The following is a 57,671-nucleotide window of genomic DNA, read 5'->3' on the forward strand; positions in this document are numbered from 1 at the left end:
TGAACAAAGAGAACCAGAAAAACTTTAGACGGATGCTTCGCATCCTCAAGCTGCCTCGGCCCAGTTCCTCACCCCATTCTTTGTCCGCATGCAACTTACGACAACCGCAACCTCAACCACGCGCCCCTTCGACCACCAAAACGATCTCGCCTTTCGGCTCCTGTTCCGCATAGCGAGCTGCCAGCTCCGCCAATGTCCCCCGCACCGTTTCCTCGAATTTCTTCGAAATCTCCCGGCACACCGCCCCCCGACGCGTCTCGCCGAAAAACTCGACCAACTGCGCCAGCGTCTTCCCCACCCGATGAGGCGACTCGTAAAAAATCATCGTCCGCGGCTCCGTAACCAGCTGCTGCAACCGGCTCTGCCGCCCCTTTTTCTGCGGCAGAAAACCCTCGAATACAAACCGGTCGCACGGCAATCCGCTGTTCACCAGCGCCGGTACGAACGCCGTCGGCCCCGGCAACGTCTCGACCGCGATCCCCGCCTCGATCGCACGGTTCACCAGCAGATAGCCCGGATCGGAAATCGCCGGAGTGCCCGCATCCGAGATCAACGCCACTGTCTGTCCCTCCAGCATCCGCCGGACGATCTGTTCGACCACGCCGTGCTCGTTGAACTTATGGTACGACGTCATCGGCTTGGAGATCCCCAAGTGTCGCAACAGATTGCCGCTCGTCCGCGTATCTTCGGCCACGATGCTGTCGCACTCGCCCAGCAGACGGATCGCACGCAGGGTGATATCCTCAAGGTTCCCCACCGGCGTAGGAATAACATAGAGTTTCGCCATCTCGATATTCGACAGGTTCCACCGCCCGAAGGCTGCAACTATTTAATGATATCGAACCCGGTGTACGGCCGGAGCGCCTCCGGAATCACAATCCCGTCCGGCGTCTGGTTGTTTTCGAGCAGAGCCGCCACGATACGCGGCAAAGCCAGCGAACTGCCGTTCAGGGTATGCGCCAGTTCGGTCTTTTTGGTCTCCGCGTTGCGGAAACGGAGCTTCAGCCGATTGGCCTGGAACGATTCGAAGTTCGACACCGAGGAGACCTCCAACCACTTGTCCTGCGCCTCGCTGTAGACCTCGAAGTCATAGGTCAGGGCGCTCGTAAAGCTCATATCCCCGCCGCACAGCCGCAGAATCCGATACGGCAGCCCCAGTTTCTGCACAATCCCCTCGACATGGGCCACCATTTCGTCCAGCCGATCATAAGAGTCCGTCGGATGCGCCACCTGCACGATTTCGACCTTGTCGAACTGGTGCAGCCGGTTCAGCCCCCGCACATCTTTCCCGTACGACCCCGCTTCGCGCCGGAAACACGGTGTATAAGCCGTCATCTTGATGGGCAACTCTTTCTCATCCACGATTTCGTCGCGGAAGATATTGGTCACCGGCACCTCTGCCGTCGGAATCAGGTAGAAGTTATCCACCGTGGCATGATACATCTGCCCCTCCTTGTCCGGCAGCTGGCCGGTTCCGAATCCCGACGCCTCGTTCACCATAATCGGCGGTTCGACTTCGAGGAATCCGGCGGCGGTATTGATATCGAGGAAGAAGTTGATCAACGCCCGCTGCAACCGGGCCCCTTTCCCTTTATAGACCGGGAATCCGGCGCCCGTGAGCTTGTTCCCCAGCTCGAAGTCGATGATGTCATACTTTTTGGCCAGCTCCCAGTGGGGCAAAATTCCCTCTCCCTTGAGCTGTTTCGGCTCCGGGCCGCCCATTTTCACGACGAGGTTGTCTGCCGCGCAACTCCCCTCGGGCACAATCTCAGCCGCCCGGTTCGGCAGGGTCACGATCAGGGCCTCCATCTCTGCCACCACCGTCGCCTGTTCCGCCGCCAGCGCGGTCGACTGCTCTTTCAACCCAGCAACCTTGTCCTTCAACGCATTGGCCTCGGCAGCCTTTCCCGTTTTAAACAATCCACCGATCTCTTTGGCGATCCGGTTCTGTTCGGCCAGATTGCCGTCCAGCTCCTGCTGGATCGCTTTGCGCCGGTCATCCAGCGCTACGATTTTGTCGATCACCGGAACGGCGTCCACTCCTTTTTTAGCCAGCCGGGCAACGGTCTGTTCGCGTTCTTCCCGGATCTGTTTCAATGTAAGCATCTCTTATTTCGTATTTTTATTTTCCATGAGTCTGTCCCACACCGCGGCGGTGCGCATAGATGGTCAAAGTTACGATTTTTCCCAGAAACGCCGTCTCTTTCCTAACACCTTGCCTTCCCCGTGCTGAATCATGAAGATAAAAATCGGATAAATTTATGTTAACTTTACAGAGCATCCACAGGAAACATATCATGCGAAACCTCATTTATCTCCTCGCGACAGGCTGGTGCCTCTGGGGAATGGCGAGTTGCGGGAGCCAAACCCAACCGACCGGACAAGCCGACTTCGGAATGGAAATCCCGCTAAAACATACCGTTCGGAATTCGGATATTTTTGCCTCATACCCCGAGGGTTTCTTTCGACTGGATTCAGTACTTGTCGTGCTTTCTCCGCGCATCGGAGACAACTTCGGACGACTGATTTCACTGAAAACTTTCCAAGAAATCGGCAAGTTCGGGGCGAAAGGGAAAGGGCCGACCGAGGTGATTTGGACATTCCCGTTCGCCTATACGGATAGCGACTCCACATTTATGGCCTACGACCTGCCGAGCCGGAGCGTAATTTCCTACACATTGGTGGATCGCGGAGATTCTCTGACCATGCGGGCACACGACAAACGGCGGGTAGACCAGGGCGATGTGCCGTTGCAGGACAACACCAAGTTGTGCCGTATCGGCGACGACCACTACATGGGACAATGTTTTCATGCACAAGACCATTTTTTTTCGTTATTGGATAAAGATTTCAACCAAATCGGATATTTCGGAAACTCACCTATCCCGGAATCGATAACAAATGCCGGAGACCGGTTGCAAGGTTGCATGAATGCCGGATACGGCATTTCTATTTTCGCACCATATGAATTGCCCTACATCGGCTGTTATGCCATGCGGGACGGGAAACCGATCAAACTATGGGAAGACAATTTTGCGGAAAAAACATATTTAGTCCGAGGTACGACGCTCTTTTTCAAACCCGAGGAGACAATAGGATACACTTGGAATGTAGCGATCGGGAAAAAATATATCTATATCTTATGGAATGACGATTTGTTATTCAAATATTTCGAACGCCCGAACAATCAGGATCCGGCCGGGGCCGATATCGTTTTCATCTACGATCACGACGGGAATCGCATCGCACGCCTCAAAACGGATGTCGAGTTATGCAAGATAACCCTTTCGGAAGATGAACAGACTCTGTACGGACTGACACAACCGGATTACACATTGGTGACATTCGACCTACCTGAAACGTATCCGGCGATACAATAAAATTCCTCACACTGCACGACGCAAAAAACTTGCGCCTCTCTTCTTGCATCATACAAGAAAAGAGGCGCAATTCGTATCTTCAGGATATAACGTATATCCTCTCCTAAGTCAGAAGAAAACTACTCCGCGATCGGCACCACCGATACGAAAGATTTCCCTTCCGCTTTCTTCTTAAAGCATACGGTACCGTCCACCAACGCAAACAGCGTATGGTCTTTCCCCATCCCGACATTTTCGCCCGGGTTATGAACCGTTCCGCGCTGCCGCACGATGATATTCCCGGCCTTGGCCACCTGACCACCGAACAATTTGACACCCAGTCGTTTGCTTTCCGATTCGCGGCCGTTCTTCGAACTACCTACCCCTTTCTTATGTGCCATCTCGATTTACTTTTTAAACGTTATTGAACTCTGAAACAGCGAGCGAGTTAAGCGATGATATTCTTAATCTCGATCTGGGTCAGACACTGCCGGTGCCCGTTCTGTTTCTGATACCCCTTGCGGCGTTTCTTCTTGAAGACGATGATTTTATCGTCTTTCAAATGTTTCAGCACGGTAGCTTCCACTTTGGCGTCTTTTACCGTAGGTGCGCCAATTGCAACCTTTCCGTCATTGTCGATCAGCAGGACTTTGTCGAAGCTCACGGCGGCGCCTTCGGCGTCGGCCAGACGGTGAACATAGAGCTTGCGACCCTTCTCAACTTTGAATTGCTGTCCTGCGATTTCTACGATAGCGTACATGTTCGTTTCGCTTGTTGTTTAGTGTTTCGAACCGCAAAGATAGGCATTTTTCTCCGACCGGCCAAACTCTGCCGATTTATTTCGGCAAACTTTTCCCGATCCGCCACATCCGAGGCCCTCAACCGCGCAGAATCCGATCCGGGGTAGTCATCCGATACCGCCGGTCGATGTCGTCCAACATCGATTGCACGTCGTCCGGCATGACGAGCCCCTCGTGCAGCATCCGGAGCACTTCGGCCTTCTCTTCGCTGATGAGCATCCGGATGGTTTTCTGGGTGACGGCCAGCCGGTAGGAGCTCGGAAATCGCTGGGCAATCATGTCCATAATCGTCTGACTCTCTTCGATATTGCGTTGCACTTCGCCGCGCAGTCCTTCCAAGGCCCGACGGTCGTCCCCGCTCAGGGTATCGGAGCTTTCCAGCTCGTCCAACAAGGTAATCGAGGTGCGTTGCGAGTGGATCAGCCCACGGGCCACATCGTAGACCCGGACGAAAGTCGTCGACTGATTCCGGTCGACCCACCGGTAGAGCACCTCCCGGGATCGTTTCCGCCACCGCAGGTAGAACGGCAGGTCGGGCAACTCCAGCAGCCGAGCCCGCTCACACAGGGGTCGTTTGCCGTCCGCGTCGTAGAGCTCTTCGACCGTCGCCAGCAACCGTCGCAACGACTCGGCCGAAATAATCCCCTTCTCGTAGAGTTGCCAGTAGCGTGTCCGCTCTTTGTCCAATATGCGGAGCCGGACATTGGCTGCCAAATCCTGCCCGGCCACCACCGGCACGGGAATATCTTCGAGCGTGGGTACGAAAGCGGCCACTTTCGCCCAATCGGCGCCCTGCAATGCTTCGTTCTTCTGCAACTCACCGTAATACCGCGTGGTGTTTTCGCACAACTGTTTCTGAATCGTGTAGTTCAGGAAGGTCTTGGCCGACGACACTCGCGTGAGCCCCAGTTTACGCAACAGCCACCCGACGGTGGTGGCATTGACGGTCAGGGTGAGCGTCACGATCCCTGCGGTCAGGAAGAGCACCTGCCTCCGCACCGGCTCGGGAATGGGCAACGTATAGGAGACCATCAACGCCAGGGTCAGCCCCAGCGCCCCGCGCAATCCGCCCCAGCAGAGAATGACGGCCTCACGTTTCGAGAGTCCGTACCCCGACCGTTTCATCAGCGGATAGAAGAGGGCGATCATCGTCATCCGCACCACATTGACTCCGATGTACACCAGCACCAGAATCGCGAAGTCCACCCACGTGGCCTGTACCTGCACCGCGATCACGACGCCCACCAGAATGAATATCAGCGTATTGGCGGCATAGGTGGCCAATTCCCAGAACTCCTGCATGAAGCGGTTGACTTCGGGTGCGATCCGCGGCCGTCCGTAATAGGTGATCACCAATCCGTACCCCACCAGGGCGATCACCCCCGAAACGTCCAGATAGCTCTGTGCCAGAAAGAAGGTGACGTAGGCCGAGACCAGAATCGCGCTGTTCTGGACGATCGCGTCGGTTCGGCTGCGGGTGATAAACCACAGGCAGAGCCACCCGAAGATCACGCCGAGCAATACGCCGCCGAGTACCACATAGACAAATCCGGTCACAGGCGCCTTGACGGCTCCGGAGGCCGTATAGGCTCCGAAAAAGAGCATAAAAAGGACGATCCCGGTTCCGTCGTTGAGCATCGACTCGGCATCCACGAGGGTGGAGAAACGTTTGCTGACGCCGAGTTCTCGGAGCAAGGCGACGACGGCCACGGGGTCGGTGGCGCTGATCAGCGCGCCGAACATCAGGGCATGGCTCCAGTTCCACTGGGCATAGCTCGGTGCGAAGAGGTGGATGCCCATCATCAACAGTCCGGTCAGGAACATCGCCACGACCATTCCGGGTACGGAAAGCAGGGTGGCATTGGTCAGTGTTTTCCGGAAAATATGGGCGTCCAGTTCATACGCTGCGTCGAAAATCAGGACGGGCAGAAAGAGGTAGAGAATCAGATCGGGGTCGATATGTCCGGCGAAGTCGATGGAGGCTTTAAAGAAGGAATCTTGGGTAAAGAGTCCCGTCCGGTCGCAGAGTCCGACCAGGAGTCCGAAGGCGAAAAGCCCGACGGTATAAGGCAGTACGGTGCGTTTGAGGGCATATTTGAGGATAGCTCCAGCTACGAGCGAAACGATCACGAAGACGAGCGGAGCCAGCATATTCATTGAATCCATACTGAAATAATTGATTGACTTTTCACTTCCATTTTCCGTCTGACTGCAAAATTAACGGAATCGGCGGAATCGCCCCATATTTATTTGCTCTATGTTTTGAGTTTTTACGATCGCATCCCGCCCCGGGCTACCGCGATCATGCAGATGGCGTGCAACGTGGCAGCGGCGGTTACGGTTACAGCTGGGCTTCGACGGGCGGCAGTATCCATGGCCTGAGTTTGCATTTCGACGTGATGTGGCTCTATTCCAACTACGCGTACTATCGCGCCTACGGTCTTCAGTTGCGCTGCCTCTCGGAATAAATGCGCCCATAGGGCGTTCTACTGGCAGCCTCTACCCCATATGGAAACCGAGACGGCCAGCTTTCGAGTGCCGAGCGGCCCGCCCCGGGCTACCGCGTTTGGGACTCGGGTGGAATGAGCTACGTCGGCAATCTAGGATTCAGTTGGTCTTCCGTCATGAACGACATCCGCGGTTCGGCCTTGAATTTCCATTCACAGGGCCTCTACACCAACAGTTCGGCCAGCCGCACCCATGGTTTTCAGTTGCGTTGCCTCTCAGAATAAACGGGGACGCGCGACACTCGAAAGATGGCCGGGGTACTTTCATCGGAGTTTTATGTGGGCCGAAGCCTGCGGGGTTTGGGGTAGAGGCTGGCAGTAAAAGACGCTGTGCGTCCCTCCGCGGGGGGAGGCTTCGGCCCGCGCGGCTCTTTGAGCCGCAAGAGCAAAGCTCATTTCTATTAACAATTCGCTCTCAGCCTATATCTGTTCGCCGCCACCCCATGCGGCGGACTGCGCGACCCTAAAGGGTCGCAGAAGCTCGGCCCATTTCTGGGCACGACAACACCCCATTCACCGCCCCCGTTTTGCAAGATTCGTCCTCGGCGCGCCCCCCACGCGCCGCTGATGCGTCGCCCTCACCGAGGACGGCAATTCCTCACGGAATCGCGCTATTCGCTCTCAGCCTATAGCAGTCCGCCGCAGGGGGTGACGGCGAACTGCGCGAATCGAAGAGCCGCAGAAACTGGGCCCGGCGCGGTGCGAAAACCGGTTGCGGTTTTCGCATCCGAAGAACAGTTGCAGCCCAAAGCTCGTCCCAGTTCTCCGCCCCGTGTCCGCCTCACTGCGCCTCCGCTGTCGCTCCGCCGCGTTTGCCGTCGCCCGCGGCAATTCTTGCCGGATTGGCCGAGTGCCAACCGGCAGAATATGCCCTCTTAGGCGGGCGGGCGACGGGATTTTCGCACGCTCCTTTAGGCGTGGCGCGCGGCTTTAGCTACAGGAGGCTACTGCCCTCGGGCCGGGCAGGCCCCGCGTGCCCGCGGCGGGCAAATGGCAGCCTCTACCCCTATACAACGCGGGCAGACTCGGCCCCTATTCTCTATTCCGCACACAACAATGGCGACCACACCCCCACTTCCTATCATCCGCAAGCCGAAACAAAATCGAATAACAGGGCAAGAGACGGCATATTTTTTGCGTTTTAACAGATATGGATAAATTTGCTATTCTTGTCATCGCCCTGCTCTCCGGATGCAGCGCGAACACCCCTGCGAAACAAACTATGAAAAAAGACCTGACCCCCGAAGAGAGACACGTCATCATCGACAAAGGCACCGAAGCCCCCTTCAGTGGAAAATACGTCACCTTCGACGCCGACGGCACCTACCACTGCAAACAGTGCGGCGCACCGCTCTATCGGTCGGCCGACAAATTCGACTCCGGATGCGGCTGGCCCAGCTTCGACGACGCACTGCCCGGCGCCGTGCGACGCACCCCCGACCCGGACGGACAACGCACTGAAATCACCTGCGCCCGATGCGGCGCCCACCTCGGCCACGTATTCACCGGCGAAGGATTCACCCCGAAAGACACCCGCCACTGCGTCAATTCGATCTCCCTGGAGTTCGAACCCGCCGCACCGGCATCCACCGCCGAAGCCATCTTTGCCGGCGGCTGCTTCTGGGGCGTCGAACACCTGATGCAGCAACAGACAGGCGTGATCTCAGTCGAATCGGGCTATATCGGCGGAACGACCGATCACCCCACCTACGAACAGGTCTGCACCCAAAAGACCGGACACGCCGAAGCCGTCCGCGTCACCTACGACCCGACGAAAATCGACTACGAAACCTTAGCGAAACGTTTTTTCGAGATCCACGACCCGACCCAACAGGACGGACAAGGGCCCGACCTCGGGCCGCAGTATCGTTCCGAGATCTTCTACCTCGATCCCGAACAGAAAGCCATCGCCGAACGCCTGATTCGGCAGCTCGAAACCAAAGGATATCGGATCGCCACGCGAGTCACTCCGGCGACCGTTTTCTGGCCGGCCGAGACCTATCATCAGGATTACTACCGGCGCAAAGGCACCGAACCCTACTGCCACGCCTATACCAAACGGTTCTGACCTTTTCGCAGCCTATTAAGAAAAAAGAGATTATTTGCTGGTTCCGATGAAGCGCCAGCCCGCAGCCACCCGAAAGTAAGTCGGACAAGTCGTCTCGCCCGTATGGCGGATCGCGCTGTTGAACCCTTTGGAATACGACGCCGTAATGTCCAGCCCGCAACGGAACAGATAACCCGCCCCGAGGGTGAAAGCCAGATTCGCTGAACGGACATTTTGCATCGTCATCGTCGGCCCGCCGTCCTTTTCGACGCACTTCGCCGACAGCTTGAAAAGCCCCTCCACCCCCGCAATCGCCCGGAAACCGCCCAGAAAATTGAACTTAGCCACGAACGGCACTGAAAGATACTCCATCCGATGGATCGTCCGGCTGGCATGCCCCATCTCAACATTGTTGGTCGACCCCAACTGCGAATAGTAGGCCCCCGTCTCCAGCCCCCACCGGTGGGTGATGTGGTAATCGAGGAACGCGCCGGCGTAGAGCCCCGTGCGCGTACTGCCCGGACTGTTCATATAGTCGGCGAAGTTCAACCCCACGCGCGGGCCGAAACCGAGCCCTTTGACCTGGGCCGAAGCGGTCGTCGCCATACCACAGGCGAGCGGAAACAACAAGAGGAGCCGGACGAATTTTTTCATGAGTCGGAACGGGACAGAATTTCTATTGCGTACAAATATAGGGAAAAAAGCGGAGGAGAGGCGATGCCTCTCCTCCGCTTTTATGAACAAAAATCGTTCCGTTCGGAATATCCTTTTCAAAAATTCGAACAATCTCGGTATTCCGTGTCGAAACCGATTACGCATCGCGCGTCGTCCGCTCCAGCTTTTTCATCACGCTGAAGAGGAAAATAGCCGACACCGCGCAGCAGAGCACCAAAATACCCCACAACATCCACAGCGGCATCCCGCCCCACAGGTAACCGATAATCGCCACAAGGTAGTTCCCGACAGCCGTAGCCGCCAGCCAGCCGCCCTGTGCCAGCCCCTTATACTTCGGCGGCGCCACCTTCGAGACGAACGAGATACCCATCGGGCTGAGGAACAGCTCGGCGATCGTCAGCACGAAATAGGTCGAGATCAACCAGTTCGGCGACACGCGGGCCGATTCGCTCAAACCGCCCATCCCTTTCAACGCCTCCGGCGTCGGCAGCCCGATCGATGCCACGGCCAACAGAATGAACCCGATAGCGGCGATCAACATCCCGATACCGATCTTACGCGGCGCACTGGGCTCCTTGCCCTTCTTGTTGAGCCACGAGAAGAACGCTACCATGAGCGGCGTAAAGAGGACGATGAAGTATGCGTTGAACTGTTGGAAAATCTGCGGCGAGATCGCCATTTCGGCCGGGAACGAGTTGTAAGCCCACCAGGCGCATCCCCCGCCGACAAGAGCCAACAGCGCCCCGACCCCTTTGGCCCGCGCCGTCGTCCCCTGGAAGAGCGAGATAATGCCGTAGAAGCAGAACGCGAACGGCAGCAAGGTCAACAACGAGAAGCCGAAACGGTCGAACCCGCTGACCGAAGTCTGCGTATAGTCGCGCGCGAAGAAGGTCATCGTGAGACCGTTCTGGTGGAACGACATCCAGAAGAAGATCACCACGGCGAACACCAGCTCCAAAGCCACCAGCCGGTCTTTGACCTGCTGCGCGGTGAGCTCCACGGCATTCGGATCGCGTTGGGCCTGTTTCTCCTTTTCGGTTTTGTCGGCCGCCTTATAGTACTTGCGGAAGCCGACGAAAATGATCATCGAAACGATCAACGACAGGCAAGCCACCCCGAAACCGTAGTTGTACGACTGACCGAGGCTAGCGATATAGCTGTCGCCGAACTGGGCCAGGTCGGTTCCCGTGTAGCCCTGTTGAGCCGCCATCTCGCTGAACCGGGCCGTCGCTTCGGGCGAGATCGTCCCGTTCTGCAACTGGTGCGCCAGCGCAGGAATATCGGCATTATAGGTGTATCCGTCCTTTTCGAGGAAGTAGTTCGAAACCCCTTCGGCCGCCGACGGAGCGAAGAAAGCCCCGATGTTGATACACATATAGAAGATACTGAACGCGATGTCCCGTTTGGCGCTGTATTTCGGATCGTCGTAGAGGTTGCCGACCAGTGCCTGCAGGTTCCCCTTGAAACACCCCGTCCCGAGAGCGATCAAGGCCAGCGCGCCGAACATGGCGATCTGGGCCCCCGTCCCGACCCCGGTCGGAATCGCGAGGCAGAAGTACCCGGCGAACATGATGATGATCCCGAGGGCGATGGTCTTGCCGTAGCCGAGCACCTTGTCGGCCAGCAGCCCGCCGAACAGCGGCAGGAAGTAGACCATACTCAGGAAGATCCCGAACGTCGTACTGGTCTGATCCTCCGTGTAGCCGAATTTCGCCTGCATGTAGAGGACGAAGATCGCCAGCATGGTGTAGTAGCCGAAACGCTCGCCCATGTTGGCCAACGCCAATACGAACAGACCTTTGGGTTGTCCTTTTAACATTAGCTATGTGGATTTTGGTTAATAATTGCGTGGTTTGTGCGAGAGCCCCCCGGCGCTTCGAGTCGGGGGAAAGTCGATCCGCGCCGAGTTTACGATTTACAAAAGTAACGATTTCGTCGAAAAATGCAAGCCGGGCCGGTTCGGGAGGCGGCACAGCCACGGTCTGACAAGATGGGGCGCACCCAGATTCGAGCAGAAGGAGTGTTTATAAATTGTGAACAATCGGCTTATAACCTGTTTGCATTTCGATGACAACCGGGAAAAATTTCGTGGATAGGATGTCGATAAGGGTTCAAAAAGCGATAAGAACCTGTTAAAAACCTCTTTTCGGCCCGCTGTCCACAAAAAAACTGCCGCGGGCGCTTCTGAATGAAAGCCCCGCGGCAGCGAAAAGTTAATCAATTGTGAAAAACCCGGTCAATACTGCTCTCCATCGTTCGGGAAATCGCCGGATTTGACGTCTTCCCGATACTGCTCCACCGCCGCCGTAATCTGCTCGTGGAGGTTCAGATACCGCCGCAGAAAGCGCGGCGAGAATCCGTTATTGATCCCGAGCATGTCATACGAAACGAGCACCTGTCCGTCCACCCGATTCCCCGCCCCGATGCCGATGATCGGAATCTTCACCGCCTCGGCCACCCGCCCCGCCAGCACGGCGGGAATCTTTTCGAGCACGATGCCGAAGCATCCGGTCTCGGCCAGCAGCAGCGCGTCGGAGTAGAGTTTCTCCGCCTCCGCCTCCTCTCGGGCCCGCACGGCATAGGTGCCGTACTTGTTGATCGACTGCGGCGTGAGCCCCAAATGCCCCATCACCGGAATCCCGGCACAGAGAATCCGCTGTACGCAATCGATCACCTCGGCGCCCCCCTCCAGCTTCACCGCATCGGCCTCGGTCTCTTTCATGATCCGCACCGCCGAGTTCAAGGCCTCTTTCGAGTTCCCCTGATAGCTCCCGAACGGCAGATCGACCACGACCAAGGCCCGCTCCACAGCCCTCGCCACCGCTTTCCCGTGATAAATCATATCGTTCAGGGTCATCGGCACGGTGGTCTTGTACCCGGCGATCACGTTGGCCGCCGAGTCGCCGACCAGAATGACATCGATCCCGGCGGCGTCCATAATCCCGGCCATGGTGTAGTCATAGGCGGTGAGCATGGATATCTTTTCGCCGCGGGCTTTCATCTCGGCCAGCCGATAGGTGGTCACGGCACGAGTTTTTCCTTCTGATGACATATATTCTTACCGGTAATGCAATCTCATTAGCCGTACGTCGCTCTCCCCGAAGGGATAGCAGTTACAGCACGTTGATCTCGTGAAGGATGGCATTGGTCTTGCGCACCGCCTCGGCGCTCGCTTCGAAAGCGGCCTTTTCCTCGGCAGTCAGCGCCACTTCGACCACCCGTTCCGCGCCGTTGCGCCCGATCACCGTCGGCACCCCGATGCAGATATCCTTCTGGCCGTACTCCCCTTCGAGCAGGACGCACGACGGGACGATCTTTTTCTGATCCCGCACGATCGACTCGACCACCATAGCGGCCGCAGCCCCCGGCGCATACCAGGCCGACGTGCCGAGCAGTTTGGTCAGCGTCGCGCCGCCCACCATCGTGTCGGCCACCACTTTGTCCAGCACCGCCTTGTCCTTGCAGAGTTCCGTCACCGGCACCCCTTTGACCGAGGCTTTGGAAACCAGCGGAATCATCGTCGTATCGCCGTGGCCGCCGATCACCATCCCGTCCACATCATTGGAGTTGACCCCCAACGCCTTGGAGAGGTAGCACTTGAACCGTGCCGAGTCGAGCGCGCCGCCCATCCCGAAGACCCGGTTTTTGGGCAGTCCCGTCGCCTTCAGCGCCAGATAGGTCATCGGATCCATCGGGTTCGAGACGATGAGCAGAATCGCCTCCGGCGAATGTTTCAGGATGTTTTCGGCCACCGATTTAACGATTCCGGCATTCACCCCGATCAGCTCTTCGCGCGTCATGCCCGGTTTGCGAGGCATGCCCGAGGTGATCACCACCACGTCCGACCCCGCCGTGGCCGCATAGTCGTTCGTCACCCCCTTGATATTGGTGTCGAAGTCCATCAGCGTAGCCGTCTGGAAGATATCCAGGATTTTCCCCTCCGAAACCCCCTCTTTGATGTCCAGCAGCACCAATTCGCTGCACACTTCGCGCGTGGCCAATACGTTCGCACAGGTTGCTCCCACGTTCCCCGCGCCGACTACCGTTACTTTTGCCATGAGTTATGTTCGATTTAAAGTGTTTGTTCTCTGCTTTGCGTTGAAAAAAGATTAGCCGATCAGTTTCGCATACTCGTCGGCCGACAGCAACCCGTCCAGCTGCCCCGGCTCCGTGAGGCGGATTTTGACCATCCACCCCTCGCCGTAGGGGTCTTTATTGACCGTTTCGGGGGCGTCTTCCAGTGCGCCGTTGAGCTCCAGCACCTCGCCCGCCACCGGCAGGAAAGCGTCCGAAACGGTCTTCACCGCCTCGATCGTGCCGAACACGTCGCCCTGTGCCAGCGTCTCGCCTTCGGTCGTGATGTCCACGAAAACGATGTCCCCGAGCTGGCCCTGGGCGAAATCGGTGATCCCCACGAATGCCTCTTCGCCCTCGACGCGAATCCACTCGTGGTCTTTCGAATATTTCAGGTTGGATGGAATGTTGCTCATCTCGAATCAGATTTTTTAGGTTCAACGCCCCAAAGATACCGCTTTTTTCGAAACGCGCAAGGGTGGTGTTATTCCGTTAACAGCCTGTTCCGGCGAGCTTTGATATATCGACCGAATTTCCTATCTTGCGCAGGTTATGAAACGATTTTTTCTTCTCGGTTGCGCGCTCTGCGCCGCCCTCGGGCGGACGACGGCGCAACCGGCTCTGATTCCCTATCCGCAACAGCTCGAAACGACGGGCCGATACCTGGTTCCGCTGCTGAACGTCAAGGTGCGGATCGACACCACCCTGTCGCTGCCGGCCGAGGGTTATATTCTCGAAACCTATCGGAAGGGGGTTAAAATCACGGCCCGCGACGAGCAGGGCGCCATCTGGGCGCGCCAGACGCTGCGCCAGCTGACCGACGAGCGGGGGTTGGTGCCGAGCGTCCGGATCGTCGACTGGCCGGCTTTCGCCTGGCGCGGCTTCATGCACGACACGGGGCGCAACTTTATTCCGGTCGAAGAGCTCAAACGACAAATCCGCCTCCTGTCGCAGTACAAGATCAACCTGTTCCATTGGCACCTGACGGACTATCCGGCCTGGCGGATCGAGTCCCGGCGTTTCCCGCAGCTCAACGATCCGCAGTATCAGCGACCGGGGCGCGACGAGGGGAAGTTCTACACCTACGGCGAGATTCGCGACGTGATCGACTATGCCCGGAAACACGGCATACTGGTGGTGCCGGAGATCGACATGCCGGGCCACAGCACCTATTTCAACTCGACGTTCGGTTTCGGCATGGCCGATCCGCGGGGGATGCGGATATTGGAGGAGGCTTTGGAGGAGTTTTTCACCGAGATACCGGTCTCGGAGGCGCCGTACATCCACATCGGCTCGGACGAGGTGCACATTCCGGATCCGACGGGGTTCATGCGGTGGGCGGACAGTGTGGTGCGGGCGGCGGGACGCACGCCGATGGTGTGGGATCCGGGTCTGCCGGCGACGGACGGAAGCATTCGGCAGGTGTGGTCGGAGGCTTCGGGCTACGTGGCCCGCAACCGGACGCAGGGCGGACCGATCGTCGATTCGTACATGGGGTACCTGAACAATTACGACCCGATTTCGTTCACGCCACGGATGCTGCTGCACGACCCGTGTGACCAGGCGCAGGGCGATTCGACGGCTTTGGGGGGGATTCTCTGCCTGTGGAACGACACGAAGTCGCCGGGTTTGGAGGGGTTGATGCGGAATAGCGGGGTATGGTCGGGGCTGCTGCCTTTCGCCGAACGGCTGTGGCGAGGCGGTCGGAAGCCGGAGGGGTCTCCGACGAATCCGAACCTATTCCCCGATCCTTCGACGCCGGCAGGAGTGGCTTTGGCGGAGTTCGAAGGACGCATGCTGACCCACAAGGAGGGTCTGCTCAAAGAAGAACCTTTCTGCTGGTGGCCCAACGCTTCGCTGAAGTGGCGGGTATCGGAGCCTGCGGCTTTCGGCACAGACACTGCGGGGCTGAAATGGCATACCTTATACGGCGGGGCGATCGACGTGGACGCGATGCTGGCCACGCTGTCGTTACCGAAGCCGGATTCGGGCGAGGTGTGGGCGGAGACTATCATCACGGTGCCGCGCGACACGGTCATCCTCGCCCAGATCGGTTTCGAGGCTCCGTCGCGGTCGAACCGCATTTCGTCGGGCATCGGCACACAGGGAGCGTGGGAGGCTGCGGGCGAGGCGTGGGTAAACGGCGTCCGGATCGAACCGCCGGTGTGGCGCGAGCCAGGCGCGTATGCGTTCCGGTTCAACACGTGGGCCAGACCGGAAGAGGAGTTTCCGTATACGGCGGAACAGTTGTTCTGGACGCGTGAGCCGGTCGAAATCGCCCTGAAAGCGGGGACGAACCGAATCGTGCTCCGTTCTCGCAAGCTCTTCCGGGGGCAGCACTGGATCTTCGCCTTCGTGCCTCGCTAAAGGAAATCAGTCAAAGCTACTTGCGCTTTGGACAACATTTCCCAGGCGCGCGGGTCGAGCTTTGTCCCGCCTCGAACTGTTCCTTTTGGCTTCGCGTTGCCTTCGGCTTCCTCGTGCTACCTCGGCAAAGCCCGCAAGCGGTCTCTGCCCTCGGTACGCTACTCGGTTCCTCCTCGCCGCTCGGCAATTTGCAAACTGCGTTTGCATTGCTCTCGCTGGCAGCGTCGGTTGTGAACAAAAGGAACCGAAAAAACTTTCAAGGATGCTACGCATCCTAAAGCTGCCGACGGCCCAAATCGCAAGACAGGCTCCACCCCAAACCAACGACGCCATAGCCTTCCCTCGTCCGCATCCGCCGAAGGCCTCGTCAATCGAAAAAACTACAAACAAAAAAGGTGTTCATTTCCTGAAACAGGAAACAGACACCTTTTTTTGATTTTGAAAGCTCGGAGACGGTAATACTCAACCGCTTTACAATATCGTCAGAACATAATCGGAAAGAGCCTACCCCCAAGGAAGAGGAGCCTCTCCGGCAACAGTCCGAACTACTCAGCCGAAGCTTCAGCCGTTACCGACACGGCCACTTCCGCTTTGATATCCTTGTAGATCTTGACCGTAGCTTTGTATTCGCCGATCTGCTTGATCGCATCGACCTTGACGTGACGTTTGTCGATCGAGAAGCCCTTCGCTTCGATCGCATCGGCCACCTGTGCCGCCGTCACCGACCCGAAGATCTTACCGCCTTCGGCCACCTTCACAGCGATAGCTACCGCTACCCCGTTCAGTTTATCAGCCACAGCTTGAGCGTCGGTCACCATCTTCGCCTCCTTGTGCGCCTGCTGTTTGATTTTTTCAGCCAGCACCTTCTTAGCCGAAGCGGTCGCAGCCGCCGCATATCCCTGCGGAATGAGGTAGTTGTTGGCATACCCCGGCCGCACGTTTACGATCTGATCCTTATTGCCGAGGTTATCGACGTCTTGTTTCAGTATGATTTCCATAATGTATTCTCTGCTCCTCGGTTAGGGGTTATTTCAACAAGTCGGTTACGAACGGCAGGATAGCCAAGTGCCGTGCCCGCTTCACCGCCGTAGCCACTTTTTTCTGGAACTTCTGCGAAGTCCCGGTCAGCCGGCGGGGCAGAATTTTCCCCTGTTCGTTCAGAAACTTTTTGAGGAATTCGGCGTCTTTGTAATCGACGTATTTGATCCCGGCTTTCTTGAACCGGCAATATTTTTTCTTCTTGACCTCAACGGATACCGGGTTGAGGTAACGGATTTCGGATTGGGGTGCTGCCATGATTACTCTTGAGTTTTAGCTGCGTTGATGTTTCTGCGTTTTTCGGCATATTCGGCCGCGTACTTGTCCTGTTTGAAAGTCAGGAAACGGATGACGCGTTCGTCGCGACGGTACTGGGTTTCGAGCACGTCGATCAGTTTGCCTTCGCCTTCGAACTCGATCAGGGTGTAGAACCCGGTGGTCTTTTTCTGGATCGGATAGGCGAGCTTACGCAAACCCCACTCTTCGGTGTAGTTCACTTTGCCGCCGTTCTCGGTGATGACACCCTGGAATTTGCCGACCAGCTCTTTCAACTGTGCGTCCGAAAGAACGGGAGTCGCAATGAAAACGGTTTCGTAACGGTTCATAAGTTGTCCGTAAAGAAATGATGAATAATGAGTTGTTTCGTCGCACCCGTCAACAGAGCGCGTTTCGAGCCGCAAAGGTAGCTTTTTTTTCGGGATGTACAAACCGGCGGGACGATTTTTGCCGACGGACACCGGGGCGATTGGAAGCGGACTCGCCAGCCGGAAGAGTCAGGAGAGTAGAATAATAACTCAAAACGTCCGATTTGTAACATTATGAATGCAAAGACAAAACATTTCGGCTTTTTTTCGAATTATATTTGTGTTCTTTGTAGCGGGAGATTTATTTTGTATTTATCATTATCGTCCATTGTATGTCGGAGCAAACCAAGAACAATAAGGCGGAACGTGCGTCGTCGTTGTGGCAGTTCGTGACCCACTCCGCTTCCGGCCCCCAGTCTCTGGAGCTGACCCGAAACCTGCTCGGCGTGGTAGAGAGCGGGACGAAAGTCGTCCATTATGCCGGGGAGAGCTATCGAATCGGCGACAAGGAGCTTTTCCTGCTGGCGCCGGGGAAACATTACGTCGAAAACCTGCCGGCCCGGAACGGGCCGTATAAGGAGACCTGCCTCGCGTTCGACAACCAGGAGATGGCGGGAGCCTTGTCGGCGCTCGTGACCTTGTACGGGATGGAGCTGGAGTTGCCGGAGGCGGCACAGGCCGATCTGACGCTGGGACACGTCAGCACGCGGCTGTGGCCGGAGATGCGGCTGTTGTTCGACTCGCTGATGCCGTATATGGACACGGACTACCTGACGTCGCATCCGCAGCTGATGCGCCTCAAACTGGCCGAATTCGCCTACATGGTGGTGGCGCACAAGGAACACGGGTTGCAGTACAAACTGCTGCGGTGCGTCGAGCGGCTGGCCGACCCGTTCGAGAGCATCATCCGGAACTCGATCTTCGAAGACCTCTCGATCAGCGAGCTGGCGCAGCGGACCAACAAGAGCCTGACCTCGTTCAAGAACGACTTCCTGCGGATATTCGGCATGACGCCGCACCGGTGGATTCTGAAACAGCGGCTATTGCATGCGCGGTTAGAGGTGGTATCGACCACCAAACCGATCGCACAGATCGGGTACGAGTGCAAGTTCGACAACATCTCGCACTTCATCAAGCTCTTCAAGCGGGAGTTCCAGATCACGCCGCTCTCGCTCCGGCAGGAGTATCGCCAGTCGGCGGGGATGGCGGGAGAGGCGTAAAGACTATTCGACGGCAATACCGGCGGAATACGCAAAGGGGCAGGATGGTTTTCATCCTGCCCCTTTTTGTTCCTGCCCCCTTTTTTGTGCGTTAAGCCACGCTGGCGAAAAACCCGCCTATACCGTCAGGTCGAGTTCGTCCCGCAATTTGAGAATATTCGGATTGAGGCGCACCAGATACTGCAACTTATCTTCCGTCGAAACCGGTTTGTACTCCTGCTGCACCTCGGTCACGACGACCGTCACCGTCGCCGCCGCTCCGGTCAGCTGGCGCAGGTCGCGCTCAATCTCCCACTTGGCCTGGTTGATCTCGTCGGCCAGCACTTCGTTCGGCACGGAGACGAGCACTTCGCTCCCGCGAATCTGTCGGGCCGTCAGCGCCGTCGCCAACCGAGGCCGTTGCCGCTCCATCCAAAGCCGCAGCAAGTCATCGTATTTTTCAGTAATCACCCTCTCTGCCTCCCCCGGCGTCACCTCACGAACAGAGGCCCCCTCCTCTCGTGACGCCACCTCGGCCGATGCCACCGCCCCTTCGGTCGCCCCTCCGCCTGCCGCAGCCTGTAAATTCGTGATCGACACCCCCGTAATCGATCGTCCCGCCGCCCGTCCCTGCTCCGGCTGCGCCACAGGTTTCGTCGCCTGCGCCGAAACCGGAGAGGTCATCGCAGCCGGTGCAGGCCGCCCTGCCGCTTCCCGCACCGGTTCCGATTTCGGCTCTGGTGTCGGTGTCGATTCGGAAGGAGTCGCTGCCGTTCCCTCCGGCACCGTCCGCACCGCCGGCACGGCAGGATTCACCACCGTCGCCCCACCCCCGCCATTCGAAATCGCCGGCATGGGATACCGCCCCACTCCCGCCACCAGCACCAGAGCATCCGCCTCCGAATCTCCGCCCGCCTCAGCACCTACGGTGTCATCTTTTTTTTTTAGCCCTCCCAACCCGCACAACTTGATCAACGCCAATTCGGCATGCAACCGCCGGTTGGTCGCCGTCCGATAGCCGGTATCGACTTGGGTCAACAGGTTGATGGCATTGAACAGGAAGCCCGTATCGCACCCCTCCGCATTCGCCTGCGCCCGGTACCGCTTGGCCACCTGACCGGTCACCTCCAGCAACCCGGCCGTCTGCGGATTCTTGCACATCAACAAATCGCGCATATGCCCGTTGAGCCCGGCGATAAAAAGCTGCCCTTCGAATCCCCGCCGCAACACGCCGTCGAACAAGGTGAGCAGCTCGGCATAATTCCCCGCCAGAATCAGATCCGTCGCCGCGAAATAGGTATTATAATCCAGTACGTTCAAACTCTCGGCCACCTTGTCGCCCGTGAGTTGCGTCCCGCAGAACGAAACGACGCGGTCGAACATCGACAGCGCATCCCGCATCCCGCCGTCGGCCCGCTGGGCGATCACGTGCAGCGCTTCGTCGTCATAGGTCACCCCCTCCTGACCGGCAATATACTGGAGATACTGCACGGTATCCTCGACCCGTATCCGGTTGAAGTCGTAGCACTGGCACCGCGATAAGATGGTGGGCAGGATCTTGTGTTTCTCGGTCGTGGCCAGAATGAAGATCGCATAGTGCGGCGGCTCTTCCAAGGTTTTCAGAAAGGCGTTGAAGGCGTTGGCCGACAACATGTGCACCTCGTCGATGATATAGACGCTGTAGCGCCCCACCTGCGGCGGTATGCGCACTTTTTCGGTCAGCGCCCGAATGTCTTCCACCGAGTTATTGGAGGCGGCGTCGAGTTCGTGGATCGAGAACGACCGCCCTTCGTTAAAAGCCCGACACGACTCGCACTCTCCGCACGCCTCATGCTCCGATGTCGGGTTCAGGCAGTTGATGGCTTTGGCGAAAATCCGCGCACAGGTGGTCTTCCCCACCCCCCGAGGCCCGGTGAAGAGGTAGGCGTGCGCCAGCTGTCCCCGCGCAATGGCGTTCCGCAGAGTCTCGGTAATATGAGCCTGACCGACGACGCTGCGAAAGGTGGCGGGACGGTATTTTCGAGCTGATACGACGAATGATTCCATCATTCTACAAAGATAATAAATGCACTTCGCATTCCAAACCTCTTTTCTCTTATACCATTCCTGTCCTGGAGTGAACTGTTCTCTTTGTGAACAAAGAGAACCAGAAAAACTTTAGACGGATGCTAACGCATCCTCAAGCTGCCGACGGCCCAAATCTCGGTTTGTCGGTTTGTTGGTTGGGCTGTGGTTTCTTGGTGGGCGCGCCTAAGTATTGTACTGCATAATAGCGCGCCACACCGGAAACCCAGCCCAACAGACTCGCGAAACATGAGGACTGCGGAGCCTAAGGAGTAGCGTAGCTATCACGAAAGTCTTTTGGGTACCTTTTGCCCGAAGGCTTCCTCGCGCTAACTCGGCATAGCCCGTTTGCGGTCTCTGCTCAAGTAACGCCGCTCGGCTCTTCAGAAAAGGTACGGTTCTATCCGGCACAGAAAAAAGAATACGAGAGAGGTTGTATGCAAATCGCATGTACATCATATCCCGTTATTTTGCCACAAAACGGTTTAATAAAAACGGATATAGCCATGTACAAGTATGCCAAAGACGGCGTTACCGTATCCTCGGTACTCGACACCCGCCGTGCCAAGAAGAACGGACTCTTTCCCGTCAAAATCCAGGTCGCCTACAAGCGCGTCCAGAAATACTACCTCACCGGGAAAGAGCTCGACACCGCCGAGTGGAAACGCCTGCTCCGCACCCGCAGCGGCTACCTGCTCGAAGTGCGCCGCGACATCGGCAGCTCCTTCGACCGCATCAAGCGGCACGTTCAGGAGCTGACCGAAAAAGAGCCCTTCTCGTTCGACGCCCTCAACCGGCTCCTCGGGCGCGGCAAGGGCGACACCCTGAACAGCCTCTTCCGCCATCGGATCAGCCGCCTGACCGCCGAACAACGAGTCGGCAACATGCTCTGGTACGACAACGTCTTCAAATCGATCAAACGGTTCTCCAGCCGAGCGATTCCGCTCACAGCCGTGACGGTCGTCTGGCTGCGCCGCTACGAGAAATTCCTGCTCGGCGAACAGAAAAGTCCCGTGACCATCTGCATGCACATGCGCGCGATCCGCGCCCTGCTGAACGAAGCCCGCAAAAACGGCAACCTGCTCGACACCCAATACCCGTTCGGGCAGGGAAAATTCGAAATCCAGGAGGGCGAGGGCCGAAAAATCGCCCTGAATCTCCGCCAAATCAAACAGATCGTCGATTTTTCGAACGGCAATCCGACTACGGCTCACTATCGCGACCTGTGGTTCTTCATCTACCTCTGCAACGGGATCAACGTAGCCGACCTCATCCGGCTCAAATATGCCGACATCATCGACGGCGAAATCTGTTTCGTTCGCCAAAAGACAGCCCGCACCACCAAAACCCGCAAAGAGATCCGAGCGATCATTACCCCCGAGATGCGTGCTATCCTCGGCCAGTGGGGCAATCCGCCCGTTCCAGAGAACTTCCTGTTCCCTTTCCTGAACGGCCATGAGAATGCAATGGAGCTGAAAATCAAGACACAGAATCTCACCCGCCAGATCAACCGCCACATGCACCAAATCGGCCTAGCGCTGGGCATCGGGCCGATTTCGACCTACACGGCACGTCACTCGTTCGCCACCATCCTCAAGCGTCAGGGGGCCAACATCAGCTACATTTCCGAATCACTGGGCCACAGCAACCTAAGAACGACGGCCTGCTATCTGGCAGGGTTCGAGAAAGACGAGCGGATCAAAAACGCGCGCCTGTTGACCGACTTCAAGAAATCCAAAAAATGACACTCCCACACGAAACGAACATTCAATTCCATCCGAGCGACCAATATGTAAATTGTATGTACGTCCCCAAAATCGGTTTTCAACAACCTCCTGATCTTTTGAATGTTCACTCCGAATTTTCACCTCCTTGCCTCTGTTTTGCAGACAGAGGCGGTGACGGTGACGGCACTGGGGGGTAAAAAACAGGATCGGAAACTCGGTTATGCCACCTCTACCGTAAAGGGAGACGAGCTGGCGCGTACCAATACCATCAGCCCGGTCAATGCTTTGCAGGGTAAGGTAGCAGGGCTCCAGATTTCGACCTCCGGGTCGTCGGGGCTGACCTCGTCGCCGGTGATTACACTCCGCGGGGCGAAGTCGCTGACCAAGAACAACTCCCCGATTTTCGTCATCGACGGGATCGTGATGGAGAACTCTGTGATGGGGTTGGACGCCGACGGTAGTAACAGCGGGATTGCGTACGGCAACCAGCTGAAGAACCTCAACTCCAATGACTACGAATCGGTTACCGTGCTGAAAGGTGCTGCCGCAACCGCGCTGTACGGTTCTCGCGGTGCGAACGGTGCCATCGTGATCACCACCAAAGGCGGTAAGGCTCGTAAAGGGGTAGGGATCGAAGTGAATTACTCGCACGAATTCTCGCAGACCTATGCCGCTCCGATGAAGCTCCAAAACCTCTACGGGATGGGCTCGCCGACGAACGGCTACGAAGGGGATATCATTCCCAACGTAGGGTCTACCGTTTCCGACGGCGTGTACAGTGCACAATCGTTCGGGCCGCGGATGGATGCCGGTTTGCAGATGAGCCAGGAGTATAAATTGGGGAAATACAACAACCCGGTCGAACCGTTGCTCTCTTATGCCAACAACTGGAAATCCATTTTCCAGACCGGACAACAGGACAATGTCAGCGTCGCTCTGACCGGCGGGTCGGAAAAAGCGACCTATCGTGTTTCTTATGGGTACACCAACATGAAAGGTGCGCTGCCCAACAATGAATTCAAACGCCACTCGGTGAACGTTCGGACGAACGGTAAGATCAACGACGTCTTCTCGGTGGACTTCAGCATGCAGTACTCGAACTCCAACACGCTGAACCCGAACATCTTCTCGGCAACCAGCGGACGGAGCTACGCGGCGGTCGTTTCGCAGCAGATCAACCGGAACACCGACCTGAAATGGTATCGCGACAACTATATCGACTATTCGACCTGGATGCGTCTGCCCGACGGATCGAGCACTGCCCTGAAATCCATTCAGAGTGCCCTGAATACCTTCGTGGACGACAACACCAACCACAACGAACAGACCATTATCGCCAGCGTAGGTTTGACCGCTCAGTTCAACAGCTGGTTGGACGCCAATGCGCGACTCACTTACAACGACTATTCGTACTTCAACGAGACCAAAAACTACGGTTCGGGTTTCGGCCGAGGAGGAGCTGAAGCAGGCGATCCTGTCTATAGCCCCGGTGGGAGCTATTCGATCGGCGGCGGTAAATCGGGCGAATACAACTTCCTCGGTCAGCTGCACAGCAACAACCTCTTCCTGGACGACAACCTCGAACTCGACGTGCGTCTGTTCTATGAATTGTACGGAAACAGCCGCGGTTCGAGCTGGTCGAAATCCACGCGGGGCGGCCTCATTGTTCCCGGAATGTGGAACTTCGGCAACTCGGCCGAGCCGCTCGAAGTGTCGAACTACGATACGAATCTGAACTACCGCAACCGGATGACCTATGGGATCGGGGGTGCCGTCAACCTCTCGTGGAAAGACCAGATCAATCTTGAAGTAACGGCCCGTAACGACTGGCTGAGTTCGTTGCTCTATCCGACCTGGATTCCGCAGGGGTCTGACAACTGGTCGGTCTTCTATCCTTCGGTGAACTTGTCGTGGGTCTTCTCCGACACGTTCAACATCAATCCGAATATCCTCTCGTACGGTAAACTGCGTGCATCGTGGGGACAGGTCGGTTCCGGGACGTCGGCTTACGAAACCGCGTCGGGTGCCGGCGGATTCGACGTGAAAACCGAAAGTGCTCCGAATGGCAACAATCTCCAGTTCGCTACGCCGAACAACTCGACCCTGCCGAACTACGACTTGAAACCGGAAATCCAGACCTCTATGGAATTCGGTGCCGACCTCCGTTTCCTGAACGGACGGATCGGGGTCGATGTGGCTTACTACAAGATCAATACCCGCAACCAGATTCTGAAACTCGATGCAGTGAAAGAGTCCGGGGTAACCAAACAGCTCATCAACGCCGGTAACATCCAGAACCAGGGTTGGGAACTTCAGTTGGACTTCCGTCCGATCCAAACCCGGACGGTACGTTGGGAAATCGGCCTGAACTGGAGCCGCAACCGGAGCAAAATCAAAGAGTTCTATGAAGGCATCAGCTCTTACAAACTCTTCGACAACGGTACCGGCGGGATTCCGGGCATCTATGCCTTCGAAAACGGCGCGTTCGGACAAATCGTCTCCGGTTCGGGATACGGTTATACGAGCGACGGAGCCGGGGTGGCAGCTGTGTTCCGCAACATGGACGATCCGAACGACCCGCGCAACGGGAAAATGTTGATCAACTACGGCGGTACGACCAGCAGCCTGAATCTGCCTTACTACTCGATCGTACGCGGTAGCCAGGTTACCAACTACTACCACGGTGTACTGGGAAAAGATGAAGACGGTAACCAAATCGACGGGTACAACACCCCGGGTGACAAACCTTATCTGTATGACGTGCTCGGTAAAGTGGAACCCGACTTCTTCGCCGGTTTGACCACCTCGCTGACCGTCAACCTGCCGAACAACAGCGGTTCGTTCGACTTCTTCGCTCAGATCGACGGCCGCGTCGGCGGACACATGATCTCTTCCAAATTGCGTGAAGCTATGCAATACGGGAACGTCGAAATGTCGCTCTACGGTCGTGACGAGGAACACGGCGGGGTGGCTCGTGTCAACTACAAAGGCGAAACCGTTTACAACGGGATGATTCCGGACGGTGTGTTCTACAAAGATTTCAAGGTGACTCGCAAAGACAACGGTCAGGAAGTGACAGTGAAAGCCGGTACCACCTTCGCCGAAGCCGTCGAAGCGGGCGATATCGAACCGATGCTGTCGGCCATTTGGTATACCCAGGGCGGGAACTACGGTTTCTGGGGTGCACAGAACATCAACGTGTCGAAAGCCACCTACTTCTCGTTGCGTGAAGTGACCCTCGGGTACAACTTCCCGGACAAGTGGATCAAACACGTCGGTTTGCAGTCGGCTCGTCTGTCGTTCTCGGGACGTAACCTCTGCTATATCTACAACGGCATGCGCGGCGGAATCAATCCGGAGTCCATCTCGTCGAACAACCCGCTGACGCCGGTGGACTACGGTGGAGTGCCCTATGCGCGGAACTTCTCGATCAACCTCAACTTACGTTTCTAATTGTAAACCGACAATTCAACGACATTTATGAAAACAATCTCAAAATATATTTTTGGGGGAGTTCTGCTCTCGGCCCTGGCCCTCACCGGGTGTAAGGACAAGATGCGAGAGTTGAACACCAACCAGACCTCGTTGCAATCGACCGACCCGCGGTATATGTTCTTCGCTGCGACACGCCTGTTCGACAATTCGGACGGTCGTGGGTTCTGTGCGACCCGTTCGATGAGCATCGGTCGGTGGATGCAGTATTTCGCCAATACTGGCTCGTCTTATCCGGCAGCGACCGACCTTTCGATCAGTTCGCCGTGGCCCGGTGCGTATTGGAGCGAATTCAACGTCCGGAACGGGAGCCAGCTTCATGCTTTGTGTGAATATGTAGTCGGTCCGACGTTGAGCGAGCTGGAAAAGATGCAGTACCAGGAGATCGGCGCGATCGCCAAAGTGCTGGAAACCTACTTGGCTTGGCGGAACTTCGACGTCTACGGCGCTGCGGTTTACACCCAGGCGTTCCGGGCGGCCGAAGGGATCAAACGGCCGGAATACGACCTTGTTCAGAATGTTTACAAAACTTTGGATCAGGTCGTGAAGGAAAAAGTAGTCGATGTACTGAAGCAACCGGCACCGGCAGGAACCCTTTCGCTGGGCAAATACGACCCGATGTACGGTTTTACCGTAAAAGTCAATCCTGAAGGGGGCTCGACAGTCACCCCGTTGGAGAATGCCGAAGTGCAGCGTTCGCGCTGGTTGAAATTCGCCAACACGTTCCGTCTGAAGATGGCCTACCGCTTCAAAGAACGGGATGCGGCACACTTCAATACCGTGCTGGCCGAAGTGCTCGATCCGGCTAACGGGGGGATGATTTCGAGCAACGACGAGTCGTGTATCCTCAAGTTCCCGAAAGACGTTTGGGGCGACGATACCAACGACGGGAACCAGGTAAGTTACTACAACCGGGCTCCGCTGTCGATGATCAACTCGCTGAAGGTGATGAAAGACCCGCGTCTGCCGCTCTTGTTCCGTCCGAACTTCAACGATACGTCGTTTGTCAATGCCTCTTATTTTAAGAACAATGCGTATGCAAAGGCTTACAAATGGATGTACACCCACTTCCCGGACTCGCTGACCAAGTATGGCAACCTGATGCAGTTGCACAATGTTTATCAGGGGGTCAGCCAGAACTCGTATGCTTATCAGCAAACCTGGGTTCCGGGGGTGATTATGCGCGGACAAGGTTTTTCGTTCGGTAAAATCGTCAATTCGAACTTCAACGAGGATCCTAAACTCAACAAACCGTTGTTGAGTCCGAAAACCGGCGAACCGATCGTCTGGGGCAAGGACACCACGATTACGTTCTACATCTGCTCGATGCCGCAGGGACGTTACTGGGTGAAAAACGGTGGGGACGGCTACGACTGGTACGATCAGCCGAAACCGGACAAGACCCTCATTCAGTTGACCCGTCCGGTGATCGCCTACGACGAACACTGCTTCACCATGGCGCTGATCGCTCAGGAAACCGGCGCGGCTGTGGGCGGCAAGACGGCCGAAGGGTGGTACGAAGAGGCTGTCCGGGCCAATATGGCTCAGTTGATGGACGACGCCCTGCGTGTATATGTCGGGATTGCCACTTCTGTGGAATATCCGCTGCTGCCGCCCTACAACGGAACGTCTGCCGCGGACAAGCACCTCTATAAACTGACTCCGGCGATGATCGACGACTATGTGGCATCGATCCTGCCGCTGGGTAAGACCGGCAACGCCGTGTCGGAAATCATGACCCAGACCTGGTTTGCCATGATCTTCAACCCGGAAGAGATGTGGGGCATGTGGAAACTGACCGGTTATCCGCAGTTCATCAAGATTCCGGTGAAGAACGGGACGGGTGCTCCGGGCACGAATTACTTGCTGCCGGATGTACCGGGGCTCGAAATGGGCTTCACCAGCGGGAACGAAGCTACGGCTTTGGCCCGTCGTGCAGCTGTGCCGCAGCCCGAGGTGGAAAACAACGCCAACTACATGAAAATCCAGCAGGAGTTGATGGCGACTCCGGGCTTCGGGACTTCGTGGAACGACAACACGGGCCGGATCTGGTGGGATACCAAACCAATGGCTGCTCCGATCGAAAACCCGACGCTCTACGCACCGGAATACAACAGCGGCAAGTAACCGACCCCTCTCTTTTTATGGAAATGCGGGCCCTCCTCTCCAGAAGAGAGAGGCCCGCTCTCCGACCCAGCGGGAGGTTTGCCTATTCAAGGCAAACCTCCCGCTTTTTATTGGCCGTCTGCCGAGCCGTTGCCCCCTCCGCCGCTCCCGATCGTCTTGGAACGATTTTTGTTTTTCACCTTCACAGAACGATCCGATATACGACCTATCGTTCTATGTATATGTTATTTATAAAACTATAGAGAAACGATGAATGCAAAAATTTATCTCCTGAGCGGGTTGGCTCTGGCGATGTTGGCCGCCTGCAACAAAAACGAGGTCGAGGTTCCGGGCGAGGTGACCGTCGAAGTGTCGGAAATCCGCCTCCCGTCCGACGCTTCGAGTTCGCAGACTCCGACGACTACGACCTTTATCGCCAGCCAGCCGTGGCGCATCGAGACCTCCGCCACCAAAAGCGATGCTGCCGACTGGATGCACGTGGCGCCGATGAGCGGCGAGGCCGGAGCAGCCACCCTGACCATCACGGCCGACGAGAACCCCTCGGCGATGGATCGGACGGCCTATATCCGGATCGTTTGCGGCGGCGTGACCCGGGATATCGCTGTCACGCAGCCCGGCGACGGTACGCTGGTCGCCGGCGAGACGATCTATCAGGTCGGCCCCCAGGCCGATACCGTCATCGTGCAGCTGCGCAGCGGCGCCTCCTATCAAGTCGACGTCCCGGAGGGAAGCGAATGGATCCGTTCCGAATTCCTTTCTCACGGCCCCAAAGTCGATTCGCTGGCCCTGATCCTGTCGGCCAATCCGGCCGAGACCGAGCGGGCGGGGGCGATCCGGATCGCGGCCTCTTCCGGCGGTTTTCAAGCCGAAATCGCGATGCTCCAGCGGTCGGGGGTGTTGGATTTGCAGTTCGAACTCGATCAGCTCGTGCTGCCGACCGGCCGCTCCAGCTCGGAGAGCAGCGCCCAGTGGGTCGACAGCCTTTTTGTGGCCGGTTTCGATCGCGAGGGAGAGGTGCTGTTCGCCCAAAGCCTGCCGCGTCCGACCGAATCGGGTCTTCACATCCGGGTTCTCCCACCCGCGGAACGCATCCGAAACACCTATCCGGAGGCGCGTATCTATGTGGTGGCCAACAGTTCGGCAGACTTGAACCGATGGCCCGAAAACGAAACGCAATGGATAAACGGCAAGGACACGGCGGTGAATCGGCTCTTCGGAGCCGACGAGGTGCAGCCTCCGCTCTCGGCGCGCGTGACGCAGAATCTGGTGGCGGGCGAGAATCGGGTTCAGGTGGGGTTGTCACACGTAACGGCGATCGTGACCTTCAAGGTGCGCTTCGACGAGGGGTGGGATTCGATTCCGCCGATCGAACGGATCACGATCAGCGGGTTCAGCAATTGGGGCTATCTCTTCCCGAATGCGACCGAGCAGGCGGTGCCGCAGACGATCGGTTACAATCCGGCGGTCAAGCCCAACGGAACGAACGATTATCGGTTCTATGCCTACGAAAACAGTCGGTTGGTGCTGACGGTATTGGCGGGCGGACGATATTATCAGGGGATTGCGCCGAATATTCTGAAACGGGGCTATAACTATTCGTTCAACATGCGCGTTTGCGAGGACGGGAATTGCGTGCCGACTGCGGCAGACGAATAGGAATCGCGCAGAAAAAACAGCGGGGGGTCTTTCGAACAGATGTCGAAAGACCCCCCGCGCGTTATTTTCGGACGAAGAAGTCGGTATGTCTCCTACTTCTCCCCGTGTTTCACGTCGAGGAACTCCATGTTCTTCTCTTCGTACTCCTTGAGCTCCTGTTCCAGGCTCTGGCTGTAGAGCTTCATCGCCCGCCGGCTCATTCCCATGCTGGAGAAACCGCCGTCGTGGAAGAGGTTCTGCATGGTCACTTTCTTAGTCAGGTCGCTGAAGAGCGTAATGACGTAGTTGGCGCAATCCAATGCGGTGGCATTCCCGAGCGGCGACATGCGCTGGGCGAAGTCCATCAGGTGGTCGAGCCCCATCACGCCGCTCCCGGCCGTGGTCGGGGTGGGCGACTGCGAAACGGTATTGACGCGGATTTTCTTTTCGCGGCCATAGATGTAGCCGAACGAACGCGCGATCGACTCGAGCAGCGCCTTGGCGTCGGCCATGTCGTTATAGCCGTACAGCGTCCGCTGTGCAGCGATGTAAGACAAGGCTACGATCGAGCCCCATTCGTTCAGGGCATCCTTTTTCCGAGCCACCTGCATCACTTTGTGGAACGAGATGGCCGAGATGTCGAGCGTTTTCTGGAGGAAATCGTAGTCGAGGTCGTCGTAAGTCCGCCCTTTGCGCACGTTGGGCGACATGCCGATCGAGTGGAGTATGAAGTCGAACTTGCCGCCGAAGTGTTCGGTGGTTTTGTCGATCAGGTTTTCCAAGTCCTTGACGCTGGTGGCATCGGCCGGAACAAAGATGGTGCCGAGTTTTTCGGCCAGCTCGGCGGTTCCGCCCATGCGGGCTGCCATGGGGGTGTTGGTGAGGACGACTTCGGCCCCCTCTTCGACGGCCCGTTCGGCGACTTTCCAGGCAATGGATTTTTCGTTGAGCGCTCCGAAGATGAGCCCTTTCTTACCTTTCAGCAGATTATAAGACATCAGTTTTGTTCTTTAATTTTTTTACAAAGTTAATCTTTTCCGGCGAATTACCGTCTTGTCCGCAAAATCCGGTTTCCGCCGTGCCGAACGGACAACAAGAAGAGGGCTCCGGGGAAATCGTTTCCCCGGAGCCCTCCGTGTTTACCTGATAAACCGCAGGGGGTTATTCCTTATCCCACCAGATACGGCCCGAAGTGACGTTTTCGTTGCTGCCGTATCCTTCGGTTGCGATCAACGCATCGACTGCGTTCAACCGATTCGAGGTGTTTTCGACCTGACCCGGCAGGACGCACCGGCGCGGCCAGGTCAGCAGATCCTGTTCGGCGGTTTGCGGCTGCACGAAGTAAGCCTTCGTCGGAAGTACCGTGCCGTATTGCACCGGCACGACGGTCGGATAGCCGGTCAGTTTCCACCAGCCCCACATCTCTTCGGCGTGGGTGTAGAAGTAAACCCAGGCCTGAGCTACGATGGATTCTTTATCGACATACGGATTCGCAGCCAGATAATCGTCGATCATGTCGTCCGTAATCTGATACGGGCCGTTGTCGGTCAGACCGGCGATTTTCGGGAACGAAGCGGAGGTGGCGATCTGAATCTTATACCGCTGTGCATCCAATCGCAATTCGTCGATTGCGGCCTTGACCCCGAGGTTGTACCAATCCTCGGCCGTTTTGCCGGTGCTGACGCCTTCTGCCGTCAGATAGGCCAGCGTGAAACACTGTTCCGGATAGGTGATGATCGGACGACGCTGTTTGATTTTCCAGTCGAAAACATCGCCGTCGCCGTCGTTCGAGCTGTTCACGTCGTCCGAACCGCCGTTCTTGACAAAGTAACGTCCCTGTGCCGGCGAAGCGACCCGAAGGCTGATCGTAGTGTCCGTCCCGGTGCTGCTGCCCTTGGCAATGGTGAGACTGTAGCTTTGCGCGCTCAACAGCATGTTCGGCCCCATTTCCTGATCTTTCAGCATCGGGTTGGCATTCTGTCCCTGATAGATGCGGTCGAAGATCGGAATCGACGGAGCCAATCGGTCGGGCATCCCCTGATCCTTTCCATTCGGATTTTTGGTCACGGTGGTCAGCAAGGTCGGATGGTTGGCCTCGATGTATTTGTACCCTTTGCTCAACTCGGCATCCAGACCGTTCGTCCGAGCCAGCAACGGCAGACGCGGGTCGTTGGTCCGTTTCAGCTGGTGCATGAAGTTGTCCGTGATGCCGAAGTAGAGGCTGATGCCGTTGATGTCGTTCACCACATTGTCGTGGTCTTCCGAGTAGTTGTAGAAGCACGATTCGTCGTTGCTTGCGAACAAGCCGTCGGGCAACGCGAGCACCTCTTTGATGACCTCGTCGGAGTGTTGCGGGTTCCGAGCCCGGAAACGCCAAGCCATCTTCAGACGGAACGCATTGGCGAATTTCATCCACAATTTCCGTTGAGCGGCATTGTCGCCCCGTTTTACGACCGTAGCGCCCGGAGTGCCCATCGCCACGTTCGATTTCCAACCGTAGAAGTAGTCGTATTCGCCGAGGCTGACCGCATTCGGCACTGCTTCGGCTGCCAGAACGGCGATTGCCTCTTTCACGGTCTTGTCAAGTTCGAGGTAAACGTCCTGGATCAGGTCGTAGGTCGGCTGAATCACCGGATCCGTCGTGGCCTGAGCCCGGAAGGCCTCGGTATAGACCGCCGCCCCGTAGACGTCGAACAGACGCCATGCCTGATAGGTGTTCAGAATCTGACACACGGCGCGCATGTCGGCGTACCAAATCCGTTGAGCATCCGGAATGAACTCGCTGTGGTCGATATAATCGATCAGGGTATTCAACTGGCTGCCGTAAGCGCCGCAGTAATCCGCATTGCCGATGTCGTTAATCCCGTTGTAGTAGGCGTTCCAGTACTGGTTGAATACGGTCGGATAGACCGCCGAGTTGGCTTTGGCCGGGTTGTAGTACTGAACGCTGGCGTAGTCGTAGCGTACGACATACTGCATCAATTGCATGATGTTGTACTTCTGCAAGAGGACTTCGCGGCTGAAGCCGTCCCAGCTTTTTGTCGCCCCGAGGAACATAAAACGCGGATCGGTGGCCGAGTTCAGGTCTTTATTCGTGTTCAGTTCCCGCATCTTGTCCTTACACCCGACCAGTGCGAGTGCTGCCAGACAAGGAATCAGGTATTTGGTGATTATTCTCATATGTGATTTTCCTTTTTCAGATTAGAACCGTACGTCCAGGGTGAGTGCGAAGTTGCGCGTGAACGGCACACCGCCGATGTCGAACGGAGTAAGCGGATTGTTCGAAGTGATGGATTCGGGGTTGGTCTTGCCGTACAGCCCGTTGTAGATATAGCAGAGGTTGCGTGCGGTGAACGACAGACGGGCCGACTGCATGCCGACATGTTTGATCCACTTTTCCGGGAAGTTGTAACCGATGGTCAATTCACGCAAGGCCACATACGAGGCTTTGGTCGTGAAGAGGTCCGAAGCGTTGCCCCAGCCGTAAGCGTAGGTGTAGTAAGCGGAAGCGAGCATCGGTTTGATGTGTCCTTCGTTCACCGCCTCCATGTAGGTCATGCCGCCCAAATCTACCTTCTGGCCCGTTTTGAGTGAGGTAATCGTATTGTCTCCACCGAGGTCTGCCGGACGGAATACCCCGTCGAGTTCAATCCCGTTGTAGAGGAGATCGCCTTTCCAGTTGATGCGTTCGATCCCACCATGCTCTTTGTCACGACCGTACAGAGATTCTTTGACCGTACCGGTACTAATCCCGTAACGCAAGCCCGGGTTGGTCATCATCCCGCCCGAACGGCCGTCGATCTGTGCGAAGAAGTCGATCGAACCGCTGTTGTTCGGCAGGTTCACCTGTACCGAAGTATTGAGACCGAAAGTGAAGTCGGGTTCGACGGAACCGAGCACATCGTACGGATGGGTCAGGTTGCCGTTATCGTCCCGTTGCGCATAGTAGCCTCCAATGTCGCTCCCCATAGTCCAGCCGTAGACTTCGATGGCATTCGGATTCCCGACCGTACCCCAGTAGTCGAGCATATATTTGTCGCCGTACTTTTCGGGGGTGGTGCCGTTCATGCGTTGCGATGCTTCGCCGTATTTCACCCGCGGTGCGGTACCGTAGCCGTTCCCCCCGGTAAAGACCCCGAAGGTACCCCCTTCGAAAGCGTAGATAGACGGCGATGCGTCATACCCGCCCCATAACTGGATCTGTTTTACCTTGTCGTGCAATTCTTTGATTTTACCACGGTTGCGCGTCCAGTTGAAGCCGATGTTCCAGTTCACGGTGCGCGTCCGGATCGGGGTCACGTCCAACTGAAGTTCCCAACCCTGGTTCTGGATATTACCGGCGTTGATCAGGCGTTTGCTTACCCCCGATTCAGCCACGGCTGCGAGGGTGAGGATCTGGTTCTTGGTATTGATCTTGTAATAAGCCACATCGACCCCAATTCGGCCGTTCAGGAAACGGAGGTCGGCACCGAATTCCATGGATTGCTGGATTTCGGGTTTCAAGTCATAGTTCGGCAGGGTCGTATTGTTCGGCGACGCACCGATGATGCTGCTTCCGTCCGGCGTCTGGATGCCGGTCGAGTATACATTATAGTATCCGGCACCGTTCGAGGTGGCGTAAGCGCCTGTCCCGGAACCTACCTGTGCCCACGATGCACGCAGTTTACCGAACGAAAGTATCTTCGGGTCGATATTGAACGTGTCGGAGAAGACCCATGATGCGTTTACCGAAGGATAGAAGACCGACCAGTTATCGGCCCCCTGCGGCAACCAGGTGGGGAACAACAGGGAAGATACCCAGTCGTTACGTCCGGTCACTTCGAGGAAGACCTGGTCTTTCCACGAGAGGTTGATCGCTCCGTAGACCCCGACAACCATGTTGTTACGCGGCGTGTAGCTGTTTTTCACATTGCTCGTGGTCAGCGGATTGACCGAGTTGCCGAACGACCATACGCCCGGAACTACGAGACCGCCGTTGGTTGTCTTTTCAAACGAAGTGGCGCGAGTGTTGCCGTACATTTCCGCCCCGACACGCACGTCGAGTTCGAGGTTGTCATCTACGAACCGGCTGTTGCCGTGCAACGACGCATTCCCGTTGTACTGTCCGCTCGAACCGCCATAGATGCCGTATTTGTTGCCGGTGCCGGACCGTCCGATGCCGCTGCCGTAGTTTTTTTCTTCTTCGAATTTCTTGAAGTCGTTGAAGCTGGCAGTCACATTGGCGTCCAACCAGTCGGTAAACTGAGCGGTCAAGCCCAAGCTGGCGATGATGGTCTGTTCGTTGTGACGGAAGTTGTCGTCCACTTCCCGGTTCAGCGCCGTCTGCAAACGCTGCAACGAGGTCTGTTTATTCGTCGAGATGCGTTCCCAGGTCTCCCGATTGACGATGTAGTTATCGCGATACCATTCGAGGTCGGTGTTCCGGTTCAGGAAGTAGGTGGTGAGCATCCCGTAGTTCCGCCCGTTGTCCCACTGCCAGATCCCCTGCGTCTGACCGTTGTAAGCGTCCGAATTGGAGTACTGGAAACCGAAATTCACCGAGAAAATGTCGTTGATCTTACCGTTCGTGCGGAAGTTCACCGAGTGGCGGTTGAACTTGTTGTTGGCCATCGTCCCGTTCAATTTCGTATAAGCGTACGAAAGACGATAGGTAGCCTTTTCCGACCCGCCGGTCAATGCCACGCTCACATCGTCATATTGACCGGTCTGGAACAATGCGCGCCAGTTGTCCGGATAAGCCACGAACGGTTCGGGCGTATTATTGGGCCATTTGTAGTTCTGTTCCATCAGCTGACCGTCGAGACGGGGCCCGAACGAACCTGCGGTATAGCCGCCGTTGGCCGTTGTTGACAAAGTCCCGGGAATCACATCGCCTTCATAACCGTTTGTCGGTCGTCCTGCGCCGTACAGGTTCTGCAACGGCACCGGAGCTGCGTACGTGTCCTGCCATTCATGGGTGTACTTTACTTCGACACCGATTCCCTTGCGTGCTTTACCGCCTTTGGTGGTGATCACGATGGCACCGTTCGCACCACGAGAACCGTACAGCGCGGTTGCGGCAGCACCTTTCAGCACGGTGATCGATTCATAGTCGTTGGGGTTCAGGTTCTTCAGCTGGTTCCCGTAATGGTCTCCGGTTCCTGAAGCGTTAAACCCTTGTTCGTCGTTCTGCATCACGATCCCGTCGATGACGAAAATCGGGGAGTTGTTCTTGGTCAGCGACTTCGCACCACGGAGCGTAATCACCGGGGAAGAGGTTACCCCGGACGATCCGTTGGTCGAAATCTGAAGACCGGCCACTTTCCCTTGCAGTGCGTTAATCGGACTGATGGTGTTGGTACGCGAGAGTTCGGCGCCTTTCACAGCTGTACTGGAGTACCCCAACGCTCTGTTCTGCTTGCGGCCCCCCAAGGCCGTCACCGTCACCGCCTCTGTCTGCAAAACAGAATGAGGACACGAATATTCTACAATATCTACCTGATAACCACAGTGTTGTAAAGATGTATTTCTTGCCGATTCAATTAAAATTTATGGCCAAAATAAGGTGGGAATCAATGACGTTTACAGCATCCTATTTAGGCAGTAAGCACTTCAAATTTTGCAAGAACTGAAAGACTAAAAGATGCCACATTCAAAGTCAAAATCACCAGTTGAAAGGCGCAATTTTTTAACCGTTCAAAATCCATCATTAAGACGATTAAATCTTGAATATCAATCTATTATATAATCGATTTCTATTCTTCGTTCTGTTTTGCAGACAGAGGCGGTGACGGTGACTGCCTTGGGAGGCCGCAAGCAAAACCGCTCGCTGGGTTATGCCACCTCTACCGTAAAGGGAGACGAGCTGGCACGTACCAACACTTTGAGCCCTGCGAACGCCTTGCAGGGGAAAGTAGCAGGGGTGCAGATCGCTTCGGGTGGTGCTTCCGGTTTAACGGCCGCTCCGACCGTGACGATCCGCGGTGCGAAGTCGCTGACCAAGAACAACTCGCCGATCTACGTGATCGACGGGATTATCATGGAGTACGAACAGCAGGCAGCCGATATGACCTACGGGAATAATTCCGATGGGACCAAATACGGTAACCAGCTGAAGAACCTGAACCCGGACGATTACGAATCGGTTACCGTGCTGAAAGGCGCCGCTGCGACCTCGTTGTACGGTTCTCGTGGTGCCAACGGTGCCATCGTGATCACCACCAAGAGCGGCAAGGCTCGCAAAGGGATCGGCGTGGAAGTGAACTACTCGCACGAATGGGGCGTTATCTACAAAAACTCCATTGCGCTCCAGAACGATTACGGGATGGGGTATAACAACGGTTATGAAGGCGGGATGATGCCCGGGGTGAACTCGACCTACGATTCCTACATGCAGGCATCGTTCGGTCCCTCGTTCGCTTCGATGAAAGGCCAGAAAATCTACCAGTACTACAAGTACTACGCTCCGGAAGGAATCGACAACCCGATGGAAGATTACGTGGCTTATAAAGACAACTGGAAAGCCTACTATCAAAACAGCCGTATCGACAACGTGAGCGTTGCGTTGACCGGCGGTTCGGAAAAGGCTACCTATCGTCTTTCTTATGGGTATTCGGACAGTGACGGGAGCATGCCGAACAACAGCTTCAACCGTCACTCGTTGAATTTCACGGCCAACGGTAAGATCAACGACATCTTCTCGACCAACCTGAGCCTCCAATACTCGAACTCGAATACCGAAAATGCTTACTACAACAACGGTTGGGACGGCAGTACGGTTCCCGGTTATCTGACCTCTTACTACATCAACCGAAACACCGACCTCAAGTGGTATAATGAGCACTTTATCGACCCCGTAACCTTGCAACGCTACGGTACGTCGGCACTGTCGGTGCCGAATGCCATGCTCAACCGGATCGCCAACTTGCGGGACAACCGGAACGAACAGACCATTATCGCACAGGTAGGTTTGAGCGCTCAGTTCACCGACTGGTTGGACGCCAACGTCTCGGTCAGCTACAACAACTGGCAGACTTTCTATGAAAAGAAAGAGTACGGTGGGCTGAACAGCCCGGCCGGTAACGGTGAGTACCGTATCAAAAATTCGACCAGCGGTTCTTATGACGGTATCGCTCAGTTGCATAGCAACAACCGCTTCCTGGACGACAACCTCGAACTGGACATCCGTCTGTTGGGTGAAATCTACGGGAACACCCGCTCGACCTCGTATGAAAAGAGCACGAACGGCGGTCTGATTACTCCGGGTTTGTGGTCGTTCTCGAACTCGCAGAAAGCGATCAGCGTCGATCAAATGTCGGTAGGCTATACCCCGCGTAATACGATGACTGTCGGTGTGGCAGGGGTAGTTAACCTCTCGTGGAAAGACCAGGTTTATCTCGAAGTAACCGGACGTAACGACTGGCTTTCTTCGCTGATGTACCCGAGCTGGATTCCGCAGGGGCAGAATAACTTCTCTGTCTTCTATCCTTCAGTGAACGCATCGTGGGTATTCTCCGACACGTTCAATATCGACCCGAAGATCCTTTCGTTCGGTAAACTGCGTGCTTCTTGGGCACAGGTAGGTAAGGGTACCGACGCCTACAACACGGCCGACGGTGCCGGCGGGTTCTCCGTATCGGGAAAGAACGGCCCGTTGAACAGCAGCGTGCTGATGGCTTCGCCGAACAATACGACGCTGCCCAATATGGACTTGAAGCCTGAAATCCAGACCTCTATCGAGTTCGGTGCCGACCTGCGTTTCCTGAACGGGATGATCGGGTTGGACGTAGCTTACTATAAGACTAACACCAAGAACCAGATTCTGAGTCTTTCTACCGTGAAAGAATCGGGGGTCAGCAAACGTTGGATCAACGCCGGTAACATCCAGAACCAGGGTTGGGAACTTCAGCTGGACGTGACTCCGATCCGGACGCGTACCGTAAACTGGACTATCGGCGCCAACTGGAGCCGCAACCGGAGCAAGATCAAAGAGTTCTATCCCGGACAGACCGCTTATCAGATCAACGGCGGGTTCAGCAACTCTCCGGCTGTTTATGCTTTCGAAGGCGGTGAATTCGGTGTGCTCACCGGTGGTAACGGTTATGGCGGTAACAACATCATCGCCCGTTTCAACAACCCGGACGATCCGAACGACCCGCGTAACGGCAAAGCCATGATTCGCTACATCGGCAATGGGGACGATAACAAGAATATCAACCCGGAATTCTCTACCGCAGCTTCGACCAGCATGGTTTACCGCTATGCCTACACCAACCTGATCGCAGGTTACTACGGCGACGAAGCTTCGTACTGGGGCGGCAAATCGAACCGGTACACCTCGTTCGGTAGCGTGATGCCTAACTTCACTTACGGTATCAACACCTCGGTGCAGGTGAACCTGCCGAACAGCAGCGGTTCGCTCGACTTCTTCGCTCAGATCGACGGTCGCTCGGGCGGTCACTCGGTTCAGACCATGCAGCCTTATGCTACCAGCGTCGGTAACTCGAAAGAATCTCTCTACGGTCGTGACAAGAAACACGGCGGTGAGGCTCGTGTAAACTACAAGGGCGAATGGGAATACAACGGGATTCTGCCCGACGCAGTCTTCTGGGACAACGGCGGTACCTCTTCGACCGTGACCAGCTTCAAAACCGGTGAAAAAATCAACATCGGCGGCATGACCTACCGCGAAGCGGTCGATGCAGGACACATCCAGCCGATGCTCGCCAGCTTGTACTACATCTACAACTACAACTACTCGACCACCGACCAGTACGTTTCGAGCCAGACCTACATGGCTTTGCGTGAGTTGACCCTGGGTTACAACTTCCCGGAAAAATGGATCAAACACGTCGGTTTGCAGTCGGCACGCCTGTCGTTCTCGGCACGGAACGTTTGCTACCTGATCAACAAAATGAACAACAAGTCGAACCCTGACTCGTTCATCTCGAACAACGCCTTGACGCCGTACGACTACAGCACCACTCCGTTCGTTCGCAACTTCTCGATTAACCTGAACCTGAGATTCTAAGACCGTCTCTGTTCAAATCTGAAGTTTTAAACCAAACAAGACTTTTCATATGAAAATAACAAAATATTTGATCGGCGGTTTGGCTGCTCTGGCGCTTGTCGGCTGTAAGGACAAGATGCGCGAGCTGAACACCAACCCGAACACGATCACCACCACAGACCCGCGATATGTCTTCCTCTCGGTGATGCAGGACTTCGACTACAGCGAGCGCGGCTTCGGCGAACAATTGATGTTCAATACCGCTGTGAAGATGCAGTACTTCGTCTCTTACACCGGAGCTACGGATGGAACCTACTGCGATGCGCAGGCAGACACCTATGTGACGCCGGGAACGGTCTCCTATACCTATGATCGTTTCTACGACATCGGTCACCAGATGGTGGAACTGCAACGTTATATCGACGCACTGCCCGAACATGAAAAGGTGCAGTACACCGATTTGCACGCTATCGCCGGTATCGTGAAGGTATACGAAGCTTTCCGGGTGTTCCAGAACTACGGCGCGGCGGTCTACACCGAAGCGTTCAAGGCTCTTTCCGAAGGAATCATGACGCCGACGTACGACATCTTCGACAATAAGATGTACGAATTGTTGGATGACGAACTGCTCTCGTACATCCAAGTGCTGGAAAAACCGGCCGGCGACGAAGTGATGGCGTTGGGCGAATACGACCCGATCTACGGGTACATCGCCAGCAAAACTGCCAGCGCACCGGCCATCCAGAGCAAGTACGACGTTCAACGGACGAATTGGAAGAAATTCGCCAACTCTTACCGGTTGTACATGGCTTGGATCATGAAAGCCGTAGACCGGACACGCTTCGACAAAGTATTGGCCGAAACGAAAGCTTCCGGCTGGTTCGAATCGGCTGCCGACGGGGCTGTCGCTTACATGAACGGGAGCAATGCCAACAGCGGTCTGATCTACAACTCGGACGGCCCGAACTCGATCAGCGTCACTTACGCCGTGTCGGCCAACTTCATCTCTTACCTGAAGGAGTTGGACGACCCGCGTCTGCCGCTCTTGGCACGCAACAACGGCCTGAACGGCGACAACAAGGCCATTCAGTGGATGCAGCATTACTTCCCGGACTCGCTCCAGAAGCACGCTTACTACGACAAACAGACCAAAACTTGGCTGAAAGATGTTTTGTGGGGCGATGTGTTGGATTTCGCAACCTATCCGAAGATGGCTTATCAGGGTGTTTCGGCCAACCCGTACAACTACGACATGAGCGGCCCGGGCAATTTCTGGGGGCAGCGTAACTTCACCTTCCGTTTCCACCACCCGGACTACAAACCGGGCGACGCGGAATGGAACAAGAAGCTCAAACCGTGGACGGTAACCAACAAGGGGGCGATTTCCAAAGATTTCCCGGCCCAAGACACGATCTGGAACGCAGACACGACTTTCACCATCGAAATGGGATCTCGGCCTCAGGGGCGTTACTTCGTTGCCGACGGGGGTAAAAAAGAGGGTGACGGAGCCGGGAACAGCGGTGTGAACGGGAACGACGGGCCGGTTAATCCATCGAACAAGTTCTACACCCATCCGGTCTACACCTATCCGGAATTCTGCTTCATGATGGCATACCTGACGCTCGACGGAGTCGCTACCGGCAAAACGGCCGACGTTTGGTACGAAGAGGGGGTAACGGAAGCCATGAAAGAGCTTCAGACCGATGCGATCCGTTATGAAGTTCAGGTGGCAACCAACTCCGGAGCGACCAAAATCGTCGGGGTGAATGACGCCGGGGTGTACTCCATCACGGACAAGATCGCACCTTACGTTCAGGCCCAGGCGCTGGCCAACGCTGCGGACAAGAAGGAGGCGATCGTGGGTCAGATGTGGATCTACGCCTACAACCAGCCGAACAAGATGTGGGACTGGTGGCGTCTGACGGGTTATCCGAAGATCGTGAAAGTAACGACTCCGGCCGATGCGGCTCAGGTAAGCGGTCCGTATTGGGTTCAGCCGGTTCCGCGGACTTCGACGAATGTGCTCTCGTTCCCGCGTCGTGCTTCGCTGCCGCAGCCGAACGAGCTGAACAACGCGAATTACAACGCTGCGCGCGATGCGTTGCTGGGGCCGGTATACGGGACGACCTACAACCAGACTACGGGCCGCATCTACTGGGACGTACAGGGCTTGTAGTTTCGGATTTCGGCACTATTTGACCGACCATTAAACACGGAGGGCTCCGGGGAATCGTTCCCCGGAGCCCTCTTCTTTTTTGCGGTCGTTGTCAGACGTTCTTTGCCGGGCAAGCCTTTGCCGCAACAAAAACCGAGCCGACAAAAGAACAGCCCCCTATTTCACCCGCTCGAAGTATTCGACGAACTTGTCATGCGGCGCCGAAACGCAAATCCGCGCGAACTTCGACGCCTCCTCCTTCCTGCTTTTGGTGAAGAACGAGAGCGACACGCTGCCGATCCGATGCGCCAGCAACTCCTCCTCCGTCCGGTTCACGACGACGAAAATCCCGGTCGGCGTGCTCGCATGGTAGTACTCTTCGGCCAGCAATCCCCGTTGTTTCAGGTATTCGATATTGAGCGCGATGCCGCGCGAAGTGGCCGCCTTGAACGCATCGGCCGCCGCAATCCCCGTCGGCGTCGTCAGGAGCCGGAGAATCAGCTGTTGGGCGAACGCATTGACACCGTTCGTGCAGTACATCAGCCGAACCTCCAGCTCGTCGTGCAACTCCCGATTGGTGGTATGGATAAATCCGAGCCGTTGTCCGCTGAGCCCCACCGACTTGCTGAAACTTTCCGTAATGATGACGTTTTCGAGCTCCAGCAGCCGCTGGTAGTAGTTGTCGTATTTGTCATAGAAGATCCGGCGATACGGGCTGTCGAAAAAGACCGTCACGCCTGCGTCGTTGAGCTTTTTGATCAGGGCGAACTGTTCGTCGTCGTCGTATTTTTCGCCCAGCGGATTCCCCGGGTCGCAGATCAATACCGCATTGCCCTTCAGCTCCGGAATCATCCCTGCCAGATCGCGCTGAGCCATGTATTCGGCATTGCCGATTCCGCGGACGGTCAGCATCTGGAAATAACAGCCCCAATAGTAGACCGGCAGGTAGAGTTTCCCCATCCCCACAGCCTGCACCACGAGATCCAGGGCGTTCATTCCGCCGGCCGTAATCAGGATGTTGTCTGCCGACGACTTACCGCCGAAATATTCGTCGTTGATGGCTTGTCGCAACGCCGGAAAACCGGGCCCCGGAGGATAGACCTGAATGTCGTTGGAGTTGAAGTCCATCTCTTTGACCACCTCGCTCAGGTCGATATTGACCACGGCATTCACCCCGCGATTGAGCGGGAGGTAAGTTTCGCCGGTTTCGGCCGTCAGTTTTTTGAGTTTTTCACCGATCTGTACGATTTTGGACAGAGCGGCACCGCTTTTTTTGATCTCCATGATATCGAGTCTATACTTTTAGGAGGAATGAGACTTAGGTTGATTGCAAGGTAGCGTTTTTTCGGCAACCGATCGCGCCCTGAAGCAGAGAAAGCAGACTGTTTGTTAAAAATTCAACTAAATAGTATAATTCGAGTTATTCTTCAACAAATTTTCCGAAAAGAAGAAAGAAAAATCCCCCGAGACCTCCCTGGCGATAAACGACAGGGAGGGTCACGGGGGAGGCCCGGTCCAGGGAAAGGCTACTAACACCAGAAGATGACCGGGAAAAGAGGGCTCCGGGAAATCGATCCCCGGAGCCCTCCGTGTTTAATGGTCGGTCAAATAGTTCCGAAATCCAAAACTACAAACCTTGTTGTTGCAGGCCTAGCTGATCCCAGAAGATGCAACCCGTGGTTTGGTTGTAAGTGGTACCATAGCCCGGCTGTTCGAGCAGGACATTCCGGATCGCATTGAAATTCGCATTGTTCGCAGCTTTCGTCCCCGGCAAATTACCCCGACGCGGCCAATCCATATTTTCGCCTTCTGTACGGGTTTGGGGTTTCACCCAGTAAAGGCCCGTCGGTCGATCGGCCGGCGTTTTTACGTCTACGATCTTCGGATAGTCCGTCAAACGCCACCAGTCCCACATCTTGATCGGCTGGTTGTAGGCGTAGATCCACATCTGACCTACGATCGCCTCCGGAGAAAGCACCAAACCGTTTACATAGGATGTGATTTGATCTGTTATGTCATACAGTTTCGTATCATTCACCCCGACGACTTTCGGATTGACTACATAAGTCGATTTGGTCGTTTCATAGTAGTAGGTTGCTGCCGAGTTGGTTGCCACCTGAACCCCGTAACGGATTGCATCGGTCTGAAGTTCTTTCATGGCTTCCGTCACACCGTTTTTGAACCATTCGTCAGCCGGCGCACCGGTATCGACCCCTTCGTTGCTCAGATATGCCATCATGAAGCAGAACTCCGGATAGGTGTAGAGCGGACGACGGAAATAAATTTCGCCATTGTCGTTGACAGCTCCGTCATAACCGTTACCGCCGTTGTTGTCGTTGCTGAAACTTTTCCCACCGCCAGCTACCAGATAACGTCCTTGGGGACGACTACCGAGTTCCAGCGTGAACGAAGTGTCCGCATTCTGAACCGTAAAGGTTGCCGGGAAATCTTCAGATACAACTCCCTGATTGGTTACCGTCCACGGGCCGAGCTTCTTGTTTCCTTCCGTATCACCCGGTTTGTAATTGGGATGATAGAACCGGAACGTGAAGTTACGCTGCCCCCAGAATTCGCCAGGATTTTCTTGGTCGTAATCGAACGGATTGGGCGATATACCCTGATAAGCCAGCATCGGATCGGCTTCGAAATCGAATACCCCGTTCCAATTTTTCAGATTCCAAGTTTTAGAATCTTTATCATAAACCATGTGCTGCTGCAACGAGTCGGGGAAGTAGGCCTGGATCCATTGTAAAGATTTATTGTCGGCATACAGGCTGTTGGCGCGTGCCAAGAGCGGCAGACGCGGGTCGCCCAACTCCTTCAAGTACGATACGAAGTTATCCGACACGGCATACAACACGGAAATTTCATTATTCCCGTTCGAGTTGTACGGTGTACCGTTGTAATTAGAGCCGTTTTGATAGGAATAAGCCCCGTCGGCAGCCGTTTCGAACCATTTGCCTTTCGTTTCGGCCAAGACTTTGTCGAAACGAGCCGGATCGGCAGCTTTCATGATCCAGGCCATGTACAACCGGTAAGAGTTACCGAACTTCTGCCACAACACACGCTCGTCATTCGGTTTGTTCCGGGCATTCGGTTTCCCCATCTTGTTGATGGGTTCATATCCGTAAATCGGATCGTAAGCACCGAGAGCAGCCTGATTTTCGTTGGCCTGAGCCAACACGGCGATGTAACCGGCCAGTTCGTCGTCCAGCGATTCATACACCTCTTTGGTAAAGAGATCGTATGCCGGCAAGGTAACCCCTTCGGTGATCGCATTGAAAGCCTGACTGTAGACCGCAGCGCCGTAGTTCTGGAATACCCGGAAAGCGTGGTAAACTTTCATAATACCTGCTTTTGCACGCAAATCCTGATACGGAAGAGCGGCTTCCGGGGTCATGGCGTCGATGTGGCGTTGCAGCGACACCAACTTATAACCGACGCTATACAACCACGTATAGTATTCGCCGATCTGGCCCGGGGCGGAATAGCTCCCTTCTTTGCAATAGGTATCGTTTACTGCTCCGTCGTATTTAACGAAGTACTGCATCAGGCGGCCTTCGCTGCTAAAAATACTGGAAGAGGCTGAGCGACTCGAATAATCGAGGTTCTGTACCGCGTCGAAGAACATGTAAGCCGGGTTGGCATCTCCGACGATTGCAGGATCGGAGTTCAGTTCCCGCATCTTGTCCTTACAGCCGACAAGCGCCAGAGCAGCCAAACCGCCGATCAAATATTTTGTTATTTTCATATGAAAAGTCTTGTTTGGTTTAAAACTTCAGATTTGAACAGAGACGGTCTTAGAATCTCAGGTTCAGGTTAATCGAGAAGTTGCGAACGAACGGAGTGGTGCTGTAGTCGTACGGCGTCAAGGCGTTGTTCGAGATGAACGAGTCAGGGTTCGACTTGTTGTTCATTTTGTTGATCAGGTAGCAAACGTTCCGTGCCGAGAACGACAGGCGTGCCGACTGCAAACCGACGTGTTTGATCCATTTTTCCGGGAAGTTGTAACCCAGGGTCAATTCGCGGAGAGCCATGTACGTACCTTTCGACACTTGTGTATCGCCGCAACCATAGAAGTTTCCGGCTACACTGTAGTAATGCCAAGTCGAAGCCAGTACCGGCTGAATGTGTCCTGCATCGACCGCTTCGCGGAAGGTCATACCGTTCAGGTCTACCTTTTCGCCGGTCTTGAACGAAGTTACCTTTGTCGTATATCCGCCACCGTTCCAGAATACACCGTCCGGAATGATCCCGTTATTGACGATCTCGCCTTTGTAGTTTACACGAGCCACCCCGCCGTGTTCTGCGTCACGACCGTACAGCGTCTCTTTCAATGCCCCTGAATTGTTCAAGTAAGCTTGTTTCAAAGGTTGGATCACGCTACCGCCCGAGCGACCGTCGATCTGAGCGAAGAAGTCGAACGAACCACTGCTGTTCGGCAGGTTCACCTGCACCGAGGTGTTGATACCGTAAGTGAATTTCGGTTCCACACGACCAAGCATCGTATACTGGTTTTCTTTTCCACCCCAGTATTCGGCTTCGTCGCCATAGTAACCCGGAATATCATCCGAATTCAACCAGACATACGCCAAGTTGGTGTTGGCTCCTACAGCATTCTTGTTCGCATCCAAAGCACCTGCGATACCGATCATTTTCATACCATTGCGCGGGTTGTTCGGATTTTCGAGGTCGTTGTACCGGGCAATAGCCGCGTTATGGGTACCATAATTGTTCCCCGTAACGATAGCGCCGAACGGGCCGTTCTCGAAAGCATAAATCTGCGTACCGTATGCTCCATCCCAAGAATAAGCGCTGACACGATAGTAAGAGATGTCATTTGCCAATTCTTTGATCTTGCTTCGGTTGCGGCTCAGGTTGGCGCCGATAGTCCAGTTTACGGTACGCGTCCGGATCGGTGTCACGTCCAACTGGAATTCCCAACCCTGGTTCTGGATGTTACCAGCGTTGATCCACTGTTGGTTTACCCCAGATTCGGTCACAGCATCCAATGAAAGGATCTGGTTCTTGGTGTTGGTCTTGTAGTAAGCTACGTCCAAACCGATCATCCCGTTCAGGAAACGCAAGTCGGCACCGAACTCGATAGAGGTCTGAAGCTCAGGCTTCAGGTCGTAGTTCGGGAGGACAGTATTGTTCGGGGATGCTGCCGAAAGAGCCGAATTCAACGGCCCCTGCACCGATGACACGGTGAACCCGCCGGCACCGGAAGCCGTATTGTACGGGTCGGTACCCTTACCTACCTGCGCCCAAGAAGCACGCAGTTTACCGAACGAGAGGATCTTCGGGTCGATATTGAACGTATCCGAGAAGATCCACGATGCGTTCACTGAAGGATAGAAGACAGAGAAGTTATTCTGACCATTCGGCAACCAAGTGGGGTACATCAAAGTGCTCAGCCAATCGTTACGTCCGGTTACTTCGAGATAAACCTGATCTTTCCACGAGAGGTTCACTACCCCTGCCACCCCGACGGTCATGTTGTTACGAGGCGTATATTTAACGTCGTTGGTTCCGAGGGTAATCGGATTTTTCGTATTCGAGAACGAGAAAATTCCCGGTACGATCAGACCACCGTTCGTGCTCTTTGAGTACTCGTTTTTACGGGTATTTCCATAGATCTCAGCCAAGACACGCACGTCGAGCTCCAGATTGTCATCTACGAAGCGGTTGTTGCTATGCAACTGAGCGATACCGTCGTAAGAACCGCTGGTCGAGCCGGCAATAGCATATTGACCGGTTCCGATATATCCGGCGTTCTTCGTTTCAGTGAAAGTCTGCCAGTTGTTGTAGCTGATCGAAACGTTGGCGTCCAACCAGTCGGTGAATTGGGCATTCAAACCCAACTGACCGATGATGGTCTGTTCGTTTCGGTTGGAATAATCTTCATATTGTCTTCTGAAGAAGTCATTGACCGTCCACCCGGCACGACCATAGGTTTTGTGAGTGGTCGGATCAATGTAGTGATTCTTGTACCACTGCAAGTCGGTACTCCGGTTGGCATAGTAACCGCCTGTTACCATAGCTACGGTAGTTCCCCAAGATCCCCCGACCGTCGAATTCGGATTTTCGGTATTCGAGTTCGAATACTGGAGGCTCAGGTTGGTCGAGAAGATGTCGTTGATCTTACCGTTCGCCGTGAAATTCAGCGAGTGACGAGCAAAGTTATTTTTCGGCATATTCCCGTCGCCGTTCATGTACCCATACGAAAGACGGAAGGTAGCCTTTTCCGACCCGCCGGTCAACGCTACGCTCACGTTGTCGTAGTTGCTGTTCTGGAAGAATGCTTTCCAGCTGTTCGGATAAGCTACATAGTCATCCAGCGGATTATCGATTCCTTCCGGAGCGTAGTACTTATAGAACTGATACAACTGTTGGCCTTTCATCGAAGCATAAGAAGGCCCGTAGGACTGTGCAGTGTAGCCGTTTCGCGTGTACTGCTGTCCTTCGATAACACCACCTTCATAACCGTTGCCTGCTTGCCCCATCCCATAGAGGTTCTGGAGCGGCAAAGCATTCTGATAAATCTGTCCCCATTCGTGCGAGTAGTTCACTTCGACGCCGATCCCCTTGCGAGCCTTGCCGCTCTTGGTGGTGATCACGATGGCACCGTTCGCACCACGAGAACCGTACAACGAGGTTGCAGCAGCACCTTTCAACACGGTAACCGATTCATAGTCGTCCGGGTTCAGGTTCTTCAACTGGTTACCATACATGGTCGATTCCGTATTCCGGAAGTTACTGTTGGCATCCTGCTGCTCATATTCCATCACAATCCCGTCAATCACGTAGATCGGCGAGTTGTTCTTGGTCAGCGACTTCGCACCGCGAATCGTCACGGTCGGAGCGGTCGTGATACCACCCGAACCGCCGGCTGCGATCTGCACCCCTGCTACTTTCCCCTGCAAGGCGTTCGCAGGGCTCAAAGTATTGGTACGTGCCAGTTCGTCTCCCTTTACGGTAGAGGTAGCATAACCCAGCGAGCGGTTTTGCTTGCGTCCCCCGAGTGCCGTCACCGTCACCGCCTCTGTCTGCAAAGCATCGGGCTGCAAGGTAACATTGATGGTCGATTTCCCTGCTACAGGAATCTCCTGTTTACGCATCCCGGCATAGCTGAAAACCAGCGTGGAATTAGCTACCGATGCGTTGTTGATGGTGTAAGAACCATCGGCCGAGGTCAAAGCACCGATGGTCGTACCTTTGATCTGTACGACTACACCTGCGAGTGGTTGCCCGTCTTCCGAAGACTTGACCACGCCGCTCACCCGGCTCTGCGCGAAGGCTGTACCGCCTACCAGCAGACCCAGGATCAACAATGTTAACAGTCTAATTTTCTTCATATAAAAACATTTAGTTGAAAAGGGTTAATATTGTTTACGACTTGAGTTTCCGTCAGGTTCCACTCCTAACTATCGACAAATATAGACTCTTCTACCGAGATAAAAAAACTTTTTCTCGCGAATTTCACTTTTCGCCCACCCCCTCCGGAAGACGAACCGGACGACCGTTTTGTTTCGAAATAAATTCCAAAACTTAATCCTTTCGGATTCAACCGTATCAACTCCGTCCGATCGGTCATCAGCCACAAACCGAACGAAAAGCCGTGTTTTTTCTAAAAAAAATCGTCAAACCCGCTCCACCAACTCGCGGAGATAACGCCAAACCTTCGCCACGGCAGCCACCTCGACCCGTTCGGCCGGAGAGTGGACTCCCCGCAAAGTCGGCCCGGTCGAAATCATATCCAGCTGCGGATAGCGCGTCAGAAAAAGACCGCACTCCAGACCGGCATGGATTGCCCTGATTTTCGGATCGTTACCAAACAACTCGCGATAGATTTCCGCCGCGCGCCGCACCAACGGCGAGTCAGGATTGGGCGTCCATCCCGGATAACCGTCCGTATGCCGCACCTCGGCTCCCGCCAAATCGAAGACCGCCGCCACCCGATCCGCAATGTCGCGTTTGGCGCTCTCCACCGAGCTGCGCTGCGAGGTCGTTATCACCACTACCCCCTCTTCGGGCATCTTGACCGACGCCAGATTGGTCGAGGTCTCGACCAGACCGGGCATCGAACGACTCATCGCCATCACTCCGTGCGGCAGGGCATATAACAAATCCAGCAACCGCCGCTGCACCTCCATCGGCAACAGGTGCGTCGGGTGCTCCGTAGCCGGTTCGAAGGTGAATTTCATCGAGGTTTCGGTCTGTTTGAACTCCGCAGCGATCTCTTCGGCCAGCCGCCGGAACAGTTTTTCAGCCTCAGCCGTGCGCCAGACAGGAATCGCGGCCACCGCCTCTGCTTCGCGCGGAATCGCGTTCCGCAAATTCCCTCCGTCGAAACGGGCAACCCGCAGTCCGCACTCACGATCCAGATTCCACAACAACCTGTTCAATAGCTTATTAGAGTTCGCAAACCCCTTTTCGATGTCGTCGCCGGAGTGGCCGCCGTGCAGCCCGGAGACACCTATATAATAATAGGTATAGTCGTCTTTCGCTCCAAGCGCCTCGGGGGTATAACGCAGGGTGGCAATGGTGTCGATCCCGCCGGCGCAACCGATAAAGAGTTCGCCTTCGTCTTCCGAGTCGAGATTAATCATCCGCGTGCCGGTCAGCATCCCGTCGCCGAGGTTCATCGCACCGGTCAGCCCCTGCTCTTCATCGACGGTAAAGAGGGCTTCAATCCGGGGACAGGAGAGGTCTTTGTCGATCAAAACGGCCATCTGCAAGGCCATCCCGATCCCGCAGTCGGCCCCGAGGGTAGTCCCTTTAGCTTTCACCCACTCGCCGTCCACATAGGCGTCGATCGGATCGTTCTCGAAGTCGATCCGGACGTCGGCATCTTTCTCGCACACCATGTCCATGTGGCTTTGCAAAATCAAGGCGGGCTCGTCTTCACGACCGGACGAGGCGGGGCGAATCAATACGATATTCCCTTTTTCGTCCCGCTTGCTCTCCAAACGGTGCTGGCGGGCAAAGTCTTCTACGAATGCCTGTATCCGGCTCTCTTTCTTGGAGGGCCGGGGCACGCGGGTGATCTCTGCGAATATTTCCCAAACAATCTGCGGCTGCAATGATCCTATTTCCATCTTTTTCGTATTTTTAAACATTCGATTATTCGTATCTACCCGCACGGAACCGTACCTTTTCTGAAGAAAAGGTACCCAAAAGACTTTTAAAGAGGCTTACGCGCTCCAAGGTTTGCGGTCCAAATCTCGGACTCTTCGCTTTGGGCGGGGATTTTCCGGGGCGCGATAAAGCGGGAACTACCCCATGCGCCCCGGAGAACCCCGACCCAAAAGCAATCCCAAAGATTAAGGATTGCGGAGCCTAAGGAGTAGCGTAGCTATCTAAAAGTTTTTGGTGCCGCTTTTTTCAAAAAGCGGCAGTCCCATACAGGGCAAATACCAATAAACGAATGGTTAAAATTACAAAAATAAAGATGAAAACGATACGCATTGGAAACGGCTTCGACGTGCACGCCTTGCAAGAGGGACTGCCCATGTGGTTAGGCGGCATCTGTATTGAACATAATAAAGGGTTCGTAGCCCACTCCGACGGCGATGTGCTGATCCACGCCTTGTGCGACGCCCTGCTCGGCGCCCTCGCACTGGGGGATATCGGGCTGCATTTCCCGGATAATGCACAAGCATTCAAAGGGATAGACAGTAAGATTCTATTACGGAGATGCGTCGAACTGGTTCACCAAAAAGGGTTCGAGATAGGGAACGTCGATTGCACCGTTTTGGCACAGGCCCCGAAACTGCGGCCCTATATCGACCGGATGCGGGAGACGCTGGCACCGACCTTGGGAATCGCCGTCGAAGAGGTATCCGTCAAGGCGACGACCACCGAGCGGCTCGGGTTCACCGGCCGGGAGGAGGGAGTGGCGGTCTATGCCACGGCACTGCTCTACCGAAAATAGAACCAATCACCCAACAAAAAAGGAGCGGGGCATCTTGAATTTCAAGATGCCCCGCTCCATAAAGGAGGTATAAAGGCAAAGCCTATTTAACCGTATTCATGTGCTGAATGAGTTCAACCACCTTGTTGGAGTACCCCCATTCGTTGTCGTACCACGAAACGACCTTCACGAAACGCGGCGTCAGCTGAATCCCAGCCTTTGCGTCGAAGATCGAAGTCCGTGCATCGCCCAGGAAGTCGCTCGAAACGACAGCGTCTTCGGTATACCCGAGGATACCTTTGAGTTCGCCTTCCGAAGCATCTTTCATGGCTTTGCAGATTTCGTCGTAGGTTACGTCCTTGGCCAGGTTACAAGTCAGGTCGACTACCGACACATCCAGAGTCGGCACGCGCAGCGACATCCCGGTCAGTTTCCCGTTCAGCGCCGGAATCACCTTACCTACCGCCTTAGCAGCCCCAGTCGAAGAGGGGATGATGTTCCCCGCAGCAGCCCGGCCACCGCGCCAGTCTTTCAGCGACGGCCCGTCTACGGTCTTCTGGGTAGCGGTGGTCGAGTGCACGGTGGTCATCAACCCGTCTACCATACCGAATTTGTCGTTCAGCACTTTAGCGATCGGTGCCAGACAGTTGGTCGTACAAGAAGCGTTCGACACGATGGTCTGCCCTTTGTATTCCTTGTTGTTCACCCCCATCACGAACATCGGGGTGTCGTCTTTCGACGGAGCCGACATCACAACCCGCTTAGCCCCCGCCTGAATGTGTTTTTCAGCGAGTTCTTTGGTCAGGAAGAGGCCGGTAGATTCAACGACGTATTCAGCCCCCACTTCGTTCCATTTCAGGTTAGCCGGGTCTTTTTCAGCGGTCACGCGAATGGCGTTGCCGTTCACGACCAGTTTCCCGTCTTTCACATCGATGGTACCTTTGAACTGCCCGTGCATGGTGTCGTATTTGAGCATATACGCCATGTATTCCACCGGCACGAGGTCGTTGATCCCAACGATTTCGATGTCGTTTTTGGTCATTGCGGCCCGGAACACCAAGCGGCCGATACGGCCGAAACCGTTGATACCTACTTTGATTTTAGACATAGTTGTGTGTGTTTATTGAGTTTGTTCAGAAATCCGGTCTCATCGCCGGGAAGAGACTCCCCGAATCCGAGTGCAATTTTAATCATTTTTTCAAATCTGCGCAATTTTTGGGGCCCGTTTCTTCATCCGCGGAGATAAAAACCGTCCCCGGCCGCTACAGCCGCTCGTCCACCAGATAGCGGTTGCGCTCGGGCGCCGAGCGGTTGACCATCTCGCCGAGGAAGCCCGCCAGAAAGGTCTGCATCCCGAGCCCCACCGCCAAAAGGGCGATGTAGAAGAGCGGCTGTTCGGTCACCGGCCGCAGCGGCAGCCCGTGATACTGCAACCAGAGTTTCTCGGCGATCAGCCAGACGGTGATCACCAGCCCGACCAGGAACATCACCGTTCCGAGCCCGCCGAAAATATACATCGGCCGCCGTCCGAAACGGGTCATAAACAACACCGTCAGGAGGTCGATATAGCCCTTTATCATCCGCTCCCAGCCGAACTTCGAGACGCCGAACTGCCGCGCCCGGTGCTGTACGACCTTCTCGCCGATACGCCGGAACCCGGCCTGTTTGGCCAGGATCGGAATAAAGCGGTGCATCTCGCCGTACACCTCGATCGATTTGACCACTTTTTTCTTATAGGCCTTGAGTCCGCAGTTGAAGTCGTGCAGCCGGATTCCGCTGGCGCGCCGCGCCGTCCAGTTGAAAAACTTCGACGGCCAGGTCTTCCCGATCGGGTCGTACCGTTTGCGTTTCCAGCCCGACACCAGGTCGTACCCCTCCGCGGTCACCATCCGGTAGAGCTCCGGAATCTCGTCCGGCGAGTCCTGCAAGTCGGCGTCCATCGTAATCACCACATCGCCCTGCGCCGCGTCGAATCCGCAATACAAAGCCGGCGACTTCCCGTAATTCCGCCGGAAGCGGATCCCCCGCACCTCCGGATATCGCTCCCTGAGCTGCGTAACGACCGTCCACGACCCGTCTGTCGAGCCGTCGTCCACGAAAATCGCTTCGTAGGAGAAGCCGTTCTCCGTCATCACCCGCGCCACCCACTCCATCAGCGGCACGAGCGACTCCTCTTCGTTGTATACCGGAATGACCAGCGAAATATCCATAACCCTCCCGATTGCTTATTGATTAACCCGATACCGCACCACCGCCGACGTAAACAGCGCCACGAAACCGCCCTGCAATACCATAGCGAGAATCCCGCTGACAACCATAAACGGCAGACTGTGCATCAATTCCATGAGTTCGCGCCCCTCCTGTACTGTGAGCATGCCGGCCTGGAGATAGACCGTCAGCGCCTGTTCGAACGTCCGCCCGAAATAGACCGGATCGACCACCTCCAGCAGGAGAAAGATACCCGTACCGTAAATAATCCCGCTCAGCAGACAGATCCACAACGAGAAACCGAACGCCTTCCCGTACGTAAATCGCGCTCCCCGCAACGCCGCCCCGCGACGTCCGTAGATCACCAGCACGGCAACCAGCACCGCCAGCGGAGCGACCGCCAGCAACAGACCGACCCACCCCGCCTGAGCCCGCACTCCCCGCAAAAGGTATTCGAGCCCCATCACCGCAAAGAGCGCCAGCCCCAGCACCAATCCGCCGGTGAGCCATTCGGCCCTGTATTTCGCTTTCCAGTCCGGATCGGGCCCCGGCAGCCGCCGGTCGGTACCGGTTTCCGCCCCCTGCGGACGTCCCTGTTCTTCCATAACTTATGTTGTGATATAGAGTCCGATTAAAATTCCAACTCCCGCACCCCCTGTCGCACCACTTCGATCTCGCCGTCCTGCGTGCAGTCCACCACGGTCGAGGCATGCACGTCGCCCATCCCGCCGTCGACCACGGCCTCCACTGCCGCATAGCGTTCGTGAATCAGCTCCGGATCGGTGATGTATTCGATCTCCTCGCCCACATCGTCCGTCCGCACCGACGCGGTGACGAGCGGCATCCCGAGCTCCCGCACAATGGCCTGCGCGATGGAGTTGTCCGGAATCCGCACGCCGACCGTCCGCCGGCCCACCATCACCTTGTCCGAAATCCGCGATGAGGCGGGCAGAATAAAGGTGAACGGCCCCGGCAGGTTATGTTTCAGGAGTTTGAAGACCCGGTTGTCCACTTTGGCATACTCGGCCACCTCGCCGATCTCGGAGCAGACGATCGAGAGTTCCATAGAGTCCTTTCCGCCGCGGATCGTCCGCAGCCGGTCGATGGCCTTCGGCTGATCCAGCGCGCACCCCAAGGCATAGACGGTGTCGGTCGGATAGACGATCACGGCGCCGCCTCGCAGCATGTCGACGACCTGTCGGACGGTGCGTTCGTTGGGATTTTCGGGATATAGTTTGACAATCATAGGGTACAAAGTTATCACATTTTGCCGACGGGGAGAACGATCACCGGGAAAGTGTCCGGTTCCCTTTCTGAGAAAAAGGGCAGGCCCGGGCGACACAAAGGAACAGACACAAAACAAAAAGTGGGTAAGCTACTTGCATCGCACCGCTACAACCGCCTACCCTTGCTGCCTTCCGGCCCTGGGGGATTCAGCAGGAGCTGGTCGTACAAGACTTACCCACGGCGCAAAAGTAAACCTTTTTCCCGATTTACCCAACCCGCTCCGACGATTTTCGTTTTTTCCCTATCTTTGAACCATCACACAAGCGTTACATCTTCAATCCCATGACCACCTCCTACCCTTATCAGCACCCGAGACCCGCCCGCCAAAGCCGAAAACTGGTGGCGATCCTCCTCGTGCTGGTCGCCGTGCTGATCGTCCTCGTCGGTATCTTCGGATGGAAACAGTACGACTACCGCTTCGGCACAGCCATCGTCCGGAACGGCGCCGTGAACGTGCCGACCGGAACGACCTTCGGCGAACTGAGCCGGATGCTCGTCGACAGCGGCTACGTGCGGAACGGCAGGAAATGGATCGCATACGCCCGGGCTTTCGACCGCGACACCGTTCGGGCCGGCCACTATGCCCTGCAGAAGGGGGAGACTTATCGGGCGGCCTTGTCGGCATTCAGTTTCGGTCGCCAGACGCCGGTTCGGCTGACCTTCAACAACATCCGGACGATGGATCGGTTGGCGGGCGTCGTAGCGAAATATATCGAAGCGGATTCGGCGACCATCCTGCAAACGTTGGGCGACCCGGCGGTCATTGCCGAGACCGGTTTGACCCGGGCGACCTTTCCGTCACTCTTCATTCCGAACACCTACGAAGTCTACTGGACGATGACCCCGCGCGAGTTCGTGGCGCGTATGCAGAAAGAGCACGACCGTTTTTGGAACGACGATCGGCGCTCGCGGGCCGCTGAATTGGGATACACGCCGGAGCAGATCGCCACCATCGCCTCGATCGTCGCCGAAGAGACCAACTTCCGGGGTGAGATGACCCAGGTGGCGGGCGTCTACATCAACCGGCTGCGGAAAGGCATCCTGCTCCAGGCCGATCCGACCGTAAAATTCGCCGTGGGCGATCCGACCATCCGGCGCGTGCTGCATAAACATCTGGCGTTCGACTCGCCGTACAACACCTACAAATATGCCGGCCTGCCGCCCGGGCCGATCTGCGTGCCGCCGATCGCGGCGTTAGACGCGACACTGGCCTATGCCGACCGGGAGAACCGGCACGACTATTACTATTTCTGCGCCAAGTCGGACTTCTCGGGACGGCACGCCTTTGCCCGGACACTGCCCGAGCACAGCCGCAACGCTACGGCCTATGCCGCGGAACTCAACCGTCGCGGCATCCGGTAACACGGGGCCGTTCATCGCAGAAATCCGAAACGAGATGCTGAGAAAAACCCTCTATACCCTGCTCTCGGCCCTGTTGCTCGCCCTGCCCTGGTGGGGGTGCGGCGGGTGGAGCCTTTTTTTCGCCTTCGTACCCTTGCTCGTGCTGGGCGACGAGCGTCCCCGGCTCTACTGGCTCTGGGTAGCAGCGGCGTTTACCTTGTGGAACGTCTCGACCACGTGGTGGGTCGGCATCGCCACCCCGGTGGCCACGTTCGGCATCCCGCTCGGGAGCTTGTTTTTCACCCTGCTCCCTTTCCTGCTCTTCCACTGGCTGCGATTCCGAGTACCCCAACCGGTCGGATGGGCGCTGTTCGTCACACTCTGGATCGCGTTCGAGACCCTTTTTCTGAACAACGAAATCTCGTTCCCGTGGCTGACGCTCGGCTACGGGTTCGCCGACACGCCGCAGGTCGTACAGTGGTATGAACTGACCGGCGCACTGGGCGGCTCGCTGTGGGTGCTGGTGGGGAATATCCTCTTCTACCGGTTTTGGAAGAACCGGCGCACCGGACGGTGGCGGGCGGCACTGCCGGCGATTTTGTGGGTAGTCTTACCGGTCGGGGCCTCGCTGATTCGCTACGCCACTTACGAAGAGGGCGGAGAGGCGGTACGGGTGGCGGTGGTGCAGCCAAACATCGACCCGTACAACGAGAAATTCGGCGGTCTGACCTCGATGCAGCAGCGCGACATTATCCTCGGCTTAGCGGAAGGGGCGCCGCGCGACGTGGAGTTCATCCTGACGCCGGAGACCGCCTTCGACGGCGATTTCTGGCTGAACGATTTGGGGGAAAATGCTGAAATCGACACCTTGCGCCGGTTCATGCGGCGTTTCCCGCGAGCGACGCTGGTGGCGGGGGCGACCACGCTGTTGCGTTACGAGGAGGGGATGCCGCACCGGCGATGGACGCGCACCGACCCGCTGTGGGGCATCTCTTACGACGTCTATAACAGCGCGTTGGGGATTTCGGCGGCCGATTCGAACGTACAGGTCTATCACAAATCGAAGCTGGTGGTGGGAGCG

At 56.0% G+C, this 57,671-nt stretch carries 40 protein-coding genes and 1 other RNA gene (1 of these 41 running past the window's edge); 15 read left to right on the top strand and 26 right to left on the bottom strand.

Annotation, left to right across the window (positions count from 1 at the left end):
• Window positions 1–112: 112 nt before the first annotated feature.
• Together rsmI and serS are read right to left on the bottom strand one after the other, a co-directional pair.
• The gene (gene rsmI / locus Q9S52_RS03450; RefSeq protein WP_297626076.1) at window positions 113–787 is read right to left on the bottom strand and encodes a 16S rRNA (cytidine(1402)-2'-O)-methyltransferase; all 675 of its coding nucleotides are present in this window, start codon (window positions 785–787) and stop codon (window positions 113–115) included.
• Between the two features lie 38 nt (window positions 788–825).
• The gene (gene serS, locus Q9S52_RS03455; RefSeq protein WP_304708172.1) at window positions 826–2,106 is read right to left on the bottom strand and encodes a serine--tRNA ligase; all 1,281 of its coding nucleotides are present in this window, start codon (window positions 2,104–2,106) and stop codon (window positions 826–828) included.
• Window positions 2,107–2,588: 482 nt separating this feature from the next.
• Here serS and Q9S52_RS03460 point away from each other — a divergent pair, with 482 nt between their 5' ends.
• Window positions 2,589–3,380: a hypothetical protein gene (locus tag Q9S52_RS03460; RefSeq protein WP_304708173.1), complete on the top strand. Its 792-nt coding sequence runs from the start codon at window positions 2,589–2,591 to the stop codon at window positions 3,378–3,380.
• A 119-nt stretch (window positions 3,381–3,499) separates the two neighbouring features.
• On the opposite strand, the gene rpmA is transcribed toward Q9S52_RS03460, so the two are convergent.
• From rpmA to Q9S52_RS03475, 3 genes are all read right to left on the bottom strand, one after another.
• A complete protein-coding gene (gene rpmA, locus Q9S52_RS03465) occupies window positions 3,500–3,760 on the bottom strand; it encodes a 50S ribosomal protein L27 (RefSeq protein WP_027291149.1) in 261 nt (86 codons plus the stop codon).
• Between the two features lie 47 nt (window positions 3,761–3,807).
• On the bottom strand, window positions 3,808–4,119 hold the full coding sequence (gene rplU, locus Q9S52_RS03470; protein WP_304708174.1) for a 50S ribosomal protein L21: 312 nt from the start codon (window positions 4,117–4,119) through the stop codon (window positions 3,808–3,810).
• Between the two features lie 118 nt (window positions 4,120–4,237).
• Window positions 4,238–6,325 (bottom strand): sodium:proton antiporter, encoded by a 2,088-nt coding sequence (locus Q9S52_RS03475; RefSeq protein ID WP_304708175.1) that lies wholly within the window; start codon window positions 6,323–6,325, stop codon window positions 4,238–4,240.
• Window positions 6,326–6,474: 149 nt separating this feature from the next.
• Between Q9S52_RS03475 and Q9S52_RS03480 the strand changes: the two genes are divergently transcribed.
• The 3 genes from Q9S52_RS03480 to Q9S52_RS03490 all read left to right on the top strand — a co-directional run bounded on the left by Q9S52_RS03480 (window position 6,475) and on the right by Q9S52_RS03490 (window position 8,734).
• Window positions 6,475–6,627 (top strand): hypothetical protein, encoded by a 153-nt coding sequence (locus Q9S52_RS03480; RefSeq protein WP_297832244.1) that lies wholly within the window; start codon window positions 6,475–6,477, stop codon window positions 6,625–6,627.
• A 114-nt stretch (window positions 6,628–6,741) separates the two neighbouring features.
• A complete protein-coding gene (locus Q9S52_RS03485; protein WP_297832241.1) occupies window positions 6,742–6,891 on the top strand; it encodes a hypothetical protein in 150 nt (49 codons plus the stop codon).
• 997 nt (window positions 6,892–7,888) lie between these two features.
• Window positions 7,889–8,734: a bifunctional methionine sulfoxide reductase B/A protein gene (locus tag Q9S52_RS03490; RefSeq protein ID WP_304708176.1), complete on the top strand. Its 846-nt coding sequence runs from the start codon at window positions 7,889–7,891 to the stop codon at window positions 8,732–8,734.
• Between the two features lie 30 nt (window positions 8,735–8,764).
• On the opposite strand, the gene Q9S52_RS03495 is transcribed toward Q9S52_RS03490, so the two are convergent.
• The 5 genes from Q9S52_RS03495 to gcvH all read right to left on the bottom strand — a co-directional run bounded on the left by Q9S52_RS03495 (window position 8,765) and on the right by gcvH (window position 13,878).
• Window positions 8,765–9,367, bottom strand: a complete 603-nt coding sequence (locus tag Q9S52_RS03495; protein WP_304708177.1) for a porin family protein — start codon at window positions 9,365–9,367, stop codon at window positions 8,765–8,767.
• A gap of 157 nt (window positions 9,368–9,524) precedes the next feature.
• Window positions 9,525–11,207: a peptide MFS transporter gene (locus Q9S52_RS03500; protein ID WP_304708178.1), complete on the bottom strand. Its 1,683-nt coding sequence runs from the start codon at window positions 11,205–11,207 to the stop codon at window positions 9,525–9,527.
• A 417-nt stretch (window positions 11,208–11,624) separates the two neighbouring features.
• Window positions 11,625–12,440: a 3-methyl-2-oxobutanoate hydroxymethyltransferase gene (gene panB, locus Q9S52_RS03505; protein WP_297626110.1), complete on the bottom strand. Its 816-nt coding sequence runs from the start codon at window positions 12,438–12,440 to the stop codon at window positions 11,625–11,627.
• A 61-nt stretch (window positions 12,441–12,501) separates the two neighbouring features.
• A complete protein-coding gene (locus Q9S52_RS03510; RefSeq protein WP_294594020.1) occupies window positions 12,502–13,446 on the bottom strand; it encodes a malate dehydrogenase in 945 nt (314 codons plus the stop codon).
• Between the two features lie 51 nt (window positions 13,447–13,497).
• Window positions 13,498–13,878: a glycine cleavage system protein GcvH gene (gene gcvH, locus Q9S52_RS03515; RefSeq protein WP_297626113.1), complete on the bottom strand. Its 381-nt coding sequence runs from the start codon at window positions 13,876–13,878 to the stop codon at window positions 13,498–13,500.
• 136 nt (window positions 13,879–14,014) lie between these two features.
• On the opposite strand from gcvH, the gene Q9S52_RS03520 reads away from it, so the two are divergent.
• Entirely contained in the window at window positions 14,015–15,829 is a 1,815-nt protein-coding gene (locus tag Q9S52_RS03520) for a family 20 glycosylhydrolase (RefSeq protein WP_304708179.1), read from the top strand.
• A gap of 545 nt (window positions 15,830–16,374) precedes the next feature.
• Here Q9S52_RS03520 and rplI read toward each other — a convergent pair.
• From rplI to rpsF, 3 genes are read right to left on the bottom strand one after another with little or no spacing between them, the layout of a single operon-like run.
• Entirely contained in the window at window positions 16,375–16,827 is a 453-nt protein-coding gene (rplI, locus tag Q9S52_RS03525) for a 50S ribosomal protein L9 (RefSeq protein ID WP_297830709.1), read from the bottom strand.
• A gap of 28 nt (window positions 16,828–16,855) precedes the next feature.
• The gene (gene rpsR, locus Q9S52_RS03530; protein ID WP_027291133.1) at window positions 16,856–17,125 is read right to left on the bottom strand and encodes a 30S ribosomal protein S18; all 270 of its coding nucleotides are present in this window, start codon (window positions 17,123–17,125) and stop codon (window positions 16,856–16,858) included.
• A gap of 2 nt (window positions 17,126–17,127) precedes the next feature.
• Window positions 17,128–17,472, bottom strand: a complete 345-nt coding sequence (gene rpsF, locus Q9S52_RS03535; protein ID WP_294594224.1) for a 30S ribosomal protein S6 — start codon at window positions 17,470–17,472, stop codon at window positions 17,128–17,130.
• A 311-nt stretch (window positions 17,473–17,783) separates the two neighbouring features.
• On the opposite strand from rpsF, the gene Q9S52_RS03540 reads away from it, so the two are divergent.
• Window positions 17,784–18,671, top strand: coding sequence for an AraC family transcriptional regulator (locus Q9S52_RS03540; RefSeq protein ID WP_294594222.1), 888 nt, complete (start codon window positions 17,784–17,786; stop codon window positions 18,669–18,671).
• Between the two features lie 117 nt (window positions 18,672–18,788).
• Here Q9S52_RS03540 and Q9S52_RS03545 read toward each other — a convergent pair whose 3' ends face one another.
• Window positions 18,789–20,696 (bottom strand): DNA polymerase III subunit gamma/tau, encoded by a 1,908-nt coding sequence (locus tag Q9S52_RS03545; protein ID WP_304708214.1) that lies wholly within the window; start codon window positions 20,694–20,696, stop codon window positions 18,789–18,791.
• Window positions 20,697–21,220: 524 nt separating this feature from the next.
• On the opposite strand from Q9S52_RS03545, the gene Q9S52_RS03550 reads away from it, so the two are divergent.
• The 4 genes from Q9S52_RS03550 to Q9S52_RS03565 all read left to right on the top strand — a co-directional run bounded on the left by Q9S52_RS03550 (window position 21,221) and on the right by Q9S52_RS03565 (window position 29,716).
• The gene (locus Q9S52_RS03550) at window positions 21,221–22,459 is read left to right on the top strand and encodes a site-specific integrase (RefSeq protein WP_304708180.1); all 1,239 of its coding nucleotides are present in this window, start codon (window positions 21,221–21,223) and stop codon (window positions 22,457–22,459) included.
• A gap of 102 nt (window positions 22,460–22,561) precedes the next feature.
• Window positions 22,562–25,894 carry a SusC/RagA family TonB-linked outer membrane protein gene (locus Q9S52_RS03555; protein ID WP_300726833.1) on the top strand — a complete coding sequence of 1,111 codons (3,333 nt, stop codon included), beginning with the start codon at window positions 22,562–22,564 and terminating at the stop codon, window positions 25,892–25,894.
• A 27-nt stretch (window positions 25,895–25,921) separates the two neighbouring features.
• A complete protein-coding gene (locus Q9S52_RS03560; protein ID WP_304708181.1) occupies window positions 25,922–28,060 on the top strand; it encodes a SusD/RagB family nutrient-binding outer membrane lipoprotein in 2,139 nt (712 codons plus the stop codon).
• Window positions 28,061–28,309: 249 nt separating this feature from the next.
• On the top strand, window positions 28,310–29,716 hold the full coding sequence (locus Q9S52_RS03565) for a BACON domain-containing protein (RefSeq protein WP_304708182.1): 1,407 nt from the start codon (window positions 28,310–28,312) through the stop codon (window positions 29,714–29,716).
• A 92-nt stretch (window positions 29,717–29,808) separates the two neighbouring features.
• Here Q9S52_RS03565 and Q9S52_RS03570 read toward each other — a convergent pair whose 3' ends face one another.
• From Q9S52_RS03570 to Q9S52_RS03580, 3 genes are all read right to left on the bottom strand, one after another.
• The gene (locus Q9S52_RS03570; RefSeq protein WP_294594059.1) at window positions 29,809–30,693 is read right to left on the bottom strand and encodes an enoyl-ACP reductase; all 885 of its coding nucleotides are present in this window, start codon (window positions 30,691–30,693) and stop codon (window positions 29,809–29,811) included.
• Between the two features lie 163 nt (window positions 30,694–30,856).
• Window positions 30,857–32,875: a SusD/RagB family nutrient-binding outer membrane lipoprotein gene (locus Q9S52_RS03575; RefSeq protein WP_304708183.1), complete on the bottom strand. Its 2,019-nt coding sequence runs from the start codon at window positions 32,873–32,875 to the stop codon at window positions 30,857–30,859.
• Window positions 32,876–32,896: 21 nt separating this feature from the next.
• Window positions 32,897–36,136, bottom strand: coding sequence for a SusC/RagA family TonB-linked outer membrane protein (locus Q9S52_RS03580; RefSeq protein WP_304708184.1), 3,240 nt, complete (start codon window positions 36,134–36,136; stop codon window positions 32,897–32,899).
• A gap of 310 nt (window positions 36,137–36,446) precedes the next feature.
• On the opposite strand from Q9S52_RS03580, the gene Q9S52_RS03585 reads away from it, so the two are divergent.
• Together Q9S52_RS03585 and Q9S52_RS03590 are read left to right on the top strand one after the other, a co-directional pair.
• Window positions 36,447–39,704, top strand: coding sequence for a SusC/RagA family TonB-linked outer membrane protein (locus Q9S52_RS03585; RefSeq protein WP_304708185.1), 3,258 nt, complete (start codon window positions 36,447–36,449; stop codon window positions 39,702–39,704).
• A 49-nt stretch (window positions 39,705–39,753) separates the two neighbouring features.
• The gene (locus Q9S52_RS03590) at window positions 39,754–41,859 is read left to right on the top strand and encodes a SusD/RagB family nutrient-binding outer membrane lipoprotein (protein ID WP_304708186.1); all 2,106 of its coding nucleotides are present in this window, start codon (window positions 39,754–39,756) and stop codon (window positions 41,857–41,859) included.
• Window positions 41,860–42,015: 156 nt separating this feature from the next.
• On the opposite strand, the gene Q9S52_RS03595 is transcribed toward Q9S52_RS03590, so the two are convergent.
• From Q9S52_RS03595 to Q9S52_RS03610, 4 genes are all read right to left on the bottom strand, one after another.
• A complete protein-coding gene (locus Q9S52_RS03595; RefSeq protein WP_297626137.1) occupies window positions 42,016–43,122 on the bottom strand; it encodes a pyridoxal phosphate-dependent aminotransferase in 1,107 nt (368 codons plus the stop codon).
• A gap of 343 nt (window positions 43,123–43,465) precedes the next feature.
• Window positions 43,466–45,589: a SusD/RagB family nutrient-binding outer membrane lipoprotein gene (locus Q9S52_RS03600; protein WP_304708187.1), complete on the bottom strand. Its 2,124-nt coding sequence runs from the start codon at window positions 45,587–45,589 to the stop codon at window positions 43,466–43,468.
• A 49-nt stretch (window positions 45,590–45,638) separates the two neighbouring features.
• Window positions 45,639–49,196 (bottom strand): SusC/RagA family TonB-linked outer membrane protein, encoded by a 3,558-nt coding sequence (locus Q9S52_RS03605; RefSeq protein WP_304708188.1) that lies wholly within the window; start codon window positions 49,194–49,196, stop codon window positions 45,639–45,641.
• Window positions 49,197–49,481: 285 nt separating this feature from the next.
• Window positions 49,482–50,939: an aminoacyl-histidine dipeptidase gene (locus Q9S52_RS03610; RefSeq protein ID WP_304708189.1), complete on the bottom strand. Its 1,458-nt coding sequence runs from the start codon at window positions 50,937–50,939 to the stop codon at window positions 49,482–49,484.
• Between the two features lie 353 nt (window positions 50,940–51,292).
• On the opposite strand from Q9S52_RS03610, the gene ispF reads away from it, so the two are divergent.
• A complete protein-coding gene (ispF, locus tag Q9S52_RS03615) occupies window positions 51,293–51,775 on the top strand; it encodes a 2-C-methyl-D-erythritol 2,4-cyclodiphosphate synthase (protein WP_304708190.1) in 483 nt (160 codons plus the stop codon).
• 82 nt (window positions 51,776–51,857) lie between these two features.
• Here the strand turns inward: ispF and gap are convergent, their stop codons facing one another.
• The 5 genes from gap to ffs form a co-directional block, all read right to left on the bottom strand.
• Complete coding sequence (gap, locus tag Q9S52_RS03620) at window positions 51,858–52,862, bottom strand: type I glyceraldehyde-3-phosphate dehydrogenase (RefSeq protein WP_297829912.1); 1,005 nt, start codon at window positions 52,860–52,862, stop codon at window positions 51,858–51,860.
• A 154-nt stretch (window positions 52,863–53,016) separates the two neighbouring features.
• Complete coding sequence (locus Q9S52_RS03625) at window positions 53,017–53,964, bottom strand: glycosyltransferase family 2 protein (protein ID WP_304708191.1); 948 nt, start codon at window positions 53,962–53,964, stop codon at window positions 53,017–53,019.
• Window positions 53,965–53,979: 15 nt separating this feature from the next.
• Window positions 53,980–54,567, bottom strand: coding sequence for a DUF4199 domain-containing protein (locus Q9S52_RS03630; protein WP_297626163.1), 588 nt, complete (start codon window positions 54,565–54,567; stop codon window positions 53,980–53,982).
• 26 nt (window positions 54,568–54,593) lie between these two features.
• Window positions 54,594–55,208 (bottom strand): L-threonylcarbamoyladenylate synthase, encoded by a 615-nt coding sequence (locus tag Q9S52_RS03635; RefSeq protein WP_300727947.1) that lies wholly within the window; start codon window positions 55,206–55,208, stop codon window positions 54,594–54,596.
• 119 nt (window positions 55,209–55,327) lie between these two features.
• Window positions 55,328–55,426, bottom strand: an RNA gene (ffs, locus tag Q9S52_RS03640) — signal recognition particle sRNA small type.
• Between the two features lie 105 nt (window positions 55,427–55,531).
• Between ffs and mltG the strand changes: the two genes are divergently transcribed.
• Complete coding sequence (mltG, locus tag Q9S52_RS03645; protein ID WP_304708192.1) at window positions 55,532–56,611, top strand: endolytic transglycosylase MltG; 1,080 nt, start codon at window positions 55,532–55,534, stop codon at window positions 56,609–56,611.
• Window positions 56,612–56,645: 34 nt separating this feature from the next.
• On the top strand, window positions 56,646–57,671 hold the 5' portion of the coding sequence (lnt, locus tag Q9S52_RS03650; protein ID WP_304708193.1) for an apolipoprotein N-acyltransferase. It continues 540 nt past the right edge of the window; the window shows 1,026 of its 1,566 coding nt (coding positions 1–1,026); its start codon is at window positions 56,646–56,648; the stop codon falls past the right edge of the window.

Source organism: uncultured Rikenella sp. (assembly GCF_948810725.1).
In the GTDB taxonomy this organism is placed as follows: domain Bacteria; phylum Bacteroidota; class Bacteroidia; order Bacteroidales; family Rikenellaceae; genus Rikenella.

Excerpts from the sequence above, each read along its gene's own strand:
- rsmI (WP_297626076.1), bottom strand. The coding sequence starts at position 787 with ATGGCGAAACTCTATGTTATTCCTACGCCGGTGGGGAACCTTGAGGAT.
- serS (WP_304708172.1), bottom strand. The coding sequence starts at position 2,106 with ATGCTTACATTGAAACAGATCCGGGAAGAACGCGAACAGACCGTTGCC.
- rpmA (WP_027291149.1), bottom strand. The coding sequence starts at position 3,760 with ATGGCACATAAGAAAGGGGTAGGTAGTTCGAAGAACGGCCGCGAATCG.
- rplU (WP_304708174.1), bottom strand. The coding sequence starts at position 4,119 with ATGTACGCTATCGTAGAAATCGCAGGACAGCAATTCAAAGTTGAGAAG.
- Q9S52_RS03475 (WP_304708175.1), bottom strand. The coding sequence starts at position 6,325 with ATGGATTCAATGAATATGCTGGCTCCGCTCGTCTTCGTGATCGTTTCG.
- Q9S52_RS03485 (WP_297832241.1), top strand. The coding sequence starts at position 6,742 with ATGAGCTACGTCGGCAATCTAGGATTCAGTTGGTCTTCCGTCATGAAC.
- Q9S52_RS03490 (WP_304708176.1), top strand. The coding sequence starts at position 7,889 with ATGAAAAAAGACCTGACCCCCGAAGAGAGACACGTCATCATCGACAAA.
- Q9S52_RS03495 (WP_304708177.1), bottom strand. The coding sequence starts at position 9,367 with ATGAAAAAATTCGTCCGGCTCCTCTTGTTGTTTCCGCTCGCCTGTGGT.
- Q9S52_RS03500 (WP_304708178.1), bottom strand. The coding sequence starts at position 11,207 with ATGTTAAAAGGACAACCCAAAGGTCTGTTCGTATTGGCGTTGGCCAAC.
- panB (WP_297626110.1), bottom strand. The coding sequence starts at position 12,440 with ATGTCATCAGAAGGAAAAACTCGTGCCGTGACCACCTATCGGCTGGCC.
- Q9S52_RS03510 (WP_294594020.1), bottom strand. The coding sequence starts at position 13,446 with ATGGCAAAAGTAACGGTAGTCGGCGCGGGGAACGTGGGAGCAACCTGT.
- gcvH (WP_297626113.1), bottom strand. The coding sequence starts at position 13,878 with ATGAGCAACATTCCATCCAACCTGAAATATTCGAAAGACCACGAGTGG.
- Q9S52_RS03520 (WP_304708179.1), top strand. The coding sequence starts at position 14,015 with ATGAAACGATTTTTTCTTCTCGGTTGCGCGCTCTGCGCCGCCCTCGGG.
- rplI (WP_297830709.1), bottom strand. The coding sequence starts at position 16,827 with ATGGAAATCATACTGAAACAAGACGTCGATAACCTCGGCAATAAGGAT.
- rpsR (WP_027291133.1), bottom strand. The coding sequence starts at position 17,125 with ATGGCAGCACCCCAATCCGAAATCCGTTACCTCAACCCGGTATCCGTT.
- rpsF (WP_294594224.1), bottom strand. The coding sequence starts at position 17,472 with ATGAACCGTTACGAAACCGTTTTCATTGCGACTCCCGTTCTTTCGGAC.
- Q9S52_RS03540 (WP_294594222.1), top strand. The coding sequence starts at position 17,784 with ATGTCGGAGCAAACCAAGAACAATAAGGCGGAACGTGCGTCGTCGTTG.
- Q9S52_RS03545 (WP_304708214.1), bottom strand. The coding sequence starts at position 20,696 with ATGGAATCATTCGTCGTATCAGCTCGAAAATACCGTCCCGCCACCTTT.
- Q9S52_RS03550 (WP_304708180.1), top strand. The coding sequence starts at position 21,221 with ATGTACAAGTATGCCAAAGACGGCGTTACCGTATCCTCGGTACTCGAC.
- Q9S52_RS03555 (WP_300726833.1), top strand. The coding sequence starts at position 22,562 with ATGTTCACTCCGAATTTTCACCTCCTTGCCTCTGTTTTGCAGACAGAG.
- Q9S52_RS03560 (WP_304708181.1), top strand. The coding sequence starts at position 25,922 with ATGAAAACAATCTCAAAATATATTTTTGGGGGAGTTCTGCTCTCGGCC.
- Q9S52_RS03565 (WP_304708182.1), top strand. The coding sequence starts at position 28,310 with ATGAATGCAAAAATTTATCTCCTGAGCGGGTTGGCTCTGGCGATGTTG.
- Q9S52_RS03570 (WP_294594059.1), bottom strand. The coding sequence starts at position 30,693 with ATGTCTTATAATCTGCTGAAAGGTAAGAAAGGGCTCATCTTCGGAGCG.
- Q9S52_RS03575 (WP_304708183.1), bottom strand. The coding sequence starts at position 32,875 with ATGAGAATAATCACCAAATACCTGATTCCTTGTCTGGCAGCACTCGCA.
- Q9S52_RS03590 (WP_304708186.1), top strand. The coding sequence starts at position 39,754 with ATGAAAATAACAAAATATTTGATCGGCGGTTTGGCTGCTCTGGCGCTT.
- Q9S52_RS03595 (WP_297626137.1), bottom strand. The coding sequence starts at position 43,122 with ATGGAGATCAAAAAAAGCGGTGCCGCTCTGTCCAAAATCGTACAGATC.
- Q9S52_RS03600 (WP_304708187.1), bottom strand. The coding sequence starts at position 45,589 with ATGAAAATAACAAAATATTTGATCGGCGGTTTGGCTGCTCTGGCGCTT.
- Q9S52_RS03605 (WP_304708188.1), bottom strand. The coding sequence starts at position 49,196 with ATGAAGAAAATTAGACTGTTAACATTGTTGATCCTGGGTCTGCTGGTA.
- Q9S52_RS03610 (WP_304708189.1), bottom strand. The coding sequence starts at position 50,939 with ATGGAAATAGGATCATTGCAGCCGCAGATTGTTTGGGAAATATTCGCA.
- ispF (WP_304708190.1), top strand. The coding sequence starts at position 51,293 with ATGAAAACGATACGCATTGGAAACGGCTTCGACGTGCACGCCTTGCAA.
- gap (WP_297829912.1), bottom strand. The coding sequence starts at position 52,862 with ATGTCTAAAATCAAAGTAGGTATCAACGGTTTCGGCCGTATCGGCCGC.
- Q9S52_RS03625 (WP_304708191.1), bottom strand. The coding sequence starts at position 53,964 with ATGGATATTTCGCTGGTCATTCCGGTATACAACGAAGAGGAGTCGCTC.
- Q9S52_RS03630 (WP_297626163.1), bottom strand. The coding sequence starts at position 54,567 with ATGGAAGAACAGGGACGTCCGCAGGGGGCGGAAACCGGTACCGACCGG.
- Q9S52_RS03635 (WP_300727947.1), bottom strand. The coding sequence starts at position 55,208 with ATGATTGTCAAACTATATCCCGAAAATCCCAACGAACGCACCGTCCGA.
- mltG (WP_304708192.1), top strand. The coding sequence starts at position 55,532 with ATGACCACCTCCTACCCTTATCAGCACCCGAGACCCGCCCGCCAAAGC.